Origin of the sequence: Mycolicibacterium insubricum, from assembly GCF_010731615.1 — a bacterium.
In the GTDB taxonomy this organism is placed as follows: Bacteria; Actinomycetota; Actinomycetes; order Mycobacteriales; family Mycobacteriaceae; genus Mycobacterium; species Mycobacterium insubricum.
Map to the genome: position 1 here is coordinate 57672 of NZ_AP022618.1, position 57363 is coordinate 115034.

A 57363-nucleotide genomic window follows, 5' to 3' on the forward strand; every position below is an offset into this window, starting at 1 on the left:
GGTCGCCCCCGAACGGATCACCACCGAACGGATCGCCGCCGTAGGGGCCCCCACCGTAAGTCACGCGGGCCAGTTTACGGGCGTGCCGAAAATTAGCGTCGGAAGGGACGCCGCGGCGGACTTAGGGTCGATCCATGACCCGCGATGAGCTCGCCGCTGACTGGACCGGCGGGATCCCGTTCGCCCTCGAGACGCTCGTCGACGACAAGGACCCCGACCCCATCACGTTCGACTTCAGCGCCGAGTCGTTGACCCGTCTGCTGGCCGAGGTCCGGCTGGTCATGCGCGATGCCGCCGATGTGCTGGACACCGACGACCCCGAGCACCGGCGCGGTGTGCTGGCCTACCTCGGGGAGACCTTCGCGCTGGTGTGCGGGGGCAGCTGGGACTGGGACGACGAGCCCGGATTCGCCGAACGCGGGCTGCCCGCGGTCACCGACCCGGTGACCCTGGCCTCGATTGCGTCCACCTACTTCGGTTTCGACGACAACCCGGCGGGCACCCCCGCCGGTATTCCGGTGGTGCTGTCCGACGCGGCGCTCGGGCTGGCGCCCGTCTCCCCGGTGCACCTGCTGCTGGCCGGCGTCACCGACCGGGACACCGACCTGTGGCGGGATACCTATCAGGAGCTGGCCGGTTTCGTCGCCGGGTACTCCGCGGCGCATCCGGAGTGGGCGCCCAAGCAGACCGATACGCCCAATATGGGTGAGGGCCCGTCGATCCCCGGACCTTCGCCGGTGCTCAATTCCTGGCTGATGAAGTGGCAGAACGAATTTCCATCCTGGGCTCAGCGACATCCGGGCGAATGGGATTTCTCCGCGGAATCCATGGACCGCCTCGACGAGCTCATTCTCGGCCGAGTCTCCGACGCGGCGAGCTTCGCCGCCGCGGAGAACAGGGACCTCGTGGAGGGGGCGTGCTGGTACCTGGGTGAGGGGTTGATCCGGCGCGGCGCGGACAACGGCCTGCCTTCGCGTTGGGTGTATCGGGGCTGGCTGAAGGAGCGCGGCTCGCCCGACCTGGCGTGTTTCGAAGTGCAGAGCGACGACAACACGAGAAATGTGACGCCATTCTGGTCGTTGAGCTATTCGGTGAAGAAAAGAGTTCACTCGGCGCGCGAGGATTTTGATTTCTGGCGCGGTAACTAACCCGTTCTGATATTCGCACTCGGACACTCGGAGGATTCCGTGCGTAGCTTGACGCTGCCCAAAATCGTCTCGGCCATCCTGGTACTGGCCCTGACGCTGATCGGATTGAGCCTGCCGCCAATTGCGGCGGCGGACTCACTGTCCACCTGCCCGCAGGGACTTGACCTGCCCGGATATGACTCCTACTCCGGCTACGATCCACAAAGCAGTACGTCGACGCCCACCGAGGGCCCCAACGAGGCGTACAACTACAAGCCCATCGACGACGATGCGCGGAACCTACCCGCGAATTCCGATGAATTGGACGACGATGCGCTGAACAAGCTGGCCCAGAGACTCGGCAACACCAAACCGGAATCGGGGTCCAAGGACCACATGCTGCTGCGGTGGCGCGACTACAAGAACGGCGCGGATCCCAAATACGACTTCGAACGCTGGCGCACCGCCTACATCACGATCCTGGAGAACAACCGGATCGGTGCCGCCTTCGAGAAATTCATCTGGGACAAGCTCGCCTTGGGCGAAGGCACCAACGAGGGCAACTGGAAGCGCAATGCGAAGTTGCCGGGTTCGGTGCTGAAAAACAGCCCGCGCTATGACATCACCAACACCTACGCGGCCACCCGGAAGCCAAAAGTCGACGCCCGGATACCACCCGTCGGCGATCGGCAGATCATCGAGGCGAAGTCGGGCAACACACTCAGTGATCACGCGAAGAAGCAGTTCCTGAAGAACCTCGACCTGATGAATCAGGCCGACGCGCGGATGATCATGCTGTTCGGATCTACTCCGACGGCAGAGACGTTGGCCTGGATGAAGAAGGCCATCGACGAATGGAAGACCAACCCGGACAATGCGAACAAGACCGCACCGGAAATCTGCGTGCGGCATGTGAACTCGCTTCCGGTGGGTCAATCCGCCAACTCCTCGGGCAATTCCCCGTCACCGGCGGGTGTGCCGACCACCGACCAATCTCCGGACAATCCCGCGGATGCGGCCGAGGACCAACGCATCGCCGACACCCTCAACGCCGAGCAGGACGCCAAGCTGGAGGAGACGGCGGCCGCCGAGGGCGAGGAGACCACACCGGCCGAAACACCCGCGCCGACAACGGAGCCGGACCTGACGCCGGTGACCACTCAGGCTCCCAAGCCGACCTCCCAGCCGCGGTCCACCCCGACCGGAGGCAGCCCGACCGGGGGCGTCCCGACAGGCTCACCGGCGGGGACACCCGCAGGCTCACCGGCGGGGACACCCGCAGGGACACCGGCTGGCGCGCCTGCCGCCGCTCCGTCCGGGGCTCCGGCAACGGCACCCGGTTACAACGCGCCCGTCGGTGCGCCCGCCACGATTCCGGTCGTCGGGACCGTGCCAGTGAACCTCGGCGGTATCGACTTCACCTCGCTGCAGCTGCGCTATGTCACCGCCAACGTGGACGGAAAGACGGGGACCCAGTACGCATTCCAGACCGGGACCCTGGCCAATGACGCGCCGTCGTACGGTGGCCGGCGCAACGCGACCATGGCGATGGACGCCCTGAACGTGTGGCTGGCGCTCACCCCGGACAAGTTCTGGGTGAACCTTAAGCCCACCGAACCCGACCGCATCATCGACGCGGACTTCGGCCGCACCCAGGCCGGCCGCATCCTGCTGGAGGCCGACCTGGCGATGAAGGAAGTGTCCGGCGCTCTGCAGAAGTCCGACACCGAGTTGGGCCGGAACTTCATGAACGCCCTGGGCGGGGAAAACAAGTGCTTCCTCGGACGACGGCAATGGATTGAGCCGCTGCCGGCGAGCATCCACGTCGACGGCGATCAGCTGTACATCCTGGACGCCCCGCTGACCGTCAAGCTCGGCCACGACGACTCCGACATCAGCCCGGGGCAGAGCTGCCCGGGCCAGGACCCGGCGGTCACCACCCACAACGGTGAGCTCTACGACCAGATGATCATGCCCGCCGTCGTCAAGGCGGTGAACAACGATCCGGAGTTCGCCGATCTGCGCCGGGTTTACGCCAGCCGAGTGGCCGCCGAGTGGTACCGCACCCGCAACAAGCCGAGTCAGTATTCGGCCCAGATCAATTCGGGCAAGATCGACAGCTGGGTGATGGATTGGAAGCCGCGTGAGGTTTTCGACCGATACGTCACGTCGTTCAACAACGGCACGACCACCTTCACCTGGACCACGCAGGAGGGCAACACCACCTGGACGCACACCCGGTCCTGGGGCGGGGTCGACTTCTCCAAGGTCGAGATGACCGACGTCGGTGCGGAGAAATTCACCCAGGACTACCCGCAGATGGCGCACAACGCCGCGGCGTCACTGAGCACCATCGTGGAGAACAACAACCAGGTGTGGCTGGGCAGCGCCACGATCACCGGTGACCCGCAACAGCTCTGGCCGATGGTCCGCACTCCATGGACAGCGTTCCTGGTGCCGACGCCGGCGCCGGCGCGGGTGATCTTCTATCTGGCGGTCATCACCCCGGTGGCCGTGTGGGGTGCGGTGGGGGTCGGGTTCGCCTGGCGCCGGCGCCGGGCCGGAAAGGCGGTCTGAGATGTCACGCCCGTGGGAGAACGTGAATCCGAGAGGGGAAGGACCGACACCGGGACCGCCCCCGACCAGCTGGGGCGGTTCGGGGAGGGTAGGCGCAGTTGGCGCGAGCGCAGCGAGTGCCGGCGGAGCCGGACCGACGCCGGGACCGCCCCCGACCAACTGGGGCGGTTCGGGGAGGGTAGGCCGTACTTCCCAGAGCTATAGCTCCGGCGCAACGAGTTTCGGCGGGAATCCATTCGGCGGTGACTCATCCGGCCGGGGGGCGTTCAGCGGTGGATCGTCTGGTGCCGATCCATTCGGTGGTGATCCGTTCGGTGGCGGTGGGGCTGGTAGCAACCCGTTCGGCGGCGGGTGGGACGCCCCGGCGCCGGCTCCGACGTCCGCACCGGCGCCAAGTCCTGCTGCGGCACCGGCGGCACCGCCCCCGCCTCGGCGAAGGCTGCGTCGGACATCCACCGACACCGCGGCACCTACGCCCGTCGCGCCTACATCAGTGGCCTCACCGACAACTCCGCAGTCGGGTGGCGGCACGTCGAAGTCACCCGTGCTTCCGGGAAAACTGTTCGCCGTCAGCCAACTGCTGGGGTTGGTCGCCGCGCTACTGGTGTCGACGGCGGCCGCCGCGCTGTTGGCGCTGCCCGAACTGCACTACTACTACCGGAGTTTCAGCGCTCTGACCACCTTGACGGTGGGTTTCGCCGCCGGAGCCGCGGTGTGGGCGGTGGTGCTGCTTGCGCTGACCTTCGGTATCGGCCGCCGGTTCCGGATCGCCTGGCTGCTGACGCTGGCAAACGGGGTCGGTCTGGCGGCCACAGCAAGTGCCGCGCTGGTGCTGCGGCCGGGGGCTGACGTCGACTGGTTCGCCGCGTTGAGCCGCGCGACCGCTGCGCTGATCGTGGTTGCCGCTGCGGCGATTCTGGTACTTGCGGTGTCGCCCCCGGCCCGAGCCTGGTTCGCCACTCCAGACGTTGTGAAGCCGGTCAGCAGCACCCCGCACGACGGAAAGCCGAAGACCGCGCGCCCGAAGCGGATCCGCCTCAAAGCGCTGGTACCGAACCGCCTGCGGTCCAAAGGCACCGTTGCCGCCCACACCGACGAGGTGACCGTCGTGGTGCGCACTATGGCTCCTCAGGCGGGGCAGTTGTCGACACCATTCCCGCCACATGCCCCAACCCCCGACCCGTTCGATTTCAACCCGTTCGGGTGACGGCAACTGGCGGTGGATTCGCGTCGCGAAAAGTTGTCGGTGGCCGGTTCTACCATGGAAACATGAGTTCGAATGGGGCCTCGACCAGCGTTTATACGCCTCCCGGCAACCGCCGGGACGAGCGGCTGCGGGTGCTCTTCGACGAACTGAGTGAGCTGTGCGGCCAGCGCAACGCGGTGAAACTGGAGCCACGCCCCGACACCGACCCGAAACCGGGCCCGCGCCCCGGGATCCACAAGACCGGTGGTGACGACTACGACAACTGGCGCATCACCCTGCCGCACATCGAATCCGCCAAATTCGCCGCCGCCCTGGCGTCGCATCGTGACGCCCTGTTCGCCCAATGGACCCGCGACCACGACGGCCGCCAACCCGACGACGACGAGCGCCGCGGCCAGGTCCCCGACAACGAGGCCCCGGTGCCGACGAATCTGGATGCGTTCCTGCGGCTGATCGAGCACGGCTGGGACACCGAAGCCACCGCCCGCCCGCACGGCCAGCACACCACCGTCGTCGTACATCTGGACCTCGCCACCAAGATCGCCAACCTGCACCTGGGCCCCCTGCTGCCCGACGCAGATCGCCAGTACCTGACCTGCGATGCCACCTGCGAGGTGTGGTTTCACCGCGACGGCACCCTCATCGGCGCCGGACACCGCACCCGCACCATCAACCGCCGGCTGCGCCGCGCCCTGGAACACCGCGACCACACCTGCGTGGTACCCGGCTGCGCAGCCACCTGCGGCCTGCACGCACACCATCTGATCCACTGGGACAACGGCGGCCCCACCGAGCTGTGGAACCTGGTACTCGTGTGCCCCTACCATCACCGGCTGCACCATCGTGGTGTCATCACCATCACCGGCCCCGCCGACCGACTGAAAGTCACCGACGCCGAGGGAGAAGAACTGTTCGGCGGATCGCTGGCCCACCCACCCCAGAACCCGCCGCCGGCCGTCGCCCGCTACCCCGGACCCACCGGCGAACGCGCAAACTGGTGGTGGTACAACCCCTTCCAACCCCAAGCACCACCGAACATCAACTAGCCGGTTGGTGCTGCGTCCAGCCGAATCGTGTTGGGACCAGAACGATGGTGTCGAGGCCAGGTGGCAGGTATCGCGCCACCCCAGCAAATTGCCCGGACTGCCCCGCTACGTCCGCCCGTCAAAAGAGCCTCCAATGACTCACGGGTGCTGGCTGGAGACCGAGATGACCTCTCCGGTCAGATAACTCGCGTAGTCGCTGGCCAGGAACGCAATGGTGGCCGCGACCTCCCACGGTTCGGCAGCCCGGCCGAATGCCTCACCGCCGGCCAGCCGGTCCAGCAGGTCGGCCGAACTCACCTTCTCCAGGAACTTGTGACGTGCGATGCTCGGAGAGACCGCGTTGATCCGCACTCCGTGCTCGACGGCCTCGATCGCGCTGCATCGGGTCAGCGCCATCACGCCGGCCTTGGCCGCCGCGTAGTGCGACTGGGAATGCTGGGCCCGCCAACCGAGCACGCTGGCGTTGTTGACGATCGCCCCGCCGTGGCCCGCATCGCGGAAGTACCGCAGCGCCGCGCGGGTGGCCCGCATGACCGAGGTGAGCGATACGTTGAGCACGCGGTCCCACTCGTCGTCGGTCATGTCGATCACCGGGGTCTCCCCGCCCAGTCCGGCATTGTTGACAAGTACGTCGATACGACCCATCGATTCGGCCGCCCCCGCGATCAGCGCGTCGACCGCCGCCGTCGAAGTGACATCGCAGACAATGGCTTCCACCCGGCCCAGGCCCAGCGCGGCCAGTTCGTCGCGGGTTTCGGCGAGGCGCCGCTCGTGATGGTCGGAGACCACGACGTCGGCCCCCTCGGCCAGAGCCCGCCGGGCTGTTGCCGAGCCGATGCCGGTGCCCGCGGCGGCGGTCACCACCACGACCTTGCCGGCCAACAGGCCGTGGCCGTCGATTTCCTTCGGTGCGACCGTCAGATCCATGCTCAGCCTTTCACTTCCCGGGGCAGGCCGAGCACGCGCTCGGCGAGAATGTTGCGCTGGATCTCGTTGGATCCGCCGTAGATGGTGTCCGAGCGGGAGAACAGGTACAACCGTTGCCATTCGTTGAAGTCCGGGGATGCACCACCCTCGAGCACCAGTCCCGGCTTGCCGAGCACATCCATCGCCAACTCACCGAGACCGCGATGCCAGTTGGCCCACAGCAGTTTTGACACGTTGTCCTGCCCGGGCCGCTCGTTGTCCATGGTGGCCATGGCGTAGGCGCGCATGCCGCGCAGCCCCACCCAGGCCCGGGTGAGCCGCTCCCGGGTCAGCGGGTCGTCGATCGTCCCGTTCTCGCGGGCCAGTTCGACGATCCCGGAAAGTTCACGCGCGTAACGGATCTGCTGACCGAGGGTGGAGACACCGCGTTCGAAGGTCAGGGTGCCCATCGCCACCCGCCATCCGTCGCCGGGTTCCCCGACGACCAGGCTAGCGTCGGTGCGCGCATTGTCGAAGAAGACCTCGTTGAACTCCGAGTCGCCGGTCAGCTGCACGATCGGCCGGACGTCGACACCCGGCTGATCCAGCGGTACCAGCAGGTAGGACAGACCGGCGTGCCGCTTGGAGCCCTTTTCGCTGCGGGCCACCACGAAGCACCACTGCGCCCAGTGCGCCAGCGAGGTCCACACCTTCTGCCCGTTGATCACCCAGGAGTCGCCGTCGAGCTCGGCGGTGGTCGCGACGTTGGCCAGATCGCTGCCCGCACCCGGTTCGGAGTAGCCCTGGCACCACAGTTCGGTGACGTCGAGGATGCGCGGCAGAAAACGCTCCTGGTGGGCGGGGGTGCCGAAGGCGATCAGCGTGGGACCGAGCAGTTCCTCACCGAAGTGGTTGACCTTGTCCGGGGCGTTGGCGTGGGCGTACTCCTCGTAGAACGCGACGCGGTGCGCGACGGTCAGCCCGCGGCCGCCGTGCTCGACCGGCCAGCCCAGGCAGGTCAGCCCCGCCGCCGCCAGATGCCGGTTCCAGGCCAGTCGTTCCTCGAATGCCTCGTGTTCACGCCCTGGGCCGCCGAGGCCCTTCAGCTGCGCGAATTCACCGACGAGGTTGTCGGCGAGCCACTCGCGGACCTCTGCCCGGAACTCCTGGACCCCAATCACCCTTGTAGGCTAACCTACCAAGCACTTGCTTTGTTAGCGGTATGACGGCAAGGACACCCGAGGAGCACCGATGACGACCGTCGCGCAGACGACGCCCGCGGCGCTCGACCTCGTCGCCCGGGACCGCCCCGACCAGCTCGCAATCATCAGCGACGACCGGACGCTCACCTTCGCCGACGTGCGCGACGAGGTACGCCGGGCCGCCGCCGCGATGATCGGCCTCGGCCTCGGAGCGGGCGACCGGGTCGGCATCTGGTCACCCAACAGCTGGCACTGGGTGATCGCCGCACTGGCCACGCATTGGGCCGGCGGGATCGTCGTACCGCTGAACACCCGCTACACCGCCGCCGAGGCCACCGACATCTTGGCCCGGGTCGACGCGCCACTGCTGATCACCGCCGGGACGTTCCTCGGCGCCGACCGCTCGGCCGCACTCGACCGGTCCGAACTGCCGGAGCTGCGCCACATCGTCCGCATCCCCGTCGAGGCGAACGACGGCGACTGGGATGCCTTCGTGGCGCGCGGCAGCGACCCGGCGTTGCTGGCCGCTGCCGACGCCCGCGCCGCCGCGATCCGTCCCGAGGACCCGTCGGACATCCTGTTCACCTCGGGCACCACCGGCCGTAGCAAGGGCGTGGTGTGCGCGCACCGCCAGTCGCTGTCCGGCGCGGCGGCCTGGGCGGCTTGCGGACAGATGACCGGCGCCGACCGCTACCTGTGTATCAACCCGTTCTTCCACAACTTCGGTTACAAGGCGGGCATCCTGGCCTGTCTGCAGACCGGGGCGGCACTGATTCCGCAGCTGACCTTTGAGCCGGAGGCCGCGATGGCCGCGGTGGCCCGGCACCGGGTGACGGTGCTGCCCGGCCCGCCGACCATCTACCAGATGCTGCTGGATCACCCCCGCCGCGGCGACCACGATCTGTCCTCGCTGCGCTTCGCGGTGACCGGGGCGGCCACGGTTCCGGTGGTGCTGATCGAACGCATGCAGACCGAGCTCGACATCGACATCGTGCTGACGGCCTACGGCCTGACCGAGGCCTCCGGGTTCGGCACCATGTGCCGGGCCGACGACGACGCCGTCACCGTCGCCACCACCTGCGGGCGGCCGATCGCCGGGTTCGAGCTGCGCATCGACGCGCCCGCCGGCGCCGGCGAGGTTCTGCTGCGGGGGCCGTGTGTGATGCTGGGGTATCTCGACGATCCCGACGCCACTGCGGCCGCCATCGACGCCGACGGCTGGCTACACACCGGTGACATCGGAACCGTGGACGCCGCAGGCAATCTCACCATCACCGACCGGCTCAAGGACATGTACATCAGCGGCGGGTTCAACGTGTACCCGGCCGAGGTGGAACAGGTGCTGGCCCGGCTGCCCGGTGTCGCCGAGGTGGCGGTGATCGGGGTGCCGGACGAACGGCTCGGCGAAATCGGCAAGGCGTTCGTCGTGACGCTGCCGGGCGCCGAGCTGGATGAGGCGGCCGTCGTCGCGCACGCCCGGGCGAACCTGGCCAACTTCAAGACTCCGCGGACGGTGGAGTTCCTCGACACCCTGCCCCGCAATCCGGGCGGCAAGGTCGTCAAACCACTGCTGAGGGAAAGGGCCTGATGGACCTCGCATTCGACGAAGAGACCGAGAACTTCCGCACCGAGGTGCGCGAGTTCCTGGCCGCGCACCGCGACGACTTCCCCACCGAGTCCTACGACACCGCAGCGGGATTCGAGCAGCATCGACGCTGGGACAAGATCCTCTACGAGGCCGGGCTGTCGGTGATCTCCTGGCCCGCCGAGTACGGCGGCCGCGACGCCACGCTGCTGCAGTGGGTGGTCTACGAGGAGGAATACTTCGCCGCCGGCGCGCCCGGCCGGGCATCGGCCAACGGCACCTCCATGCTGGCGCCGACCCTGTTCGCCCATGGCACCCCCGAGCAACTGCGCCGGGTGCTGCCGAAAATGGCCAGCGGCGAGGAGATCTGGGCCCAGGCGTGGTCGGAACCCGAGTCCGGCAGCGACCTGGCCTCGCTGCGGTCCACCGCTACCAAGGTCGACGGGGGCTGGAAACTCAACGGCCAGAAGATCTGGAGTTCGCGGGCCCCGTTCGGTGAGCGGGGGTTCGGGCTGTTCCGGTCCGACCCGACCGCGCAGCGTCACCACGGGCTGACCTATTTCATGTTCGACCTGCACGCACGGGGCATCACCGTGCGGCCGATCCATCAGCTCGGCGGCGAGACCGGGTTCGGGGAGATCTTCCTCGACGACGTGTTCGTGCCCGACGAAGACGTGATCGGCGAACCCCACCAGGGCTGGCGCGCGGCGATGAGCACGTCCAGCAACGAGCGCGGCATGTCGCTGCGCAGCCCGGCGCGGTTCACCTCTGCCGCCGATCGGCTGGTGGAATTGTGGAAGTCCCAGCCGGACGGCCACATCCGCGACATCTTCACCGACCGGGTGGCCGACGCCTGGATCAAGGCGCAGGCCTACCGGTTGCAGACCTTCGGGACCCTCACCCGGCTGGCCGGCGGCGGTGAGCTCGGCGCGGAGTCGTCGGTCACCAAGGTGTTCTGGTCGCAGCTCGACGTGGACATCCACCAGACCGCGCTGGACCTGCGCGGCCCGGACGCCGAGCTGGCCGGCCCGTGGACCGACGGTTACCTGTTCGCCCTGGGCGGACCGATCTATGCCGGTACCAACGAGATTCAGCGCAATATCATCGCCGAGCGGCTGCTCGGTCTACCGCGGGAGCCCAAATGATGCGCCATCCTGGTTGCGCGACAAAACAAGCCGAGCGACTGCTCGGCCTTCCGCGGGAGCCCAAAGCATGAACTTCGAGCTGGATGAGCAGCAACGGGATTTCGCGGCCAGCATCGACGCCGCACTGGGCGCCGCCGACGTCCCGTCGGCCGTGCGGGCCGCCGGCGACGGTGACATCGCACCGATGGCCGCGGTGTGGTCGACACTGACCGACCTTGGAGTTCCGGCCCTGATGGTGGCCGAGGAGTACGACGGGATCGGCGCGCACCCGGTCGACCTGGCGGTGGCCTGCGAGCGACTGGGCTATTGGTGTGTGCCCGGGCCGGTGGCCGAATCCATCGCTGTGGCACCGATTTTGCTGGCGAAAGACGAGCGCAGCACAGCGCTGGCCGCCGGTGAACTGATCGTCACCGCCGCGATCGCCCCCGATCAGCCGCGCGCGGTCAACGCGGACTTCGCGGGTCTGACCCTGGTCGGCGCCGACGGGCGGGTCGGCGAGGCCGCCGTCGGCGAGCGGCACGCCTCGGTGGATCCGTCCCGCGCGCTGTTCGACGTCACCCCCGCCGGGAAGGACTGGTCGGCCGACACCGAGCGGGCGGCCGCATTCGGCGCGCTGGCCACCTCGGCCTGCCTGATCGGTGCGGCCCAGGCCATGCTGGACACCTCGGTCGCCTACGCCAAGCAGCGCAGCCAGTTCGGCCGGGTGATCGGCTCCTACCAGGCGATCAAGCACAAGCTCGCCGATATCCACATCGCCGTCGAGTTGGCCCGCCCGCTGGTCTACGGAGCCGCGTTGGCCCTGGCCGACGATGCCACCACCACCCGTCGGGATGTTTCGGCGGCCAAGACCGCGGCCGCGGACGCCGGACTGCTGGCGGCCCGCAACTCGTTGCAGACCCACGGGGCGATCGGCTTCACCCAGGAGCACGACCTGTCCCTGCTGTTGCTGCGGACCCAGGCGCTGCGCGCCGCCTGGGGCGATCCGACCCTGCACCGGCGCCGCGTATTGGAGGAACTGGCCGACCATGAGTGAAGAACGCGCCCTGCTGATTCAGACCGTGCGTGACCTGGTCGGCAAACATGCCGGCCCGGAGGCGGTGCGGGCGGCGATGGCCTCACCGAAGGGCTACGACGAGCGACTGTGGCAGCTGCTGTGCGAGCAGGTCGGCGCGGCGGCCCTGGTGGTGCCGGAGGATCTCGGTGGCGCCGGCGGCGCCCTGGCCGACGCCGCGGCGGTGTTGACCGAACTCGGTCGCAATCTCGTCCCCACCCCGCTGCTGGGTTCCACGCTGGCCGAGTTGGCGTTGCTGGCCGGTCAACCGGTGGACGCCGATGCCCGGGAGAAACTGGAGGCCCTGGCCGCCGGGGAGTCGATCGGCGCGGTGGTCTTCGACCCGGAGTACGTGGTCAACGGGGACATCGCCGACGTGGTGATCGGCGCCGACTCCGGTGTGCTGACCCGGTGGGTGGACTTCGAGGCGACTGCGCAGCCGACGATGGACGCCACCCGCCCGTTGGCGAAGCTGCGGGCGATCCAGACGACGGCGTTGGGCGCCGATCCCGGGCTGGGCGATCTTGCGCGGCTGCTGGTGGCCGCCGAGGCGGTCGGTGCCGCCACCCGCTGTTTGGAGCTGACCGTCGAATACACCAAGGAGCGGGTGCAGTTCGGCCGGCCGATCGGTAGCTTCCAGGCACTCAAGCACCGGATGGCCGATCTGTACGTGCTGGTGCAGACCGCCGGGGCGGTGGTCGACAGCTGCCTGGATGACCCGAGTGCCGAGTCCGCGGCGCTGGCGTTCGTCACCGCGACGGAGGCGTTCTCGGCGGTGGCCGCCGAGGCCATTCAGCTGCACGGCGGGATCGCGATCACCGCCGAATGCGATATCCAGCTGTATTTCAAACGTGCGCACGCCAATTCGCAGCTGTTCGGTACCGTCGGTGCCGCGTTGGCGCAGCTGGAACCGGTCGCCCTGACGACCGCGTAGCCTGAGTCGGTGAAGACCGCACTGCGCGCGGGGATCCCGCCGTTTCACGTGATGGACGTCTGGTTGGCGGCCGCGGAGCGTCAGTGCACCCACGGCGACCTGGTCAACCTGTCGGCCGGCCAGCCCAGCGCCGGTGCGCCCGAACCGGTTCGCGCGGCAGCGGCGGCCGCGATCACCGCGAACGAACTCGGATACACCGTGGCCCTGGGCATTCCGGAGTTGCGCGCGGCGATCGCCGGGTCCTACCGGCGGTACGGGCTGAGTGTGGACGCCGAGGACGTGGTGGTCACCACCGGTTCCTCCGGTGGGTTTCTGCTGGCGTTCCTGGCCTGCTTCGATGCCGGTGACCGGGTGGCGTTCGCCAGCCCGGGCTACCCCTGCTACCGCAACATCCTGTCCGCGCTCGGTGTCGAGGTGGTGGAACTGCCCTGCGGCCCGCAGACCCGGTTCCAGCCGACGGTGGCGATGCTGGAGGCAGCGGGTCGGCTGGACGGCGTGATCGTCGCCAGCCCGGCCAATCCCACCGGCACCGTCATCGCGCCGGCCGAGCTGGCCGCGATCGCCGCCTGGTGCGACGCCAACGACGTCCGGTTGATCAGCGACGAGGTGTACCACGGCCTGGTGTACGACGGCGCCCCGGCGACCAGCTGCGCCTGGGAGACCTCGCGCAGTGCCGTGGTGGCCAACAGTTTCTCCAAGTACTTCGCGATGACCGGCTGGCGCCTCGGCTGGCTGCTGGTGCCCGAGGAGTTGCGCCGGGCGGTGGACTGCCTGACCGGCAACTTCACCATCTGCCCGCCGGTGCTGTCGCAGATCGCCGCGGTCGCCGCGTTCACCCCGGAGGCGATCGCCGAGGCCGACGGCCACCTGCGGCACTACGGCGCGAACCGGGAGCGGTTGTTGACCGGGCTGCGGGAGATCGGCATCGACAGGATCGCCCCGCCCGACGGCGCGTTCTACGTGTACGCCGACGTATCCGCCTTCACCGACGACAGCATGGCCTTCGGCGCCCGATTGCTGGCCGAGACCGGCCTGGCCGTGGCCCCGGGCATCGACTTCGACACCCGCAACGGCAATCGCTTCATCCGGCTGTCGTTCGCCGGGCCGGCCGCCGATATCGACGAGGCGCTGCGCCGCCTGGGCCCCTGGCTCCCCTGAACCCGTACCGATTCGGGGTCAGCGGGTCGCGGCGTCGGCGCGGTCCAGGTCGTGCAGGTCGATCCCGGCGGTCTCCCGGGCGAAGGCCAGTGCGATCAGGGTGACGACGCACGCGCCGGCGAGATAGATCGCGATCGGCACCGAAGAACCGAAGTCCGCCAGCAGCTTGACGGCGATGATCGGGGCCAGCGATCCGGCGACGATCGCGGTCACCTGGTAGCCCAGTGACACACCCGAATAGCGCATCCGGGTCGGGAACATCTCGGCCATCAGCGCCGGCTGCGGGGCGTACATCAGCGCGTGGAACAGCAGACCGATGACGACGGCGGCGGTGATCACCGCGTAGTTGCCGCTGTCCATCATCGGGAAGGCGAAGAAGCCCCATGTCGCGGTCAGCACCGCCCCGGCGAAGTACACCGGCCTACGGCCGATCCGATCGGATGCCCGTCCCACCAACGGGATTGCGATGAAATGCGCGGCGTGGGCGACCAACAGGTACCAGAGAATCGACCCGGTGGCGACCCCGGCGTGCAGCTTGAGATAGGTGATCGAGAAGGTGACCACCAGGTAGTACATGATGTTCTCCGCGAACCGCATGCCCATGGCGGTGAACACCCCGCGCGGGTAGCGGCGGATCACCTCGACGATGCCCAGTGAGGAGCGGGCCAACTGCTCGGCCTCCCGTTGGGCGGCCAGGTAGATGGGCGCGTCGGTGACCTTGGTGCGGATGTAGTAGCCGATCAGCACCACCACCGCCGACAGCCAGAACGCCACCCGCCAGCCCCACGACAGAAACGCCGACTCCGACAGCACACCGGTCAGCACCAGCAGTACGACGGTGGCCAGCATGTTGCCGACGGGCACCCCGGCCTGGGGCCAACTCGCCCAGAATCCGCGGGCCCGGTTCGGGCTGTGCTCGGCGACCAGCAGCACCGCGCCACCCCACTCGCCGCCGACCGCGAAGCCCTGCACGAATCGCAGCACCACCAGCAGCGCCGGAGCCCAATAGCCGATCTGGCCGAAGGTCGGCAGACAACCCATGCCGAACGTGGCGACGCCGACCAGCAGCAGCGAGAACTGCAGCAGGTTCTTGCGGCCGTACCGGTCGCCGAAGTGGCCGAAGACCACCCCGCCGAGCGGGCGGGCGAAGAACCCGACGGCGTAGGTGACGAACGCGGCGAGCACGGCGTCCAGGTCGCTGCCGGTCTGCGGAAAGAACACCTTGGCGAACACCAGCGTCGCGGCGGTGCCGTAGAGGAAGAACTCGTACCACTCCACGACGGTGCCGGCCATGGAGGCGACGACGACGCGACGCAGCCCGGTTGGTTCGTTCGGCGCGGTCATCTCCGAGGCTCCTTCGGGGTGCGGGCGCCGCGACGGCGCCCGTGTCTGTTCCTACCGTGCGAACAGGTTATCCACAGGGACTATCCACAATGTGGATGAGTTACACGGTTGTTATTCACAGACCGTCCGTGCGGGTCAGAGCCAGGTGTCCTCGGTGGTCGCGGTCAGGAAGGCGTCCAGGTCGTTGCGCCAGTCGGCCGGGGTGTTCTTGTCCGGCTCGATTCCGGTGTATTGGCCGCGGTAGAACAGCAGCGGCCGCGGGGGCACCTTCGGCGCCTCCGACAGCGACTCGACCGCACCGAACACTACGAAGTGGTCCCCGCCGTCGTGCACGCTGTGCACCCGGCACTCGATGTGCGCCGGGCCGCCGGTCAGCACCGGGGAGCCCAGCACGCCCGGCCTCCAGTCGACGCCGGCGAATTTGTCCGGCTCGCGCGAGCCGAACCGCGCCGAGACGTGCTGCTGGTCCTCGCCGAGGATGTTCACGCAGAAGTGCCCGCTGGCCTCGATCGCCGCCCAGGACCGGGACACCTTCGTCGGGCAGAACAGCACCAGCGGCGGGTCGAGTGACAACGCGGCGAACGACTGGCAGGCGAAACCGACCGGCTGCCCGTCGTGCACGGTGGTGATGATGGTGATCCCGGTGCAGAACTGGCCGAGCACGTCACGGAAGACGCGCGGGTCCAATGCGGGCCCGCCGGGTTCACCACTCACTTGAAGCCGACGGAGAAGTCGTGACCCCACAGGCTGACGCCGACGCTCTCCCGGGCGATCCAGTCCTCGTCGTCGACTTCCAGTCCCTCACAACCGAATTCCATATCGAACCCGCCCGGGGTCTTCATGTAGAAGGACAGCATCTTGTCGTTGATGTGCCGGCCGAGGGTGGCGGCCATCTTCACCTGGCGGCGCGCCGCGCGATCCATGCACAGTCCGACGTCGTCGGAGTTCTCCACCTCGACCATCAGGTGCACGATGCCGGTGGGGTTGGGCATCGGCATGAACGCCAGCGCGTGGTGGCGCGGGTTGCAGCCGTAGAACCGCAGCCAGATCGGATCACCGTCGGCGGGCCGGCCGGCGAGCTGCGGGGGCAGCCGCATCGAGTCACGCAGCCGGAAGCCGAGCACATCCTGGTAGAACGCCTGGGCGGCGATGTCGTCGTCACAGGTCAGCACCACGTGCCCGAGGCCCTGCTCACCGGTGACGAACTTGTGGCCGTACGGGCTGACGAACCTGCGGCCCAGATACTGCGCGCCGTAGAACGCCTCCAGCGTGTTGCCGGCCGGGTCGGAGAACCGGATCATCCCCTCGACGCGGCGTTCGGCCAGTTCGTCCCGGGTGCCGTCGACCCATTCGACGCCGGCTGCGGTCAGCCGGCCGCGCAGTTCGTCGAGGTCGGCGGCGCAGGCGACCTCCCACCCGGCGACCAGCAGCCGGTCGCGGTCGCCCGGCACGATGACCAGCCGCGCGGCGAAATCGTCCATCCGCAGGTACAGCGCGTCGGGGTTGGCACCGTCGCCCTCCACCATGCCGAGCACCTTGGTGCCGAACACCCGCCACTCGGCGACGTCGGTGGCCTCGATGCGCATGTAGCCCAGCGCCTTGATCGTCATCGCGCTACCCCTATCCGGCCAGGAAATCGATGGTCAGCTTGTTGAACTCGTCGAATTTCTCCACCTGCGCCCAGTGCCCGCACTGCCCGAACACGTGCAGTTGCACCCGCGGAATCTGTTTGACGGCGACCAGGGCACCGTCGAGCGGGTTGACCCGGTCCTCCCGGCCCCAGATCAGCAGCACCGGCTGGCGCAGTTTGTACACCTCGCGCCACATCATGCCGAGTTCGAAATCCGGTCCGGCGAACGAGCGGCCCATGGCCCGGGCCGCGGCCAGCGATTCGGGCTGGCTGGCGATGGCGAAGCGCTCGTCGATCAGTTCCTCGGTGACCAGCTTCTGGTCGAACACCATGATCCGCAGGAAGCGTTCCATGTTCTCGCGCGTCGGGTCGGCGGTGAAGCGGCCGAGCAGCTTGACCCCCTCGGTGGGGTCCGGCGCGAACAGGTTGACCGACAGCCCGCCGGGGCCCATCAGCACCAGCTTGCCGGCCCGGTCCGGGTGATCCAGCGCGAACCGCACCGCGGTACCGCCGCCGAGTGAGTTGCCCAGCAACGGGATTCGGCCTTGAAGGCCCAGCTCGTCGAACAGGCCCAGCAGCGCGGTGGCGCTGTAGCGGTTGTACTGCTCGTGCTCGGCGAGCTTGTCCGAATGGCCGTAACCGGGCTGGTCGACGGCGAGTACGTGGAAGTGCTCGGCGAGTACCGCGACGTTGCGGCCGAAGTTCGACCAGCTCGACGCGCCGGGCCCGCCGCCGTGCAGCAGCACGATGGTCTGGGCGTCGGGGTCACCGGCCTCGTGATAGTGCAGCCGCAGGTCCCGGTCGCCGGCCCGGACCTGGGCGTAGCGGGAGGTGGATTCGAAGGTGATCGCGTCGGCTGTGCTCACGTTTTAGACCATCGTGTCCTGGGCCGGCAGGCCGAAGGCCTCGTTGCCGAAGATCAGGTACGCCCGCTCCGGGTCGTTGGCGGCGTGCACCCGTCCGGCGTGCGCGTCGCGCCAGAACCGTTGCACCGGAGCGTCGACCGACAGCGCGGTGGCGCCGGACGCCTCGAACAGCCGGTCGATGGACGCGATGGCCCGGCCGGTGGCGCGGACCTGGTCGCGGCGCGCGGTGGCCCGCAGCTCGAACGGAATCTCCTGGCCGGCCGCCAGCAGCGCGTACTCGTCGGCGACGTTGCCGATCAGTTGCCGCCAGGCCGCGTCGATGTCGGAGGCCGCCTCGGCGATGCGGATCTTGGCGAACGGGTCGTCCTTGGCCTTCTCACCGGCGTAGGCCGCGCGGATCCGCTTGCCCTGGTGCTCGACATGGGCGTCGTAGGCACCGTAGGCCATGCCGACGATCGGCGTGGAGATGGTGGTGGGATGGATTGTGCCCCACGGCATCTTGTAGACCGGCGCGGTGTTGTTGACCAGTCCGCCGGCGGTGTGGTCGTTCATCGACTTGTAGGACAGGAAGCGGTGCCGCGGCACGAACACGTCCTTGACGACGACGGTGTTGGACCCGGTGCCCTTGAGGCCGACCACGTGCCACACGTCATCGATGCGGTACTCGGTGCGCGGGATGAGGAAGCTGCCGAAGTCGACGGGGCGGCCGTCCTTGATCACCGGCCCGCCCAGGAACGCCCAGCTGGCGTGATCGCAGCCCGAGGACCAGTTCCACGAGCCGTTGACGATGTAGCCGTCGCCGGTCTCGGTCACCACACCGGCGCCCATCGGGGCGTACGACGACGAGATCCGGGTGCTCGCGTCGTCGCCCCACACCTCGTCCTGAGCGGCCTGGTCGAACTGCGCGAGGTGCCAGTTGTGGATGCCGAGGATGCCGGCCACCCAACCGGTGGAGCCGCAGGCGCTGGCCAGCCGGCGCACGGCTTCGTAGAAGACGGTGGGGTCGCACTCCATGCCGCCCCACTGCGACGGCTGGATCAGCTTGAAGAATCCGACCTCGTCGAGAGCCTTGATGTTCTCGTCGGGCAGCCGGCGCAGATCCTCGGTGACCTGGGCGCGTTCGCGGAGCTGCGGCAGCAACTCATCGATGCCGGCCAGCACCGCCTGCACATCACGCTGTTCAATGGACGTCACTGCTACCTCCCGTGGCTGCGTTCCGCGCCCGTTACACCGACGCCGACCAGAAAAGACTAGAACACGTTACGATTTGTGTCGAGTGGCGCTGCCTGCAAAGCCTGGACCTGCGAAGCGGCATTTCTATAACATGTTCTAGTTCAGTAGACAGTTAGGGCCTGACGTGACAGATGAGCCGCTCGGCACACATGTGCTGCAGTTGGAGATCGCCGACGTCGTCACCGAGACCGACGACGCGCGCACTCTGGTGTTCCGGGTTCCCGACGGTGCCGATGATCCCGGCATCCCGGCCGAGCGACTGGCGTACTCCCCCGGCCAGTTCCTCACCCTGCGCATTCCCAGCGACCGGACCGGGTCGGTGGCCCGCTGCTATTCGCTGTGCAGCTCGCCGCACACCGACGACGCGCTGGCGGTCACCGTCAAACGGACCGCCGGCGGGTACGCGTCGAACTGGCTGTGCGACCACGCCCATCCCGGGATGCGCATGCACGTGCTGGCACCGTCGGGCACCTTCGTACCCAAGACGCTGGACACCGACCTGTTGCTGCTGGCCGCCGGCAGCGGCATCACCCCGATGCTGGCGATCTGCAAATCCGCACTGGCCACTGGCGCCGGGCAGGTCACCCTGATCTACGCCAACCGCGACGAGCGGTCGGTGATCTTCGCCGAGACGCTGCGCGAACTGACCGCGAAGTACCCGGACCGGCTCACCGTGCTGCACTGGCTGGAGTCGGTGCAGGGCCTGCCCACCGCCGCCGCGCTGGGCCGCCTCGCCGCGCCGTTCACCGCCCGCCCGGCCTACATCTGCGGTCCCGGACCGTTCATGGCGGCGGTCACCGAGGCGCTGGCCGGCCTCGGGATGCCCGACGAGCGGGTGCACCTCGAGGTGTTCAAATCGCTGGACTCCGACCCGTTCGCCCAGGTCACCATCGAGCAGTCGGACGACGACGAGCCGCCGGCCGTCGTTACCGTCACCCTGGACGGCGCCACCCGAGAGCTCAGCTGGCCGCGCAATGCGACCCTGCTCGACGTGCTGCTGAGCCAGGGCATGGACCCGCCGTTTTCCTGCCGCGAGGGCCACTGCGGGGCGTGCGCGGTGCTGTGCACCGCCGGCGAGGTCCACATGGACGTCAACGACGTGCTGGAACCCTCCGATCTCGACGAGGGCCTGATCCTGGGCTGTCAGGCCAAGCCGGTATCGAATTCGGTCGAAGTCACCTACGACGAGTAGCGAGCGCATAGCTTTGATCCCCATGAACCGGAGTTTGGCCGCGGTCGGCGCGGCGGGTTTGCTGGCCGCGGGGCTGGCCCAGGCTCCCAGCGCGCTCGCGGCCAGCAACACGGCCGTGCGCTCGGTGCCGGTCGACGACGCCACGTCGGTCGAGATCCACGTGACCGCCAACTGCGTTCAGGCCGACGGCCGCTGCTACTTCAACACCTCGGCGAACCTGCTCGGCCCCGACGGCGTCACCGGGTTCCCCGACGGCACCTGGGCCCGCCAGACCGTCACCCTGCGCAGCAACGACCGCAATGTCTGGCAGGCGTCCGAGTACAGCGCACCCGCCGGGATGCCCCGGGAGACCAAGGGATCCGATCACGACGGCGTGCTGTCCAAGCAGTACAAGGCGCTGACCAACGTGGAGATCTCGGCGACCTACTTCGGCGGCGGGGCCCCCGAGCGGTTCGCCATCGAGGGCACCTCGGTGCCGACGGACTGGACCAGCGGCCAGCCGGCGTTCGGCCCGGTGTTCATCGCCTGCTCGGTCATCCAAGTCACCATGGGCCCCGTCACCGTCAGCACCCCGACGGCCTGCGCGCAGACGAAGTTCAGTTAGCGCGGGAGACCAAGCAACCTCTCTCCGGCAACCGTCAGGAGGATCTGCTCGGTGCCGCCGGCGATGGTCAGGCAGCGGGTGTTCAGGAAGTACCGGGTCTCCGGGTTGTCGACCAGCCCGCCACCGGCGGTGGTCTCCATCACCTGCTCGGCCAGCTGCTGGCGATACCGCACGCCGATCAGCTTGCGCACACTGGACTGCGCACCGGGGTCGCGGCCACCCATGGCCAACTCGGCGATCCGCTGGTCCAGCAGCGACCCGGTCAGGCCCTCGACGATCAGCGCGCCGAGCCGTTCGGCGGCCGCCGAGTCCAATTCGGCACCGGCGGAGAAGGCCAGTAGTTCCTCCATGCCCTTGTCCACCCCGCCCATGGCGACCCGCTCGTTGGCCAGGGTGGTGCGGGCCAGCGGCCAGCCGCCGTCGACCGGGCCGATCACCAGGTCGTCGGGGACGAAGACACCGTCGAGGAACACCTCGTTGAACAGTGCCTCGCCGGTCATCTCGCGCAACGGCCGGATGTCGATGCCCGGACTGGCCATGTCGATGACGAAATACGTGATGCCCTTGTGCTTGGGCACATCCGGGTTGGTGCGGGCCAGGCACACACCCCAGTTCGACCGGTGCGCGTTGGACGTCCACACCTTCTGCCCGGTGAGCTTCCAGCCGCCGTCGACGCGCTCGGCCTTGGTGCGCAACGACGCCAAGTCGCTGCCCGCACCCGGCTCGGAGAACAGCTGACACCAGTACACGCTGCCGTCCAGGGTGCCGGGGATGAAGCGGGCGACCTGCTCGGGTGTGCCGTGTTCCAGGATGGTCGGCGCCGCCCACCAGCCGATCGAGATGTCCGGCCGCTCCACACCGGCGGCGGCCAGCTCCTGGTCGATCAGCAACTGCAGGGCCGGTGATGCTTCCCGGCCGTAGGGGGCGGGCCAGTGCGGTGCCTGCAGACCCGTCTCGGCCAACCGACGCTGGCGCGCCTCGGCGGGCAGCGCGGCGATGTCGGCGATCTCGGCGGCGATCCCGGCCCGCTGTTCCTCGACCGCACGCAGATCCACGCCGAGCCGGCGCCGGATACCCGACACCGCCAGATCAGCGTTGCGCCGCAACCACTTCGGCCGTCCACCCAGTAGTTGCCCGATGCCGTAGGCGCGGCGGAAGTACAGGTGCGCGTCGTGCTCCCAGGTGAAGCCGATGCCGCCGAGCACCTGAATGGCGTCCTTGGCGTTGCCGATCGCGGAGCCGATCCCGGCCGCAGCGGCAGCCGCGGCCGCTACCGAAAGCTGCTGCGCGTCATCGGCATCGGCGGCGCGGGCGGCGTCGGCGGCGGTGACCTCGGCCTGCTCGGCGCGGATCAGCATCTGGGCACAGATGTGCTTGACCGCTTGAAAACTGCCGATCGGCCGGCCGAACTGCTCGCGCACCTTGGCGTAGTCGACGGCGGTGTCGCACGCCCAGCGCGCGACACCGGCCGCCTCCGCGGCGAACAGGGTGGCGGCCAGGTCCTCGACGCGCCGCGTCGGGACGTCCAGGACACGGGCCGCCGCGGATTCCAACCGGATCCGGGCCAGCGGCCGGGAGAAGTCGTTGGCCGCCAACGGTTCCACCGCCACTCCGGGCGCGCAGGCGTCGATGAGCAGCCAGCCGGCCTCCGACGGCAACAGCAGCAGCCCGGATGCGTCGGCGCCGACGACGTGGTCGGCGGTGCCGGTGGCCCGCCCGTCGGCGACCTCGATGTCGGCGGACAGTGCGAGCCCCGCGGTGCGGCGCCCCTCGGCCAGTTCTGCCAGTAGGTCGTCGTCGTCGATGATCAGACCGGCCAGCGCGGTGGACAGCACCGGTCCGGGCAGCAGCGCCCGGGCGGCCTCGGAGATCATGGCGCACAGATCGGCGATGCTGCCGCCCGCACCGCCGCCGGTCTCCGGGATCGCCACGCCGAACAGGCCCAGCTCTGCGAGCCCAGCAAATACCGACCGCCAGGCGTCGGGGTCGCCCTGCTCGACGGCGCGGATCGCCTCGATGGCCCCACAGCCGGCCGACCAGTCACGCACGAGTTCGCGTGCGGCCAGGTGTTCGTCGATAATGGTTGCTGGCACCGCGGACACCACGGCCTCCTCGTTGGGCGGGACAAAGCACTCCGTAGCCTACTAGAACGTGTTCTAATATCCGTACGGAGCAGGCAGAAGGGAGGCACGCCAGACATGTCCACACCCACCCAGGACCCCACCGCGGCACCGGTCGCCACGCGTCCAGACGTGGCCCCCGTGCCGGTGCTCTCCGACTCCGAACTCGGCTCCGACGCGCAGCGCGAACGGCGCAAGCGCATCCTGGACGCCACCCTGGCCATCGCCTCCAAGGGCGGGTACGAGGCCGTGCAGATGCGCGCGGTGGCCGACCGGGCGGACGTGGCCGTCGGCACGCTGTACCGCTACTTCCCGTCGAAGGTGCACCTGCTGGTCTCGGCGCTGGGCCGCGAGTTCGCCCGCATCGACGCCAAGACGGACCGGGCCACGATGACCGGCGGCACCGCGTTCGCCCGGTTGAACTCGATGATCGGCCGGCTCAACCGGGCCATGCAGCGCAACCCGCTGCTGACCGAGGCGATGACCCGCGCGTACGTGTTCGCCGACGCGTCCGCCGCCGGTGAGGTTGATCACGTAGAGAAGATCATCGACTCGATGTTTGCCCGTTCGATGGCCGACGGCGAACCCACCGAGGACCACTATCACATCGCCCGGGTGATTTCCGATGTGTGGCTGTCGAATCTGCTGGCCTGGCTGACCCGACGGGCTTCGGCCACCGATGTGAGCAAACGACTCGACCTGGCCGTGCGGCTGCTCATCGGCGACGAGGAAAACCCGCGGATCCAGTGAGCCGGATCCCGTCCGCACTCACCGCGGCGCTGCGGGGGGCGGCGGTCGCACCGCGCATCCTGGTGGCCTCGGACTTCGACGGCACCCTGTCGCACCTCGTCGACCATCCGCCCGACGCCCGGCCCGTCGACGGCGCGGTCACCGCGCTGGGCGCACTGGCCGACGTACCCGGCGTGACGGTCGCCCTGATCTCCGGACGCGCGCTGGAAAGCCTGCGCGCGGTCGCCGGCGTCGGGCCACCGGTGCGACTGATCGGCAGTCACGGCGCCGAGGACGAGGACGGCTTCGGTTCGGCGGTCGACACCGCGCTGCGGGACCGGATCATCGCCGCCCTCAACGAGATTGCCACCGGCCAGTCGGGGGTGACCGTGGAGCCCAAGCCGGCCGGTGCGGCGCTGCACGTCCGCAACGCCGCGCCGGAGGTGGGCGCCGCGGCTCTCGAACGGGCCCGCACCGCCGGCGACGGCTGGAATGCGCGGGTCACCGAAGGCAAGGCGGTGCTGGAGTTTTCGGTGGTGCACACCGACAAGGGCAGTGCCATCGACAAGTTGCGCAGCTCCACCGGCGCCGATGCCGTGGTGTTCCTCGGCGACGACGTCACCGACGAGACCGTCTTCGCGGTCCTGGGTCCGGCCGACATCGGCGTCAAGATCGGCGACGGGCCCAGTCGCGCGGAGTTCCGGATCGAGTCACCCGAGGATGCCGTCGTGATGCTGGAATTCCTGCGTGCGGCCCGGGTTGACCAGCTCCTGTAACCAAAGTCGGTTGTTGCCGCACGAGTAGTCCTTTCCCCGGTGGCCTCATGGACGCACGGACGTGCGTTCGGCGATGTCTAGCCGTCGGCCATCGGGAGTGCACTGGGCGATGGTTTCCGCATCGGGAGTGCACTGGGCGCGGCGTTTTGGCCCGAATCAGAGGTTTCCAGCGAGCTCAATGCACTCCCGATCCGGAATCTACGGCTGAACGCACTGTCGACGCCCGAAACCACGCTCACCGCACTCCCGAACACGCAGACCTGCGCACGGGTCAGCCCGTGGTTTGCCATCTGCGGACGGTGGGATCCGTTCGCGTGGTCCCGTCCCAGTCGTCCTCGGCTAACCCGCCGGAGGTCCCAGGGTGCGGCCGCGGAACACCTCGGTGTCGAGCACCTCGGCGACTGGCAGCCCGTTGCGCGGCGGGTTCAGCAGCAGCCGGCCGGCCCGGCGGCCCTTGTCCACGGTGGGCTGCACGACGGTGGTCAGGCCGCGGCGCAACGCCTCGGGTACCCCGTCGAATCCGGTGATGCTCAGCTGGCCCGGCGCATAGATGCCGCGGCCCCGCAGCCGGTCCATCGCCGAGAAAGCCAGCACGTCCGCGGTGCACAGCAACGCGGTCACCCTCGGGTTGGAGTCCAGCGCCAGCTCCGCGGCCCGTCCGCCCGACTCCGGTTGATGCTCAAGGGTTTCCACGACGGTCAGGGTCTCCGGGTCCAGGCCGGCAGCCGCCATGGCGTCGCGCACCCCGGCGATCCGGTCGGACTGGGCGGTGAATCGGGTTGCCGCCAGCCGCCGTTCGTCGACGATCTGCACCGTCTCGCCGGTGCGCGGTCCCAGTCGCATGGTAATCAGGGCCATCTCCCGGTGCCCGTAGCCGATCACCTGCTCGGCGAGTTCGCGCATGGCCGCCCGGTCGTCGATGCCCACCCAGGAGGTGCCCGGAACGTCGCGTGGCTGGTCCACGATGACCGTCGGCAGGCCACGTTCCCGCACGGCGCCCAGGTAGGGATCGTCGTCGGCCGCGGCGTACACCACGAAACCGTCCACTCCGGCGGCGAGCACCGACCCGTCGGGAACCTCACGCCCGGGACCGGCTGCCACCAGCAGCAGACCCTGCCCGGCCTCCTCGCAGCTTTCCGCCAGCCCCGCCACGAACTCCAGGGCCGCTGGGTCGGAGAACGCATAGGTCAGCGGTTCCGGGATGACCAGGCCCACGGCCTCGGCGCGGCGGGTGCGCAGCGAGCGAGCGACGGGGTCCGGGCCGGGATACCCCAGCCGCTTGGCCGCTGCCAGCACCCGCTCGCGCAGATCGGCGGAGAGCTGGTCGGGCCGGTTGTACGCATTGGAGATCGTGGTGCGGGAAACGTTGAGCTCGGCCGCCAACGAGGCCAGCGTGGCCCGCCGAGGCGGGTGCGGGCTCCGAGGCATACAGCGAGGTTAGCCCGGATGCCCCGAGCTCCGTAGTCGTTGCCGGTCCCGGTTTCGCTCCGGCTGCGAACGCCGTTGCGCGGCTATCCACACCACCAGCCAGATAATGCTGACGATGGTCACAATCGGGAAGCTGGGCGGCAGGTTGAACATCGCCGAGCACGCCAGGCCGGCCCAGACCGCGACCACCGACAGTGCCGTCGACAGCGCCATCGCCGCCGCCGGCCGCGGGGTCAGCATGATCGCCGTCGCTGCGGGAGTGACCACCAGCGCGAACAGCAACAGGGTCCCTACGGCCTGCACGGCCATGGTGACCGCGACCCCTAACAGCGCCATGAACACCACCGACAGCCATCGCACCGGCACGCCTTTGGCCTCCGCCACGGCGGCATCGACCGAGGCGAACAGCAGCGGCCGGTAGACGAAACCGACGACGACGGCCAGCAGCGCAACGCCGATGGCAAAGCCGATCAGCTGGTCGTGGCTGACCGCCAGCAGGTTACCGAACAGCACATTGGTCATGGTGCTGGAGCTCTTGGTGGCCAGCGAGTTGAAGAACAGCCCCAGTCCGGTGGCCGCGGCCAGCACGGTGCCGGTGGCCACCTCGCGTTCGTCGGCACGTTTGCCCAGGGCACCGATGACCAGCGCGCCGCCGACGCAGAACACCGCCAGCCCGGCGCTGACCGGAAGTCCCAGCAGGACCGCACCGGTGGCGCCGGGGAATCCGATGTGGGCCAGGGCGTGTGCGGCGAATGCGCTGGAGCGCACCACGATGAAGTAGCCGATCAGGCCGGCGGCCAGCGCCACCAGGGTGCCGCCGAGCACCGCGTTGCGCATGAACGGGGAGCCGAGGATCTCGACCCAGTTCTGCTGGTAGCCCAGCGCCAGATACATCAGATGCCTCGCATGTACAGGTCGCCCTGCGGCGTGTGCACCACCTGGACCGAGGTGCCGTAGAGGTGGCTGAGGAGTTCCTCGTCGACCACCGAGTCCATGGTGTCGAAGTGGGCGTGGCAGTCGAGCAGGTAGATGGCACTGTCGAGGATGCCCAACAGCGGGTTGAGGTCGTGGGCCACCACCAGCACGGTGACGTCGAACTCGTCGCGCACCCGAGCCAGCAACGCGACGATCTCACGCTGGGTGCGCAGGTCGATGGCGGTCAGCGGTTCGTCGAGGATCAGCAAGCGGGGCCGCGACACCAGCGCCTCGGCGATCGCGACCCGCTGCCGCTGGCCACCGGAGAGCTCGGAGAGCCTCCGGCCGGCAAACTCCTCGGCGCCGACGCCGGCCAGCACGGCGTCCACCCGGGCGCGCTGGTCGGCACTGGCCCGGCCGAATCCCCAGCGGTGCCCGACCAGGCCGAGCAGCACCGCATCGCAGGCCCGGATGGCGTCGCCGACTCCCTCGGCGTAATGCTGTGGCACGTAGCCGATTTCCGCCGCGCTCTGGCCCGGGGCGCGGCCCAGTACGCGCACCTTTCCGGACGCCGCGGGCAGCAGTCCGAGCACCACCTGCAGCAGGGTGGTCTTGCCGGAACCGTTGGGTCCGATGACGGCGGTGATGCCGCCGGTCGGCACGGTGAAGCTGCCCTCCGACCAGATCAGCCGGCCGCCCCGGACCACCGAGACGTCGTCGAATTCCAGCGCGGGGCCGGCAGGGTCAGAGGGTGACACCCAGTGCCCCGGCGAGCGCCTTCAGCTGATTGAGCTGCCAATCCTGGAATGACTTCGAGCCCGGTGCAACGGTTTCGGTCACCTCGACAACCGGCACCGACGCGTTTTCGGCCGCCGTCCGGATCTGTTGCGGGACCGACCCTTCAGTCTGGGTGTTGTAGATCAACACGTCGACACCGTGATCGGACAGCAGCTTGAGGAAGGCCGCCTGGTCGGCCGGTGACGGGTCCGATTCGTGCGCGGCCGCGGCGGCGAACCCGGCCGGGGTCCGGTCGATCAGGCCGACGGCGGCGGCCATGTCGTCGAACACCGACTCGGTGGCCGCATAGGTGCGTCCCTTCGCGTGGTCGGCGATGGTGGCGATGGCCTGCTGGTAGGGCTTCAGCGCCTCGGTGAACTCCGAGCGGCGCGCGGCGAAGTAGTCGGTGGCCTCCGGGGCGAGCTCGGTGAGTTTCTTGGTCACCGCGTCGGCGACCTTGACCACCGTCGCCGGGTCGTACCAGACGTGCGGGTTGCCCTCGCCGATCTGGTTACCGCCGCGCAGGTCGACGGCACTGACGACGGGCGCCTGCGGGGCCGAGGACGCAGCGAGTTTGTTGGCCCACTCGTCGTAGTGCCCACCGTTGACGACAACCAGTTTCGCGCCGCTGACCTTCGCCGCATCGGCCGGGGACGGCTCGAAGTCGTGCGGGTCGACGCCGGACCCGGCCAGCAGTGTGGTGACCTTGGCGCACGATCCACCCAGCTGGCCGACGATGTCGCCCCACTGGTCGACGCTGACGACGACGGGCACCGGGTCGGTCGGACAGTCGCCGGCAGCCGTGACGGCCGGCCGGTCGCCGCTGGAGCAAGCCGCGAGTCCGTACGGCGCGACCAGCAGGACCAGCGCCATTACGGCGAAACGGAAGTTCTTCATCTGCACGGCGGTAACGATAACCGTTTTCATTTACTGCCGCATCTCACGCGACCCGGAACCCCGACGGCAGGTCCTGCCCGGTCCGCCAGCCTGCGCGCCTACCCTGGTCGCTATGGGCGACGCGACGTTCACCGTGGACCTGAACGCGGATCTCGGCGAGGGCTTCGGCATCTGGCGGATCGGCGACGACGAGGCCCTGCTCGGCATGGTCACCAGCGCCAACGTGGCGTGCGGGTTCCACGCCGGTGATCCCGCCGGCCTGCTGGCCGTGTGCCGGATGGCGTCCATCGCCGGGGCGCGGGTCGGCGCCCAGGTCGCCTACCGCGACCTGGCCGGTTTCGGGCGCCGCTACATCGACATGGACTACGACGACCTGTTCGCCGACGTCGCCTATCAGATCGGTTCGCTGCAGGCGCTGGCGCACGTCGCGGGCCTGCGGGTGGGCTACGTCAAACCGCACGGGGCGCTGTATCACGCCGTCATCGACAATCCGCACCAGGCGAGGGCCGTGGCCAGCGCCGTGCACGCCGTCGACCCGACTCTGACGGTGCTGGGGCTGCCGCATTCGCTGCTGTTCCGGGAGGCCGAAATGATCGGCCTGCGCACGGTCGCCGAGGTGTTCGCCGACCGCGCCTACCGGCCCGACGGCACGCTGGTGCCCCGCCGGGAGGCTGGCGCGGTGCTGCACGACCCCGCGGTGATCGCCGAGCGGGCCGTGCGGATGGTGACCGAGGGCCTGGTGACCGCCGAGGACGGCACCGACGTCGAAGTACGCGCCGAGTCGATCTGCGTGCACGGCGACTCCCCCGGCGCTCCACACATCCTTGCCGCGGTGTGGGAGGAACTGCGCGCGGCCGGTGTCGATCTGCAACCGTTCTGCTGATGCGACTCAAGCACGGCCGTCCGGACATCGCGGACTACGCCGACCTGTTCGCCGTCGCACCCGCTTCCGCCCCGGCGCCGCTGTCGGTGACCTGGCTGGGGGTGTCCACGCTGCTGCTCGACGACGGCGAGTCGGCGATCATGACCGACGGGTTCTTCTCCCGCCCGGGACTGATCGACGTCGGGGTGGGCCGGATCGCGCCGTCGGCGCCGCGGGTCGACGGCTGCCTGGCCCGGGCGGGGGTCGACCGGCTGGCCGCGGTGCTGCCGGTGCACACCCACTACGACCACGCCCTGGACAGCGCGCTGGTGGCCGAGCGGACCGGCGCGCAGCTCGTCGGCGGTGAATCGGCGGCCTGGATCGGCCGCGGCCACGGCCTGGCCGAGGACCGGATCGTGGTCGCCGAGCCTGGCGCGCCGCTGCGGTTCGGCAACTTCGAGGTCACCCTGATCGGTTCCGAGCACTGCCCGCCGGACCGATTCCCCGGGGTGATCACCGCCCCGGTGCGGCCACCGGTGCGCACGAGCGCCTACCGGTGCGGGGACGCCTGGTCGACGCTGGTGCACCACCTGCCCAGCGGCCGGCGGGCGCTGATCCAGGGCAGCGCCGGGCACCGGCCGGGGTCGCTGGCCGGCCACCGCGCCGAGGTGGCCTATCTCGGGCTCGGGCAACTCGGCCTGCAGAGCCCCGACTACCTCACCGCCTACTGGACCGAGACGGTTCGGGCGGTCGGTGCGCGCACCGTCGTCGGCATCCACTGGGACGACTTCTTCCGCCCGCTGGACCGTACGCTGCGGGCATTGCCCTATGTCGCAGACGATTTGGATGTGACGCTGCGGGTGCTCGGTGCGCTCGCCCGGGAGGACGGCGTGGCCCTGCGACTGCCGACCGTGTGGCGGCGGGAGGACCCCTGGGTGTGATGCTGCCGGTGCTGCTGCTCGCGGTGGTGCTGGCGTTCGCGATCGCCGCCCCCGAGGGCTGGTCCGAGGCGCTGGTCGCCGTCCCGGTCGCCGCGCTGGTGGTGGCCACCGGCACCGTGTCGCCGAAGGCGGCGATGGCGGAGATGACGCGGCTGTTCCCGGTGCTGGTGTTCCTGTCCGCGGTGCTGGTGCTGGCCCGGCTGTGTGCCGACGAGGGGTTGTTCGACACGTTCGGGGCGATGCTGGCCCGCGCCGCCGACGGCAGCCCGACGGCGCTGCTGCGCCGGGTGTTCGCGCTGGCCGCGGTCACCACCGCGGTGCTGTCGCTGGATGCGACGGCGGTTCTGCTGACGCCGGTGGTCCTGGCCACCGCGGTCGCCGCCGGTACCGCCGCCCGCCCGCAGGCCTATGCGACCGCGCACCTGTCCAACACCGCGTCGTTGCTGCTGCCGGTGTCCAATCTGACCAACCTGCTGGCCTTCGGTACGGCGGGGCTGACGTTCGCCGGTTTCACCGCGGTGATGGCCGGGCCGTGGCTGCTGGCGATCGGCTGCGAATACCTGTTGCTGCGCTTCCTGTTTCGCCGGGACCTGCGCCCGGTGCCCCGTCCCGGGCACCCGGATCCGCCGCCGTTGCCGCGGCCGGTGGTGATCGTGCTGGCGCTGACGCTGGCCGGCTTCGCGGTCACCTCGATGCTGGGGGTGGAACCGCTGTGGGCGGCGCTGGCCGGGGTGGCGGTGCTCGGTGGGCACGCGCTGGCCCGTCGGCGCAGCACCCTGCGGGAACTGGCCCGCGCCGCCCATCTGCCGTTCTGCGCGTTCGTGCTGGCTCTGGGGGTGATCGTGCAGGGGGTGCTGGCCGGCGGGCTGGGCGATCTGATGGCGCGGCTGCTGCCCGGCGGGGACGGCCTGGTCGCGCTGTTGGCGATCGCCGGGATCGCCGCAGTGCTGGCGAACCTGGTGAACAACCTGCCCGCGGTGCTGGTGTTGTTGCCGCTGCTGGCCGGCGCCGGGGCCGGCCCGGTGCTCGCGGCGCTGATCGGGGTCAACATCGGCCCCAACCTCAGCTACGTCGGGTCCCTGGCCAACCTGCTGTGGCGCCGGGTGCTGCGTTCGGCACGGGTGCCCACCAGCGCCGCCGAGTTCAGCCTTGTCGGCCTGGTCACCGTGCCGGTCACGCTGGCGGTCGCGGTGCTGGCGCTGTGGGCCGGATTGCGGCTGGCGGCCTAGCCGCGGCGCTGCCGCGCGATCTCGGCGAGCACCACCCCGGCGGCCACCGAAGCGTTGAGCGACTCGGTGTCCCCGGCCATCGGGATGCTGACGATGGCGTCGCAGTTCTCCCGGACCAGCCGGGACAGGCCCTTGCCCTCGGAGCCGACGACCACGACCGTCGGGCCGGTGGCGTCGAGTTCGTCGAGCAGGGTGTCGCCGCCGGCGTCCAGGCCGACGATCTGCAACCCGGCGTCGGCCCAGGAGCGCAGCGTGCGGTTGAGGTTGGTGGCCCGAGCCACCGGCAGCCGGGCGGCCGCACCCGCGCTGGTGCGCCAGGCGACGGCGGTGACCGACGCCGAGCGGCGCTGCGGGATCAGCACGCCCTGGCCGCCGAACGCTGCGGTCGAGCGGACGATCGCGCCGAGGTTGCGGGGGTCGGAGATGTTGTCCAACGCCACCAGCAGCGGCGGCCGCACATCCGCGCGGGCGTCGGCCAGCAGGTCGTCGGGGTGGGCGTAGGCGTACGGCGGCACCTGCAGGGCGATGCCCTGGTGCAGGCCGTTGGTGCTCATCCGGTCCAGGTCGACGCGGGCGACCTCCAGGATCGGGATGCCGGCGTCGGCGGCGCGGGCCACCGACTCGGTGACCCGCTCGTCGGTGTCGATCCCGATCGCCACGTACAGCGCGGTGGCCGGCACGTGCGCCCGCAGGCATTCCACCACCGGGTTGCGGCCCAGCACGGTTTCGGTGTCGTCGGTCTTGCGGTGCCGGCCCTGGGCGGAGCGGGCCGCCTTGTTGGCGCGTTTGGCGGCCGGGTGATGCGGCCGCTCGTGCGCCGGCGGCGTGGCGCCCTTGCCTTCCAGGCCGCGGCGGCGCACGCCGCCGGAGCCGACGACGGCGCCCTTCTTGCTACCGGGTTTGCGGACCGCGCCGCGGCGCTGGGAGTTTCCGGCCATTGCAGTTACGCCTCCACCGGGCTCGGGGCCGCCGGATGGTGCAGTTCCCACTGCGGCCCGTCGGCGGTGTCGGTGACCTCGATGCCGGCGGCACCCAGCCGGTCCCGGATCGCGTCGGCGGCGGCCCAGTCCCGTTCGGCGCGGGCGGCGGTGCGGCCCTCCAGCGCCCAGCGGACCAGGACGTCGAGAGCGCCGAGTGCGGCGACGGTCTCGTCGCGCAGCTCCCAACGCTCGTCGAGCGGATCACAGCCCAGGATCGCCATCATCGCCCGGATCTGGGAGGCCTTCTCCATCGCCGTCTCCCGGTCCCCGGCGTCCAGCGCCCGGTTTCCGTCGGCGCGGGCGGCGTGTATCTCGGCGATCGCCGCCGGCACCGCCAGGTCGTCGTCGAGCGCCGCGGCGAACGCGTCGGTCCAGGTACCGATCGGCACCGCGCCGACCCGGGTGCGCACCCGGTGCAGGAACTCCTCCAGCCCGGTGTAGGCGCGGGCGGCGTCGGCCAGGGCGACCTCGGTGAACTCCAGCATGGACCGGTAGTGCGCGCTGCCCAGGTAGTAGCGCAGTTCGGCGGGCCGGACCCGTTGCAGCACAGCGGGAATGGACAGCACGTTGCCCAGCGATTTGCTCATCTTCTCTCCGCCCATGGTGACCCAGCCGTTGTGCAGCCAGAACCGGGCGAACCCGTCGCCGGCGGCGCGGGCCTGGGCGATCTCGTTCTCGTGGTGCGGGAACACCAGATCCATTCCGCCGCAATGGATGTCGAAGGTGGAGCCGAGGTACTCGTGGGCCATGGCCACGCATTCGGAGTGCCAGCCCGGCCGGCCGCGGCCCCACGGCGTCGGCCAGGACGGCTCGCCGGGTTTGGCGCCCTTCCACAGGGTGAAATCGCGCTGGTCGCGCTTGCCGGTGGCCACGCCCTCACCCTGGTGCACGTCGTCTATGCGGTGACCGCTCAGCGCGCCGTACTCGGGCAGGGACTGCACGTTGAAATAGACGTCACCGCCGCCGGTGTAGGCGTGCCCGGTGTCGATGAGCCGCTCGATGAGCTCGACGATCTGGGTGATGTGTCCGGTAGCCCGCGGTTCGGCCGACGGCGGCAGCACGCCGAGCGCGTCGTAGGCCGCGGCGAACGCCCGCTCGTGGGTGGCCGCCCACTCCCACCACGGCCGGCCCGCATCCGCGGCCTTGTGCAGGATCTTGTCGTCGATGTCGGTGACGTTGCGGATGAAGGCGACGTCGTAGCCCTTGGCCAAGAGCCAGCGCCGCAGCACGTCGAACGCCACCCCGGAGCGCACGTGCCCGATGTGCGGCAGGCCCTGCACAGTGGCCCCGCACAGGTAGATGGAGACGTGCCCGGGGGTCACCGGGACGAAGGCGCGCACGGCACCGGTCATGGTGTCGTGTAGGCGCAGGCCCTCGCCTCGGCCACTGCTTTCGGTCACGACGTGCGAGCTTACCGGGTGGTTCGGGCTACGACGTCTCGACCACCAGGGCGGTAGCGACGGCGGCCAGGCCCTCGCCGCGGCCGGTGAGGCCCAGTCCGTCGGTGGTGGTGGCCGACACCGACACCGGGGCGCCCAGCAGCTCCGACAGCAGCAGCTGCGCCTGCTCGCGGACCGGCCCGACCCTGGGCCGGTTGCCGATCACCTGGACCGCGGCGTTGCCGATGCGGAACCCGGCGTCGTCCAGCAGCTCCCGGACGTGGGTGAGCATGGCCGCGCCGGTCACCCCGGCCCACCGCGGGTCGCCGACGCCGAACACCCCGCCGATGTCGCCGAGGCCGGCCGCCGACAGCAGGGCGTCGCAGATGGCGTGCGCGGCGACGTCCCCGTCGGAGTGCCCGGAGCAGCCGTCGTCGTCGGGAAAGTGCAGGCCCAGCAGCCAGCACGGCCGGCCGGGCTCGATCGGGTGCACGTCGGTGCCCAGCCCGACCCGCGGCAGCGGATTCACCGGCCGGTGCTTTCGGGATGAGCTCGTTCCTCGGCCAGCACCGCGCGGGCGGTCAGCAGATCCAGCGGCGTGGTGATCTTGAAGGCCAGCGGATCGCCGGGGACGGTCTGCACCGGGGTGCCGATGTGTTCGACGGCGGCGGCGTCGTCGGTGAACACGTGGCCGGCGGTGTGCTCGTTGGCCCGGCGCAGCACGTCGGTGCGGAAGCCCTGCGGGGTCTGCACGGCGCGCAGCCCGGACCGTTCGGGGGTGCCCAGCACCGCACCGTTGGCGTCGACGGCCTTGACGGTGTCGGTGAGCGGGAGCGCGGGGATGACGGCCGGGTGTCCGTCGCGCAGCGCCGTCACCACCCGCGTCACGACCTCGGGCGGGGTGAGCGGCCGGGCGGCGTCGTGCACCAGGACGTAATCGGCGTCGCCGACGGCGGTCAGGGCGTTGCGCACCGAGTCGCTGCGCTCGGCACCGCCCGCGACGACGGTTACCGGAAGACTCGTGCCGGAGAGCACCAGGGTGAATTCGTCGGTGCGCCCGGCCGGGACGGCGACGACGGCACCGTCCACGACACCGGAGGCAGCCAGCCCGTCGAGCGCACGCTCAACCAGCGAACGCCCCTCCAGCAGGGCAAACGCCTTGGGAACTCCGGCACCCAGCCGGGTGCCGGATCCCGCGGCTACGACAATGGCAATCGTGCGGGCCACGGCGTGCTCGCTCAGGACGCGGCGGCCAGCACCTCGTCGAGAATGATCTCGGCCTTGGCGTCGTCGGTGTTCTCGGCCAGCGCAAGCTCGCCGACCAGGATCTGCCGGGCTTTGGCCAGCATCCGCTTCTCGCCGGCGGACAGTCCGCGCTCCTGGTCCCGGCGCCACAGGTCACGGACGACCTCGGCAACCTTGTTCACATCGCCGGAGGCCAGCTTCTCCAGATTGGCCTTGTAGCGACGCGACCAGTTGGTGGGCTCCTCGGTGTGCGGCGCGCGCAGCACCTGGAACACCTTGTCCAGTCCCTCTTGCCCGACGACGTCCCGGACACCGACGTACTCGGCGTTATCCGCGGGGACTCGAACGGTCAGGTCACCCTGCGCCACCTTGAGAACGAGATACTCTTTCGGCTCACCCTTGATGGTCCGAGTTTCGATCGCTTCGATCAATGCGGCACCGTGGTGTGGATAGACAACGGTGTCTCCGACCTTAAAAATCATCAGTTTCGAGCCCCTTTCTCCCCTCTAAGATACCACGGGCTCAAATCCGCCGCGGACCAACGGTGCAGGTCAGGGGCTCGATGACGAAACCGTGGGGGTTGACAGCGCCGAAGATCCGTGCATGGCCGGATGTCCGGACGGCACCGCCGAGGGCTTCCGGAGGCGCTCCGGCGGGTGCATGGGCCAGGTCACAAAACACCGCGGAAGCGGCGAAAAACCGGCCGGAAACCCCCTATCTACCGCGGGGCGGACGCACCTACTACGCTTTGTCCTACTGTCCATGAGCAGGAGGCTTTCCGTGATCCGTATTGGTACCCGTCGGGCAACCGCCGTCGGCGCTGCAGTCGCCGCACTGGCCACCGTGACCGTCCTCTCGGGCTGCGGCGCCGGTCAGGTCTCCCAGGTCGCCACCCAGGTCCCGGCGATCGACGGCAACAGCACCACCGTCGGCACCAACCCGCGCATCGCGGTGCGCAACGTGTACCTGCACATGGTGACCCCGGAGTCCGGCTCGATCGCCGCGGGTACCCCCGTTCCGCTGATCTTCACCGCGGTCAACGAATCCCCGGTGCGCAAGGCCACCGACCCGGCCGACCATTACCCTCAGCCGCTCAAGGACGAGCTGGTGTCGATCACCTCGGATTTCGGCGCCGTGGCACTCACCTCCGCCGCATCCCCGATGACCATCAAGCCCGGCCAGAGCCTGGTCGTCGGTGACGCCAAGGGCGCCGAGGAACTCGCCAAGGTGCCCGGCTCCTCGGTCACCCAGGCCACGGCGGTCTTCACCCCCAACCAGGACATCCACAACGGGGTGACCTACCCGATGGTCTTTACCTTCAAGGACGCCGGTGCGGCGCCGATCAACGTGCCGATCTCGGCCGGCGAGGGATCCGGGCACTCCGAGCACCACTGATCGGAGTCTGTCGGACCCGAGCGCTACCGTCAGCCGGTGGCCAAGGCGCGATCGCAGTACCGCTGTTCCGAGTGTGACCATGTCACCGCGAAGTGGGTCGGTCGCTGCCCGGAATGCGGCACCTGGGGCACCGTCGACGAGGTAGCCACGCTCAGCGCCCTGGGCGGGCGGGCCCGGCGCACGGTCGCCCCGTCGTCGGCCGCCCAGCCCATCTCCGCCATCGACCCGGAACGCACCCGGCACGCCGGCACCGGCATCGCCGAGCTGGACCGGGTACTCGGCGGCGGCATCGTGCCCGGATCGGTGACGTTGCTGGCCGGGGATCCCGGCGTCGGGAAATCCACCCTGCTGCTGGAAGTGGTGCACCGCTGGGCGGTGGCCGGGCACCGGGCGCTGTACGTCTCCGGGGAGGAGTCGGCCGGGCAGATCCGGATGCGCGCCGAGCGCACCGGCTGTACCCACGACGAGGTGTACCTGGCCGCCGAGTCGGACCTGGACACCGTGCTGGCGCACATCGAGACGGTCAAACCCAGCCTGGTGGTCGTCGACTCGGTGCAGACGCTGTCCTCGACGGACACCGACGGCGTCACCGGCGGGGTGACCCAGGTGCGGGCGGTGATCACCGCGCTGACCGGGTATGCGAAGTCCGCCGCGGCGCCCGTCGCGCTGATCGTCGTCGGGCACGTCACCAAGGACGGCGCGATCGCCGGGCCCCGTTCCTTGGAGCATCTGGTCGACGTCGTGCTGCATTTCGAGGGCGACCGCAACTCCGCGCTGCGCATGGTGCGCGGGGTGAAGAACCGGTTCGGTGCGTCCGATGAGGTCGGCTGTTTCCTGTTGCACGACAACGGAATCGAGGAGGTCGCCGACCCGTCGGGACTGTTCCTGGACCAACGCCCGCATCCGGTGCCGGGCACCGCGGTGACCGTGACGCTGGACGGGAAGCGGCCGATGATCGGCGAGGTGCAGGCACTGATCGGCACCGACGACGTCGGCTCGCCGCGGCGCGCGGTCAGCGGCATCGACGGCGCCCGGGCCGCGATGATCGCGGCGGTGCTGCAAGCCTGCGGCCGGCTCCAGCTGTCCCGCCACGACGTCTATCTGTCCACCGTCGGCGGCATGCGGCTGGCCGACCCGTCCTCGGATCTGGCCATCGCGCTGGCCATGGCCGGCGCCTACGCCGGGCTGTGCCTGCCGACGACGACGGTGGCCATCGGCGAGGTCGGCCTGGCCGGGGACCTGCGTCGGGTCACCGGCATGGACCGGCGGCTGGCCGAGGCGGCGCGGCTGGGTTTCCGGACGGCCATCGTGCCCGCCTCTACCGGTTCGACGGGCGGCGCGCCGGACGGTCTGCGGTTGCTGGAGGCCGCCAATATCGGCGACGCGCTGCGGCTGATCGTGGAGATCGCCGCGCCGTCGCGGCCCAATCTGTCGGTGGTGCGCCGCCCGGAGCCCGATCGGCGGTCCACCGGCGACGGCGGTGGGGGAGAATGACGTCCCGTGACATCGAGTAAGAAGCCCGAGGTGCGCCAGACGCTGGCGCGCCTGGCACCCGGCACCGGGCTGCGCGACGGCCTGGAGCGGATCCTGCGCGGCCGTACCGGTGCGCTGATCGTGCTCGGCTTTGACGATCGGGTGGAGGCCATCTGCGACGGCGGCTTTGCGCTGGACGTCCGGTTCGCCCCGACCCGGCTGCGCGAGCTGGCCAAGATGGACGGCGCGGTGGTGCTCTCCGGCGACGGGGACCACATCGTGCGGGCCAACGTGCAGCTGGTGCCCGATCCGTCGATCCCCACCGACGAGTCCGGGACCCGGCACCGCTCGGCCGAGCGGACCGCCGTGCAGACCGGTTATCCGGTGATCTCGGTGAGCCACTCGATGAACATCGTGACGGTGTACGTGGCCGGGGAACGCCATGTGCTGGCCGACTCCGGCACCATCCTGAGCCGGGCCAACCAGGCCATCGCCACCCTGGAGCGCTACAAGACCCGTCTCGACGAGGTCAGCCGGGCGCTCTCGGCCGCCGAGATCGAGGATTTCGTCACGCTGCGCGAGGTGATGACGGTGGTGCAGCGCCTGGAACTGGTCCGGCGCATCGGCGCCGAGATCGACAACGACGCCGTCGAGCTCGGCACCGACGGCCGTCAGCTGCGGTTGCAGCTGGAGGAGCTGCTGGGCGGTAACGACACCGACCGCGAGCTGATCGTCCGGGACTACCACGCCAACCCCGATCCCCCGCAGCAGGCCGACGTGGCGGCCACGCTGGAGGCGCTCGACGCGCTGTCGGACGCCGAGCTGCTGGACTTCACCACGCTGGCCCGGGTGTTCGGCTATCCGCCGACCGTCGAGGCGCAGGACTCCGCGGTCAGCGCCCGCGGCTACCGGGCGATGGCGGGCATCCCGCGGCTGCAGTTCGCCCACGTGGACCTGCTGGTTCGCAACTTCGGCTCACTGCAGGGACTGCTCGCCGCCACCGCGACCGACCTGCAGTCGGTCGACGGCATCGGTGCGATGTGGGCGCGGCACGTCCGCGAGGGGCTGTCGCAGCTGGCCGAATCGATCATCGCCGACCAGATCAGCGGCTAACTTCCGCGTGGCTCCTGGCTAGTTGCCGGGGGCTGGGCCGGGTGCGTGGGTCTCGGCCGGCGCAGGCTCGGCGGGCGCCGGTTCCGCGGGCGGTTCCCCGGCCCCGGCTTCGTTCAGCACGAATGGCACCGGCGCGGATTTCAGATTGCCCAGCTGGATCACCAGGTTGTAGGTGCCGGCGCCGATCGGCTGGCGCGGCATCGGGCACTGGGGTTCCGAACCCATCCCGGTCCAGGTCACCTCGGTGGTCACCTGGGCGCCCGGTTCGATGGTCTTGACCAGGGTCTCGTTGGACGGGGCGCAGTCCAGGTTGGACCACAGCCGCTTGTTGTCCAGGCTGTAGACGTAGGCGGCCAGCACCGAGGCGCCGACGTCCCGCTTGCAGCCGACGACCCCGATGTTGGTGACGACCATGGTGAACTTCGGCTGGTCACCGACGTTGTAGCGCGGCTGGTTGGTGATGCCCTTGACGGCCAGGGTGCTGTCCGGGCAGTCGTCGCCGGCCTTGAGCACCGGCGGCGGTTCCACCGCCTTGGTCTGGGTGGGGGTGGGTGCCGGACTGTTCACCGCCGGTGGCACCACCGGGCTCTTGACCTCCGGTGCGGTGGCCTCGGCCGTGGTGTCGGTCGCCGCGTTGGTGTTCCCGTCGTTCGACGAACCGCTGCGGGCGACGACGACGGCGATCACCACGATGACCACCAGGACCAGTGCCCCGACGCCCAACGCCAGCGCCCGGCGCCGCCGGTAGATCTCCGGCGGAAGCGGTCCACGGGTTCCGGTATCCATCACATACCCACGGTAATGGCCGGTCAGCGCTACAACATCGACCGATCTCGGCGTGTCGGCAAACCCACATGCGGCCACCAGAACCACCGGCCGAGCAGCATCGCGGCGGCGGGCATGACGAAGGTGCGGATCAGCAGGGTGTCCACCAGCAGGCCGACGGCGATCGTCGACCCGATCTGCGCGATGCTCAGCACGCTGCTGCCGACCAGCGCCGCCATGGTCAGCCCGAACACCAGCCCGGCGGTGGTCACCACCGACCCGGTGCCGGCGAACGCCCTGATGGTGCCGGTGGCCATTCCGGCGTGGCGTTCCTCGCGCATCCGCATCGCCAGCAGCAGGTTGTAGTCCGCGCCGACGGCGATCAGCGCGATCAGCGAGACGGCGGGCACCGACCAGTGCAGGTCGTGGCCGGCCAGGTCCTGCCAGATCAACACCGCCATGCCCAGCGCGGCGGCGTAGGACACCGCGACGGTGCCGACGACCACCAGCGCGGCCACCGGACTTCGCAGCATCCCTGCGACCACGCCGAAGATCAACAGCAGGGTGACGCCGACCAGTAGCCGCAGGTCCGCGGCATACAGCGACTGCAGGTCCCGGGTGGCGGGGCCGACGCCGGCGATGTCCACCTGCGCGCCGCGCAGCGTGCCCTCCTTGGTGGCCTGGCGCACCGCGGCGTCGATGGCGCGGGCCCGGTCTGCTCCGGTGGCGCTCCACTCCGGTCCGTCGCCGTAGACCAGCAGCGTCGTGGCCGTCCCGTCGGGCGACATCAGGGCGTTCAGCGCGGCGGTGAACCGCGGGTCTGACAGCGCGCGCTGGGGCAGGTAGAAACCGCCGGCGCCGCTGCCGGCGAACTCTTGGGACAGTTCGGTCAGGTAGCCGGTGACCTCGCGCAGCTGCGGGACGAGGCGGTCGGCGAGTTGCGCTAGGTCGCCGGTGGCGGTGCGGGCCCGGCCCAGGGCGTCGTTCATCTCGCCGAGCGAGGCCGGCGTCTGGGCGAGCGCAGCGCCGGCCGTTCGTGAGCCGCCGTTGAGTTTGGCGGTGGCTCCGGCCAGGGTGTCGGTGTCGGCGACGAGTTGGTCGACGGGCCGCACCACCTTCTCGGCGGCCGCGCACAGCGGGTTGGCGGCGCAGTCGGCGTTGCCGGCGACGAAGGCCCGCAACGGGTCCAGCGCGCCCGAGACGGTGACGGCGTTGTCCCGCAGCCCGGTCATCGAGGTCTGCATATCGGTTGCCGCCGAGCCGATCTCGTTCATCCCTCCGGCGCCCTGGGCCAGTGCGGTGCGCAACCGGCCGAGTACCCCGGTCATGCCGGCCAGGGTGGCGTCCAGGTCTCCGGCGCCGTGGCGCCGGCCGGTCAAGTCGGTGACCGCGGCGTCCAGCTCGGTGCCGATCCGGCCGGCCTGCGAGGCCAGCGTCGCCTCCTCGGGGACCGTGCCGGTGGGCCGGCTGGCGGCCTGGACCAGGGTGGCGTCGGGAATCTCCATGAGAGAACGGGCTATTCGCTCGATGGCGATCAGACCGGCCGGGGAGCGCAGGCTGTGGTCGGCGGCGACGGTGACGACGGCCGGCAGCAACCGGTTGGCCGGGAAGTGCCGGTCCATGGCGGCGTAGCCGCGGCCGGATTCCACGTCGGACGGGGTGGCGGCCGGCTCGTCCCAGCCCATCCGGAGGCCGGTCAGCGGCAGCGCCAGCAGCGCGACGAGCACGGTCGCGGCGACCAGCACCGGCGCCGGCCAGCGGACCACCGTGGTACCGATGCGCCGCCACCGACGGGCGAGGCCGCCCTGCCCGCGCGGTTCGGCCGCGCCGAACCGCGCCCCGATCGCCAGCAGCGCCGGGGTGAGCGTCAGAGATGCGGCCATGGCGATGAGAATTCCTATGGCGCACGGTATTCCGGCGCTGCGCAGCATTCCGATATGGGCCAGGTCGAGCGCGGCGAGCGCCACCGCGACGGTCAGCGCCGACCCGGCGATCACCGGCGCGACCCGGCGGTAAGCCTCTGCCAGCGCCGGGGCCGGCGCCAATCCGGCTCGGCGGCCCTCGTGGTAGCGGCCGATCAGGAATATTCCGTAGTCGGTCCCGGCGCCGAGCATCATGGCGGCCAGCATGGCCACCGAGAAGATGGACACCTCCACCACGTCGGCGGCACCCAGTGCCGCGACGATCGGGCGGGCCACTCCGAGTGCGATGCCGACGGCGACCAGCGGGATGGCAGCGGTCAGCACCGAGCGGTAGACGATCAGCAGCAGCACCATGATCAACGCGACGGTGGCGCCGGTGATGGCCAGCATCTGCCGGTCGATCGCGGTGAACTCGTCGGCGATGGTGGCTCCCGGACCGGTGACGTACACCTGCAGCCCGGGCGGCGGGGACAGCCCGTCGACGGTGCCGCGCAGCGCCTCGACGGCCGAACCGGCCTGGGCGGTACCAAGATTGCCGGCCAGCCGAACCATGACATAGGCGGCGGCGCCGTCGTCGCTGACCGCGGCGGCCGCGGTCAGCGGGTCGCTCCACAGATCGGTGACCGCCTGGACGTGGGTGCGGTCGGCCCGCAGCGCGTCGATCAGCCTCCCGTAGTACTCGCGGTCGGCCGTTACGATGCCGTTGCCACGTTCCAGCACAACGTAATTCAGGTTATCACCGGTGCCGCCGCCACCCATCTGTTGCGCGGATCGGGCGGCGGCGACACTGCTCGGCGCATCGGCGGGCAGGAACGCCCGCGAGTGCGTCGCAACGACATGCTCGAGCTGCGGTACCGCCAGGTTGCCCAGCCCCGCCGCGATCAACCAGCACATCAGTACCAGTGGTGCGGCGACCCGCCACCGTTTCTCAGGCGACGGTGCGCTGCGCAACATCGGGAGCCCCGTGACTGGCGATCATCATGGGCTCTCCGCGCTGCAGGGCACGCAGCCGCACGAACCGGCGTTCGCCGATGTCGAGCAGGGCGCGCAGGCCCGGCCGAGACCTGGCCAGTTCGCCGGGCACCGGCGCCAACGGCCGGTCCTCGAAGATCGCCTGGTCCAGGCTGGCCGAAAGGTTCGTCATCCATTTCTGCCGCAGAGCGAGCAGCAACTGCTCCTCGTTGCCGAAAAGCCGCTCGACGGAGGCCCGTTGGGCCGGGGTGAAGTCCAATGCCGCTTCGGCATCGACCGTGGCGCGTTCGATCAGTTCCGCCGTGAAGGCGTTGCGTTCGTGAAACAGTTCCCAACTCATGGGCCCAACGCTAGGAATCGCGACACCCGTCGCGCGTCGTGCCGGCGTCGGGTTTTGCGCGTCCTACCGGTGTCTGGGCCCGGCGGTGATCTCCTACCCAGGTATGACCCGAGATGCCGACCTCGGGAGGATGCCGTCGGTGCCACAGCGGAACTAGCATTACCGGGTGTTGCGCACCGCCACAGAGTCCGCGTGGGCCCGTTTTCGCGGGCGGGACGACCTGATCCCGCCGGGTTTCTCCTGGGAATTCGTGGTGGCCGTCGACGGCTGCATGGCCGGGATCATGATCGTATCCACCCTGCAGCGGTCAGTCACCGATCTGCCCTGGTCGCTGCTGGCGTGTGCGTTCGCGTTGGCACCGCTCGGAGTGTTCCTGACGTTCGGGTTCAAGCATCACGCCCCGTTGGCCTGGTCGTCGGCGACTTCGGCGACAGCGGTGTTCCTGTTCGCCACCTCGACCCCGGTACCGTCGGACTACGTGCCGTTCGCCCTGGTCACCATGGCCGGCGCGGTCGGGGCGCTGACCTCACCGCCACTGAGCCTGCTGGCCCTGACCAGTTCGGCGGCGCTGTTGATCGGCGCGGCGGCCACCCATCGGCTGGACAACATCGCGCTGTATCTGCCGGTGCTGGGCATGGGCTGGCTGGTCGGCTACCTGATGCACATCCAGCAGCAGCTGATCATTCGCCAACGCGACGCCCAGCAACAGCTGGCCGAGCACGCCGCCGGCGACGAGCGTCGACGCATCGCCCGCGAGGTGCACGACGTCATCGCACATTCGTTGTCCATCACCCTGCTGCACCTGACCGGGGCGCGCCGCGGGCTGCAGGAGGACGGTGACGTCGAGGAGGCCGTCGAAGCGCTGCAGCAGGCCGAGGAACTGGGCCGCCAGGCCATGGGAGACATCCGCCGGACCGTCGGGCTGCTCGATGCCGCGCCGATGCGCGCGGCCCCCGAACCCGGCGTCGCCGATATCGGCGCCCTGGCGGCCGAGTTCCGCAACGCCGGGCTCGACGTCACGGTGGCCACCAGCGGCCCGCTGCACCGGGTGTCCGCGGCGGTGGGCCTGGCGCTGTATCGCATCGCCCAGGAGTCGCTGGCCAACATCGCCAAGCACGCGCCGGATTCCGCATCGACGCTGCGCCTGGAGGTGCGCCGCCGCAGCGTCGAGATGACGGTGACCAACGAGCTGGGCGTGCCCGCCGGCGCCTGCTTCCCGGCCGGCGGCCGGGGGCTGGTCGGTATGCGCCAACGGGTGGAGCTGCTCGGCGGCCGGGTGGAGATCGGTCCGGTCGACCAGCACTGGGAGGTCCGGGTGTCGATTCCGCTGGAGGACACCCGGGCGTTGGGCTGCGGGGCCTGAGGTGGAGACCACCGAGGTGCGGGTGCTGCTGGTCGACGACCAGGATCTGGTGCGGTCCGGGTTACGCCGGATCCTGCGTCGCAAGGATGGTTTCGTCGTCGTCGACGAATGCGCCGACGGTGACGAGGTGCCGGCGGCGGTCGCCGCGCACGCCCCCGACGTCGTGGTGATGGACCTGCGGATGAAACGGGTCGGCGGCATCGAGGCGACCCGGCGGGTGGTGGCCGGCGGCGGGCCGCCCGTGCTGGCTCTGACCACTTTCAACGAGGACGAGCTGCTGTCGGAGGCGTTGCGGGCCGGTGCGGCGGGGTTCGTGCTCAAGGACTCCTCCGCCGAGGAGTTGATCCGCGCCGTGCATGCCGTCGCCCGCGGTGATGCCTACCTGGATCCGGCGGTGACCGGCCGGGTGCTGGACACCTACCGCAGCGCGCCGAGTTCCCCGGCGCCGATCGCCGCCGTCGCCGAGCTGACCTCGCGGGAACTCGACGTGCTGATCCAGGTCGCGCGGGGCCTATCGAACTCGGAGATCGCCGGCGAGCTGTTCATCACCGAGGTGACGGTGAAGAGTCACATCGGGCGGATCTTCGTGAAGCTCGGGCTGCGGGATCGCGCCGCGGCGATCGTTTACGCCTACGAGAACGGGATCGTCGCGCCGGGCTAGGGCGATTCGGCGAGGGGAAGCCGGGACCGCCCCATCATCCGGGGCGATTCGGCGAGGCTCGGCGGAGTGGACGCGAGCGCAGCGAGTGGCCGCGGAGCCGAGGGGAAGCCGGGACCGCCCCATCGAACCGGAGCCTTAGACCTCGCCGATGTCGCCGATGTGACCGCGCAGCGAGGCCCGGCCGTCGGCCAGGTGGTAGGTGACGCCGACGACGGCCAGGCTGCCGTTCTCCACGCCCTCCTTGATCGCGGCGGATCGGGCGAGCAGCTGGGTGCTGGTCTCCAGCACGTGGCGTGCCTCGAACTCGTCCACGGTCTTCAGCCCGTCGCGACGGCCGAGCAGAACCGAGGAGGTGACCCGCTCGACGACGTCGCGGATGTAGCCGGGCGGGATCTCGCCGCCGTCCACCACGTCGAGGGCGGCCCGCACTGCGCCGCAGCTGTCGTGGCCGAGCACCACGATCAGCGGAACGTTGAGGATGGTGACGGCGTATTCGATGGAGCCCAGCACCGCCGAATCGAGCACATGCCCGGCGGTGCGCACCACGAACATGTCGCCCAGGCCCTGGTCGAAGATGATTTCGGCGGCCACCCGGGAGTCGCCGCAACCGAACACCACCGCGGTCGGCTTCTGGTTGGCGGCCAGGCTGGCGCGATGGTCGATGCTCTGACTGGGGTGTTCGGGCCGGCCGGCGACGAAGCGCTCGTTACCCTCCCTGAGTGCCTTCCACGCGGAGATCGGATTCGAATTGGGCATACCTGACATAGTGCCCTGCGGCTCGGCCCAGCGCGAGCTCGACGCAGGCGAACTGCTGTCCTGGTTCGACGTGCACGGCCGCGACCTGCCCTGGCGCGACGCCGGGGTGAGCGCCTGGCAGATCCTGGTCAGCGAGTTCATGCTGCAGCAGACGCCGGTGTCCCGGGTGCTGCCGATCTGGCTGGAGTGGGTGGCGCGCTGGCCGACCCCGTCGGCGACGGCGGCCGCGGGTTCGGCCGATGTACTGCGCGCCTGGGGCAAGCTGGGCTATCCGCGGCGGGCCAAATGGCTGCACGAGTGCGCGGTGGTGATCGCCGCCGAGCACGACGACGTGGTGCCCGACGACGTCGCGACGCTGCTGGCGCTGCCGGGCATCGGCAGCTACACCGCGCGGGCGGTGGCCTGTTTCGCCTACCGCCGGCCGGTTCCCGTCGTCGACACCAATGTGCGACGGGTGGTGGCCCGGGCGATCGACGGCGTCGCCGGGCCGGGCTCCCCCGCCCCCGTGCGCGACGAGGCGGCGGTGGCCGCGCTGCTGCCCGACGACGACGTCGCGCCCCGGTTCTCGGCGGCGCTGATGGAGCTGGGTGCGCTGGTGTGCACGGCCCGCAACCCCAAGTGCGGGGTGTGCCCGTTGTCGTCGTGCGCCTGGCGCGAGGCCGGATACCCGGCGTCTAAGGCCCCGGCGCGGCGGGTGCAGCGATACGCGGGCACCGACCGGCAGGTCCGCGGGCGGCTGCTGGACGTGCTGCGCGAATCCGATGGCCCGGTCACCCGCGCGCAGCTGGATCTGGCCTGGACCTCCGACACCGCCCAGCGGGACCGGGCGCTGGATTCGCTGCTGGTCGACGGGCTGGTGGAGCAGACCTCCCAGGGTCTGTTCGCGCTGGCCGGCGAGGGTTAGAGAGCGCGCAGGAAGTCGCTGACTTCGCGGCGGTAGATCTGCGGGGCGTCGTCGTGGATGAGGTGCCCGGCATCGGGAACCCGCAGGTAGCGGACTCGACGGCCCTGGCCCTCGGCGATCTCGGCCATCTTCGCCATCTGCCCGGGCGGGGCCACCGAGTTGCCGGCCTCCAACAGCAGAGCCGGTGCCCGCACCGCCGACCACTGGCCCCAGTAGTCGCGGGTGCCCCACTCGGCGGCAATGTCCAGCCAGTTCTGCGGATAGTCGTGCAGCCGCCAGCCGGTATCGGTGCGGTCGAAGGCCTCCAGGAAGTAGCGGCCGGCCACCGGGCCGAATTCGGCGACGACGGCGGCCTCGCTCTCGAATTCGACGGGCAGGGCGTGCACCCACGGTTCCCACGGGCCGGTGGTGCGGCCGACGAAATCGGGCGCCATGTCCTCCACGAGGATGCCCGCGACCAGGTCCGGGTCTTCGGCGGCCAGGCACCAGGAATGCAGCGACCCCATGGAATGCCCGATAAGCACCACTGGGCTGCCCAACGACCGGGCGGCGGCGCCGAGCTCGTCGACGAACACCTCGGTGCTGATGCGCGCCGGCCGGGCGGCGTCACGTCCGCGGTGCCACGGGGCGTCATAGCCGTACACCGCGCCGAACTCGGTGAGCCAGTCCAGCTGGCGTGTCCACGTCGTGCCGCGGCCCATCAGTCCGTGCACGAGCAGCAGCGGGCGGCCGTAGCCGCCGAGGTGCGTGGGTTCTTTCGACATGCTGGCCGCCAGCCTAGAACGCGCGCCCGGGTAACCTGGCGGGCATGGCTGTTGTGAAGATCAATGCAATCGAGGTGCCCGAAGGTGCCGGGCCGGAGCTGGAGAAGCGATTCGCCAACCGCGCGCACTCCGTGGACGGCCAGCCCGGTTTCCTGGGGTTCCAGCTGCTGCGCCCGGTCGCCGGTGACGACCGTTACTTCGTGGTGACCCAGTGGGAGTCCGACGAGGCGTTCCGCGCCTGGGCCGACGGCCCGGCCCGTGCCGCCCACCAGGGCGAGCACAAGCCGCAGCCGGTGGCCACCGGGGCGTCCCTGCTCGAATTCGAGGTTGTGCTCGACGTTGCAGGCTCGGGCAAGTAAGCGTCTCACCGGGCGGTTCGGCGAGCGCAGGCGGAGCCGAAGCGAAACCGGGATCGCCCGCGACAGTAGCCGCCGGTTCGGCGCGGCGCTGACCTGTGCCGTGCTGGCGGTCAGCACCCTGGACGGCTGCACGTCGGGTTCCACGCCGTCGGCGCAGGCCCGCAACTCCGTGCACATCAGCATCGGTACGCCCCAGGGGGTGCGGGCCCAGCAGGTGGTCGACATGCTCAACTCCGACTGGCCGATCGGCACCGACTCCGTCAAGACCCTGGCCGGTCCCGACCAGGTTGACTTCGTCGCCGGAGCGATGGACCTGCTGTGGTGGGAGCGCCCGTACACCGTCGCCGACATCGAGTACGGGGCCAGCAGCGCCGAGCTGACCCTGAATACCAGCTACGGCGGGCAGCAGTTGATCAGCCTGCGCGTCAACGACGACTCCAGCTTCGTGGACCGGTTCTCGGTGTCCACTCCGGCGCCGCCGATCCACTCCTGGGCCGACGTGAACAGCGTGCTGGACCGTTCCGGCGCCCGCTATTCCTGGCGAGTGTCGAAGATCGTCGACGGCAACTGCGAGCAGCTCGCCGGGGCGCACACCGATCTGTCGCTGCCGCTGTCCTCGATCTTCAAGACCTACGTGCTCTACGCGGTGGCCGAGGAGGTCGTCGCCGGCCGGTTGGCCTGGGACGACGAGGTCACCGTCACCGTCGACGCGAAGGCCAACGGATCCTCGGCATTCGACCACCTCAAGCCCGGCGATCGGATCCCGGTGCGCCTGGCCGCGGAGAAAATGATCGCCAACAGCGACAATATGGCCACCGACCTGCTGATCGAGAAGGTCGGCCGGCACGCCGTGGAGCGCGCGCTGGCCGACGCGGGTCACCACGACCCGGCGTCGATGACCCCGTTCCCGACCATGCACGAGCTGTTCTCCATTGGCTGGGGCAAGCCCGACCTGCGCGAGCAGTGGCGCGACGGGGACAAGGCGACGCGCAACCGGATGCTGCGCGAGGCGGACGCGCGCCGCTACGTCGACGACCCGATGCGCGCCCACACCCCCGCCTCCCCCTACGGGGTGCAGTGGTACGGCAGCGCCGAGGACATCTGCCGGATCCAGACCGCGTTGCAGCGGATCGCCGTCGGGCCGGCCACGCCGGTGCGCGACATCATGTCGACGATTCCCGGCATCGACCTGGACCGTACCCAGTGGCCCTACATCGGCGCCAAGGCCGGGAACCTGCCGGGGGACTTGACCTACAGCTGGTACGCGGTGGATCGCGCCGGGACACCGTGGGTGGTCAGCCTGCAGACCAGCTGGGACACCTTCCACGGCGCGCGGACCGCGGCCTGGCTGATGGGTGTGGTGAAAGGCATGTTCGCGCTCATCCCCCAGCGCTGAGCCCGGACGCGGCCTCGCCGGTACGGAATGGTGACCGGTGGCGGCCTTCATCTGGATAATCCGCACGAATGCGCTGTGCGGTCACCATTTGGTATTGCTATCGCCTTTCAGACCCGCAGGGTCCACACCGCGGCTCGCCGATGCAGCACAGTTTTGCCGGCGGGCGGCACATCGATACGCCAGAACGACTCCGGTGGGGCGGCCAGCGCGATCAGGATCGCGGCCCGGACCACCGCCGGGTGGGTGACGGCGACGGTCCGCCCGGGCTGAAGCGCATCCATCCAGGCGCGCACCCGGTCGATGACGCCGAGGATCGATTCACCGCCGTGCGGGGCGGCGCCCGGTTCGCTCAGCCAGGCCATCAGGTCCGCCGGTGCCGGCTCGTCGAGGCTCCGGCCCCGCCAGTCGCCGGTATCCAGATCGGCAAGTTCGGGAAGGACCGAGGCGGACAGGCCGGCCAGCTCGGCGGTATGCCGGACCCGCAGTTCCGGCCCGCAGCAGGAGCGGTCGGCCCGCAGCTCGCCGAGGTCGTCGACTTGGCGGCGGCCCAGCTCGCTGAGCGGCTCGTCGGCGGGGAACCGCCCGGCCGCCATGGCGTCGGTCATGCCGTGTGACACCAGGGTCAGCCGGACGATGCCGGGCGCCTCCGCTATGCGGCCACCGTTTCGCTGCGGTCACCCAGCAGGCGACGGGCGAACGGCGCAAAGCCCAGCGCGATTGTCGCCCACAGGATGATCTGTGCCCCGATCGAATACAGCCGGAAGTAGTACAGATCATCGGCCGGGAATCCCGGGAACACGATGTTGCCCGCTGCGTCCTTCAACGGCTGCGGAGTCTCCGTCGCGTAGTCGCCGTATTCGGCGACATTGGTGCTCAGCTGGCCCAGCGACGGCAGCGCCAGCATCACGATTCCGACGATGACGATGAACGCCGCACCGGCCAGCAGAGCCGCGTTCCAGTTGCCGAAGCGCTCGGTCAGCCGTCGCGCGAGCCACACGGCGAACACCAGTGCCGCGATGGACACCACCACCATCAGCAGATACAGGCCGGTCCGGGCCCGGATAGTGTCCTCGTGGCCGACCGCCGGCGGGTTGGCCGGGTACTTGAGGAACGGCACCAGGTAGAGCACGAAGAACATCGCCCCGGCCAGCACCAGCGTCAGGTTCGTCGGGTTCAGCGAGCTGTACCGCCCGTACAGGACGGTGTAGAGCACCGCGAACAGCAGGCCCATGGCGAAGCCGAACGCGATGATGCCGACGGCGATGCCGAAGTTGCTCTGTACCGCGCGGGTGAACAGTTCCGCGCCGTCCCCGTGGCTGTGTCCGCCGGCAGCCGCCTCGAGTTTGTGCTGGGCCTCGTCACGGCCCTCTTCGTACTCGATGGCGCGCTGGATGATGGGCTCGGCGAAGATCCGGGCGAAAACGAATGCGAGCAGACCGCCGAGTGCGCCCAGCAGGCCACCGCGCAGAATGATTCTGCGTTCCATGGTTGTCGTCGGCTCTCAGTGGCAGGGGAAGCCGAGGAAATGACGGGCGTCGTGCACGAACTCGTGCACGTGCATGTCGTCACCGAAGATCGACACCGCGCCCTGGTCGATACCGACGAAGTAGTAGATGAGCAGCGCCAGCACTGTCGCGCCGCTGAGCCACGCCGCCGCCGCGGCGGCACTCAGATCGATGGCCCGGCCGGCGGGCACGTTCGCGGTTGTCATGAGCGTCTCCTAGGCGGGATATCGCGTCCCGATTGCAGGTGACGGGTTTCGGGTCTGACTGTCACAGTGGCGCGCCCGCCCGGAATCACACCGGTTTTCCTCGACCCGTCTGGGTACCGGAACAGCATAGGCGGTACCCAGACGGGACGGGAAACTATTCAGCCGCGGTGGCCGCCAGGTCCGGCTCGTCGGTGGCGATCGCCTTCGGCGCACCCGCGAAGGTGAACTTGGCGTCCTCGCCGGAGCCCTCGCCGTCCCAGCCCTCGACGTCGACGGTGACGACCTGTCCGGGCCCGACCTCGTCGAACAGGATCTTCTCGCTCAGCGCGTCCTCGATCTCGCGCTGGATGGTGCGGCGCAGCGGCCGTGCACCCAGCACCGGGTCGAATCCGCGCTTGGCCAGCAGCGACTTGGCGGAGTCGGTGAGCTGCAGGTCCATGTCCTTGTTCTTCAGCTGCTTGGTCACCCGGCCGACCATGAGATCGACCATCTCGATGATCTCGTCCTGGGTCAGCTGGTGGAAGACGATGATGTCGTCGATCCGGTTGAGGAATTCGGGGCGGAAGTGCTTCTTGAGCTCGTCGTTGACCTTGAGCTTCATCCGCTCGTAGTTGTTCTCACCGCCACCGGAGGTGAAGCCCAACCCGACCGCCTTGGAGATGTCGGAGGTGCCCAGGTTGGAGGTGAAGATCAGCACGGTGTTCTTGAAGTCGACCGTGCGGCCCTGGCCGTCGGTCAGGCGCCCGTCTTCGAGCACCTGCAGCAGGGTGTTGTAGATCTCCGGGTGTGCCTTCTCGATCTCATCGAACAGCACCACCGAGAACGGCTTGCGGCGCACCTTCTCGGTGAGCTGGCCGCCCTCCTCGTAGCCGACGTACCCCGGAGGGGCACCGAAGAGCCGGGAGGCGGTGAACCGGTCGTGGAACTCGCCCATGTCGATCTGGATGAGCGCGTCGTCGTCGCCGAACAGGAATTCCGCCAGCGCCTTGGAGAGCTCGGTCTTCCCGACGCCGGACGGGCCGGCGAAGATGAACGAGCCCGACGGGCGCTTGGGGTCCTTGAGGCCGGCGCGGGTGCGGCGGATGGCCTTGGAGACGGCCTTGACGGCGTCCTCCTGGCCGATGATCCGCTTGTGCAGTTCGTCTTCCATCCGCAGCAGGCGGCTGGTCTCGGCCTCGGTCAGCTTGAACACCGGGATGCCGGTCCAGTTGCCGAGCACCTCGGCGATCTGCTCGTCGTCGACTTCGGCGACCACGTCGAGATCACCGGAGCGCCACTGCTTTTCCCGCTCGGCGCGCTGGGTGACCAGCTGCTTCTCCTTGTCGCGCAGGCTCGCGGCCTTCTCGAAGTCCTGGGCGTCGATCGCCGATTCCTTCTCCCGGCGGGCGTCGGCGATCTTCTCGTCGAACTCGCGCAGGTCCGGCGGCGCGGTCATCCGGCGGATGCGCATCCGGGCGCCGGCCTCGTCGATCAGGTCTATCGCCTTGTCCGGCAAAAACCGGTCGTTGATGTAGCGGTCGGCCAGGGTCGCGGCGGCGACCAGCGCACCGTCGGTGATGGAGACCCGGTGGTGCGCCTCGTACCGGTCGCGCAGGCCCTTGAGGATCTCGATGGTGTGCTCGACGGTCGGCTCGCCCACCTGCACCGGCTGGAACCGGCGCTCCAGGGCGGCGTCCTTCTCGATGTACTTGCGGTACTCGTCGAGGGTGGTGGCGCCGATGGTCTGCAGTTCGCCGCGGGCCAGCTTCGGCTTCAGGATCGAAGCGGCGTCGATGGCGCCCTCGGCCGCGCCGGCACCGACCAGGGTGTGCAGCTCGTCGATGAACAGGATGATGTCGCCGCGGGTGTTGATCTCCTTGAGAACCTTCTTCAGGCGCTCCTCGAAGTCACCGCGGTAGCGGCTGCCGGCCACCAGGGACCCCAGGTCCAGGGTGTAGAGCTGCTTGTCCTTGAGCGTCTCGGGCACCTCGCCGTTGACGATGGCCTGCGCCAGGCCCTCGACGACGGCGGTCTTGCCGACGCCCGGCTCGCCGATGAGCACCGGGTTGTTCTTGGTGCGACGGCTCAGCACCTGCATGACCCGCTCGATTTCCTTCTCCCGGCCGATCACCGGGTCGAGCTTGCCCTCCATGGCGGCGGCGGTCAGGTTGCGGCCGAACTGGTCGAGGACCAGCGAGGTCGACGGGGTGCCTGCCTCGCCGCCGCGGCCACCGGTACCGGCCTCGGCGGTCTCCTTACCCTGGTAGCCACTCAGCAGCTGGATTACCTGCTGGCGCACCCGGGTCAGTTCGGCGCCGAGCTTGACCAGCACCTGGGCGGCGACGCCCTCGCCCTCACGGATCAGGCCGAGCAGAATGTGCTCGGTGCCGATGTAGTTGTGGCCGAGCTGCAGCGCCTCACGCAGGCTGAGCTCCAGCACCTTTTTGGCGCGCGGGGTGAACGGGATGTGCCCGGACGGTGCCTGCTGGCCCTGGCCGATGATCTCCTCGACCTGGCTGCGCACGCCCTCCAGCGAGATGCCGAGCGATTCCAGCGACTTGGCGGCGACACCCTCGCCCTCGTGGATCAGGCCCAGCAGGATGTGCTCGGTGCCGATGTAGTTGTGGTTGAGCATCCGGGCCTCTTCCTGGGCCAGGACGACAACACGACGGGCGCGGTCGGTGAATCTTTCGAACATCAGCGGTTACCTGCTCTCCTCGACTCGGGCGACCTCTTGATCCCACTCTAGTGGGCCGCCTCCCGAGCTGCCTTACCTTGGGCTACCCGCACAGGGGTACCCCGCTTGCATTTGGCAACGTCGGGACCCCGTCAGATGCTTCCGGCGGCCGGGTTGCTTCGCCACAGGCGAAACTCCCCAACCGCCGGAGAGGTGGGTGCGGCTACACCGAGGCGTGGTAGGCCTCGACGATCTCGGCGGAGATGCGCCCGCGGCTGGAGACGTTGTGGCCGTTCTTGCGGGCCCATTCGCGGATCGCGGCGCTCTGCTCACGGTCGATGCTGGCGCGGCCCCGTCCGCCCGAGGTCGGAGCTCCGCCCGGGCCGCCGCGGCCGCGCCGGCGTCCACCGGTGCGACGCCCGGCGTCCACCCACTTCTTCAGGTCGCTGCGCAATTTCGCGGCATTCTTGGCCGACAGGTCGATCTCGTAGTTGACGCCATCCAACGCGAATTCGACGGTTTCGTCGGCATCCGCGCCGCCATCGAAATCGTCGACCAGCGTGACGGTGACCTTTTTCGCCATAATAGGGGACAACCTTTCAACGGGGGTGAATTTCCCGTCAATGTACACCGCTATTGCTACTCGGCGGTAATTGCGACATTCCTCACACGTGGCGTCGGACAATCGGAAACAAAACGGTTTCCCGAATTGACAGCCCGGTCAGTGCCATCAACAGACGATCGAGTCCCATTCCGGTGCCGGTGGTCGGCGGCATCGCGTATTCGAGGGCGGCCAGGAAATCCTCGTCGAGCACCATTGCCTCGTCGTCACCGGCCGCAGCCGCCCGGGCCTGGGCGACGAACCGCTCACGCTGCACGATCGGATCGATCAACTCCGAATAGCCGGTGGCCAATTCGAATCCGCGGACGTAGAGGTCCCACTTCTCGGTCACCCCGGGGATACTGCGGTGCTGGCGGACCAGCGGGGTGGTCTCCACCGGGAAGTCGCGGACGAACGTCGGCGCACTCAACGTGTCGCCAACGGCGTGCTCCCACAGTTCTTCCACCAATTTCCCGTGCCCGTAGCCGCGGTCGCGCGGGATTTCCACACCGAGCCGATCCGCGATGGACCACAGATGCTCCGCGGAAGTATCCGGGGTGATTTCCTCACCGAGCGCCGCCGACAGCGACGGGTACATTTCCAGGACCTTCCATTCCCCATCAAGATCGTAGTGACTGCCGTCGGGCAACAGCACCGACCGGGTGCCCAGTGCCTCGTCGGCGACCTCCTGAATTACCTCGCGGGTGGTGATCGCGGAGTCGTTGTAATCGCCGTAGGCCTGATAAGTCTCCAGCATGGCGAATTCCGGAGAATGGGTGGAATCGGCACCCTCGTTGCGGAAGTTGCGATTCAGTTCGAATACCCGGTCCAGGCCGCCGACGACGCAGCGCTTGAGGAACAGCTCCGGGGCGATCCGCAGGTAGAGATCGGTGTCCAGCGCGTTGGAATGGGTGACGAACGGTCGGGCCGCCGCGCCGCCGGGCTGGATCTGCAGCATCGGCGTCTCCACCTCGAGGAAGTCCCGGCGCTCCAGCGCGTTGCGCAGGGCACGGACCACCTTGATTCGGGTGCGGGCGGTGTCGCGGGCGGCGGGGCGCACGATGAGGTCGACGTAGCGCTGCCGGACCCGGGATTCCTCGTTCATCTCCTTGTGCGCGACGGGCAGGGGGCGCAGCGCCTTGGCCGCCATCTGCCACGAGTCGGCCAGCACCGACAGTTCCCCGCGCCGCGAGCTGATCACCTCGCCGTGCACGAACACGATGTCGCCGAGGTCGACGTCGGCCTTCCAGGCGGCCAGCGCGTCCTCGCCCACCCCGGCCAGGCTGATCATCGCCTGCAGCTGGGTGCCGTCACCGTCCTGCAGGGTGGCGAAGCACAGTTTCCCGGAGTTGCGGGCGAACACCACCCGGCCGGCGACGCCGACCTGCTCGCCGGTGGCGGTGTCGGCCGCCAGGACGGGATGGGCGGCGCGGACCTGGGCCAAGGTGTGGGTGCGCGGCACCGTGACCGGGTACGGGTCGACGCCCTCTGCCAGCAGCCGCTCCCGCTTGGCCTGCCGGATGCGGTACTGCTCGGGCAGGTCGTCGTCGATATCAGCGGCGCTCACGTCCTGGGAGCCTATCGGGGTGCGGTCAGGAGAACACGAAGGGGCGCTCGCCGGTGTTCGCGCGCCCGGCGCCGTCGGCGACCGGATCGACCACCTGGCCGAAGTCGAGCTTGACGATCCGGTCGGCGCAGCGGAAGTACCGGTCGTCGTGGGTGATGACGACGACGGTCTTCCCGCGCCGGGCCAGGTCCGGGACGATCTCGGTGTAGAAGACGTCGCGGAATCTCGGTTCCTGGTCGGCGGCCCACTCGTCGAACACGTACACCGCCCGATCCTCCAGCAGCGCGGTCAGCAGCGCCAGCCGTTTGCGCTGTCCCTGGGACAGGTCCACGGTGGACAGCCGGCCGTCGGCGACGGTGACCTTGTGCGCGATCTGCAGCCGCTCCAGCAGGTCCCGGACCTCCTGGTCCAGCCCGGGCCGGTCCATGCCCAGGTAGTCCTCGAACAGGAAGAAGTCGGTGAACACCGCCGCGCAGTTCTGCCGCAGCAGCTCGACGTTGCCGCCGGTGACCGGGACGCCGTTGACGGCGATCTGGCCGGCGGCCGGGGTGTAGAGGCCGGTGATCAGCTTGGCGAGGGTGGATTTGCCGCTGCCGTTGCCGCCGACGACGAAGGTGATCTGGCCGGGTTCGAACACCAGGTCCAGCGGGCCGAGGTGGAATCCGGCCGGCGGCGGGCCCGGCGGCGGCATTCCCGGCATCCCCGGGGCGCCGGGTGCTCCCGCCGGGCCGGGCGGTCCGGCGGGAGCGCCGGGGGGCGGGCCGAAGCCGGCGGGCGGGGGGCCGTGGTGGGCTCCCGGCGGTGGCGGTGGCATGCCCGGCAGCGGTGCCTCGCCGTGATAGGTGTAGCCCACCCCGGTCAGTTCCAGCCGGGCCAGCTCCAACTGCGGCACGCCGTCGACGTCGACCTCGCGGCCCTCGGGCGGGTTGGCGATGGACAAGTTCAGCGCGTTGATCTTGGCCAGCGCCACGTCGCCGCGCAGCAGGTCGGGGATGCGCTGCATGAAGTTCTGCATCGGCATCGCCAGGTACATGGTGATCAGCACGTAGCCGACCATCACCGGCCGCGGCAGGCTCAGCGCGGTGGCCAGCACGAACAGCACCGTCGCCATGGTCACCAGCTGCAGAACCCGCCCGTAGCCGTGGGCGATGGCGAAACCGCTCTCCGCCGAGACGTTTGCCTCACGCAGGTCGGCGGCCGCGCCCAGCAGGTGGCGGTCCAGGAAGTCGGCGCGGCGGCCGCGGTGCAGCTTGAGTTCCTTGATGCCGACGGTCATCGACTGGAACGCCCGCAGCAGCGAGTCCTCGTGTTCGCGGGCCCGCTGGTAGGTGCGCCGGATCCGGCGCAGCGCCAGTTCGACGCCGAAGATGCCGGCCAGCGTGCCGCCGACCATCACCGCGAAGATGGGTCCGGACAGGATCGCCAGGAACACCAGGCAGCCGGCGATGGTCACCAGATCGACGCAGACGCTCGGGATGGCGCTGACCGCCCCGGACAGGGTGCGGATGTCCTCGGTCAGCGTCGCGATCAGCCGGTGCGAGCCGAGCCGTTCCAGGTGTT

Annotated in this window: 54 protein-coding genes (2 of these 54 running past the window's edge); 24 read left to right on the plus strand and 30 right to left on the minus strand. The window is 69.7% G+C overall.

Annotated elements, in window-relative coordinates; all coding sequences use genetic code 11:
* A protein-coding gene (locus tag G6N16_RS00255) for a DUF4190 domain-containing protein (protein WP_083030868.1) crosses the window boundary here: on the minus strand, nt 1-64 show its 5' end (the start). The gene continues 701 nt to the left of window position 1, outside the view; the window shows 64 of its 765 coding nt (coding positions 1-64); the start codon lies at nt 62-64; the stop codon falls past the left edge of the window.
* Nucleotides 65-134: 70 nt separating this feature from the next.
* Here G6N16_RS00255 and G6N16_RS00260 point away from each other — a divergent pair, with 70 nt between their 5' ends.
* The 4 genes from G6N16_RS00260 to G6N16_RS00275 all read left to right on the plus strand — a co-directional run bounded on the left by G6N16_RS00260 (nt 135) and on the right by G6N16_RS00275 (nt 5957).
* A complete protein-coding gene (locus tag G6N16_RS00260) occupies nt 135-1148 on the plus strand; it encodes a hypothetical protein (RefSeq protein WP_083030866.1) in 1014 nt (337 codons plus the stop codon).
* A gap of 48 nt (nt 1149-1196) precedes the next feature.
* Complete coding sequence (locus tag G6N16_RS00265; protein WP_083030865.1) at nt 1197-3704, plus strand: hypothetical protein; 2508 nt, start codon at nt 1197-1199, stop codon at nt 3702-3704.
* 544 nt (nt 3705-4248) lie between these two features.
* The gene (locus tag G6N16_RS00270) at nt 4249-4911 is read left to right on the plus strand and encodes a hypothetical protein (RefSeq protein ID WP_083030863.1); all 663 of its coding nucleotides are present in this window, start codon (nt 4249-4251) and stop codon (nt 4909-4911) included.
* 62 nt (nt 4912-4973) lie between these two features.
* Nucleotides 4974-5957 carry an HNH endonuclease signature motif containing protein gene (locus tag G6N16_RS00275; RefSeq protein WP_163787709.1) on the plus strand — a complete coding sequence of 328 codons (984 nt, stop codon included), beginning with the start codon at nt 4974-4976 and terminating at the stop codon, nt 5955-5957.
* 138 nt (nt 5958-6095) lie between these two features.
* Here G6N16_RS00275 and ipdF read toward each other — a convergent pair whose 3' ends face one another.
* Together ipdF and ipdE1 are read right to left on the minus strand one after the other, a co-directional pair.
* Nucleotides 6096-6884, minus strand: a complete 789-nt coding sequence (ipdF, locus tag G6N16_RS00280; RefSeq protein WP_083032222.1) for a (5R,7aS)-5-hydroxy-7a-methyl-1-oxo-2,3,5,6,7,7a-hexahydro-1H-indene-carboxyl-CoA reductase — start codon at nt 6882-6884, stop codon at nt 6096-6098.
* Between the two features lie 2 nt (nt 6885-6886).
* Nucleotides 6887-8044, minus strand: coding sequence for an acyl-CoA dehydrogenase IpdE1 (gene ipdE1 / locus G6N16_RS00285; RefSeq protein WP_083032220.1), 1158 nt, complete (start codon nt 8042-8044; stop codon nt 6887-6889).
* Between the two features lie 70 nt (nt 8045-8114).
* Between ipdE1 and fadD3 the strand changes: the two genes are divergently transcribed.
* From fadD3 to G6N16_RS00310, 5 genes are all read left to right on the plus strand, one after another.
* Nucleotides 8115-9653 (plus strand): 3-((3aS,4S,7aS)-7a-methyl-1,5-dioxo-octahydro-1H-inden-4-yl)propanoate--CoA ligase FadD3, encoded by a 1539-nt coding sequence (gene fadD3 / locus G6N16_RS00290; RefSeq protein WP_083032219.1) that lies wholly within the window; start codon nt 8115-8117, stop codon nt 9651-9653.
* Nucleotides 9653-10795 (plus strand): acyl-CoA dehydrogenase family protein, encoded by a 1143-nt coding sequence (locus G6N16_RS00295; protein ID WP_083032217.1) that lies wholly within the window; start codon nt 9653-9655, stop codon nt 10793-10795. The genes fadD3 and G6N16_RS00295 overlap by 1 nt, the downstream gene beginning before the upstream one ends.
* Before the next feature lie 67 nt (nt 10796-10862).
* Nucleotides 10863-11828 (plus strand): acyl-CoA dehydrogenase family protein, encoded by a 966-nt coding sequence (locus G6N16_RS00300; RefSeq protein ID WP_083032216.1) that lies wholly within the window; start codon nt 10863-10865, stop codon nt 11826-11828.
* The gene (gene ipdE2, locus G6N16_RS00305; protein WP_083032214.1) at nt 11821-12780 is read left to right on the plus strand and encodes an acyl-CoA dehydrogenase IpdE2; all 960 of its coding nucleotides are present in this window, start codon (nt 11821-11823) and stop codon (nt 12778-12780) included. The genes G6N16_RS00300 and ipdE2 overlap by 8 nt, the downstream gene beginning before the upstream one ends.
* Nucleotides 12781-12831: 51 nt before the next feature.
* Nucleotides 12832-13938 (plus strand): pyridoxal phosphate-dependent aminotransferase, encoded by a 1107-nt coding sequence (locus G6N16_RS00310; RefSeq protein WP_083032228.1) that lies wholly within the window; start codon nt 12832-12834, stop codon nt 13936-13938.
* Between the two features lie 18 nt (nt 13939-13956).
* Here G6N16_RS00310 and G6N16_RS00315 read toward each other — a convergent pair whose 3' ends face one another.
* From G6N16_RS00315 to hsaA, 5 genes are all read right to left on the minus strand, one after another.
* On the minus strand, nt 13957-15282 hold the full coding sequence (locus tag G6N16_RS00315) for an MFS transporter (RefSeq protein ID WP_083032212.1): 1326 nt from the start codon (nt 15280-15282) through the stop codon (nt 13957-13959).
* A gap of 135 nt (nt 15283-15417) precedes the next feature.
* Nucleotides 15418-15996 (minus strand): 3-hydroxy-9,10-secoandrosta-1,3,5(10)-triene-9,17-dione monooxygenase reductase subunit, encoded by a 579-nt coding sequence (gene hsaB / locus G6N16_RS00320; protein ID WP_083032211.1) that lies wholly within the window; start codon nt 15994-15996, stop codon nt 15418-15420.
* Nucleotides 15993-16892 carry an iron-dependent extradiol dioxygenase HsaC gene (gene hsaC / locus G6N16_RS00325; RefSeq protein WP_083032209.1) on the minus strand — a complete coding sequence of 300 codons (900 nt, stop codon included), beginning with the start codon at nt 16890-16892 and terminating at the stop codon, nt 15993-15995. Before hsaC ends, hsaB begins: the two co-directional genes overlap by 4 nt.
* A 10-nt stretch (nt 16893-16902) precedes the next feature.
* Nucleotides 16903-17778, minus strand: coding sequence for a 4,5:9,10-diseco-3-hydroxy-5,9,17-trioxoandrosta-1(10),2-diene-4-oate hydrolase (gene hsaD, locus G6N16_RS00330; RefSeq protein WP_083032207.1), 876 nt, complete (start codon nt 17776-17778; stop codon nt 16903-16905).
* 3 nt (nt 17779-17781) lie between these two features.
* A complete protein-coding gene (gene hsaA / locus G6N16_RS00335) occupies nt 17782-18972 on the minus strand; it encodes a 3-hydroxy-9,10-secoandrosta-1,3,5(10)-triene-9,17-dione monooxygenase oxygenase subunit (protein WP_083032205.1) in 1191 nt (396 codons plus the stop codon).
* Nucleotides 18973-19135: 163 nt separating this feature from the next.
* Between hsaA and G6N16_RS00340 the strand changes: the two genes are divergently transcribed.
* Both G6N16_RS00340 and G6N16_RS00345 read left to right on the plus strand, forming a co-directional pair.
* Complete coding sequence (locus G6N16_RS00340) at nt 19136-20203, plus strand: ferredoxin--NADP reductase (RefSeq protein WP_083032203.1); 1068 nt, start codon at nt 19136-19138, stop codon at nt 20201-20203.
* A gap of 22 nt (nt 20204-20225) precedes the next feature.
* Nucleotides 20226-20807 (plus strand): hypothetical protein, encoded by a 582-nt coding sequence (locus G6N16_RS00345; protein WP_083032202.1) that lies wholly within the window; start codon nt 20226-20228, stop codon nt 20805-20807.
* Here G6N16_RS00345 and G6N16_RS00350 read toward each other — a convergent pair.
* Nucleotides 20804-22900: an acyl-CoA dehydrogenase family protein gene (locus G6N16_RS00350; RefSeq protein ID WP_083032227.1), complete on the minus strand. Its 2097-nt coding sequence runs from the start codon at nt 22898-22900 to the stop codon at nt 20804-20806. The two genes, G6N16_RS00345 and G6N16_RS00350, sit on opposite strands and share 4 nt — an antisense overlap.
* 105 nt (nt 22901-23005) lie before the next feature.
* On the opposite strand from G6N16_RS00350, the gene kstR reads away from it, so the two are divergent.
* Complete coding sequence (gene kstR / locus G6N16_RS00355) at nt 23006-23677, plus strand: cholesterol catabolism transcriptional regulator KstR (protein WP_083032200.1); 672 nt, start codon at nt 23006-23008, stop codon at nt 23675-23677.
* Nucleotides 23674-24432 carry a trehalose-phosphatase gene (otsB, locus tag G6N16_RS00360; protein ID WP_234805934.1) on the plus strand — a complete coding sequence of 253 codons (759 nt, stop codon included), beginning with the start codon at nt 23674-23676 and terminating at the stop codon, nt 24430-24432. Before kstR ends, otsB begins: the two co-directional genes overlap by 4 nt.
* A 339-nt stretch (nt 24433-24771) precedes the next feature.
* On the opposite strand, the gene G6N16_RS00365 is transcribed toward otsB, so the two are convergent.
* Genes G6N16_RS00365 through G6N16_RS00380 form a run of 4 tightly spaced genes read right to left on the minus strand, consistent with a single transcriptional unit; the run spans nt 24772 to nt 28449 of the window.
* Nucleotides 24772-25860, minus strand: coding sequence for a LacI family DNA-binding transcriptional regulator (locus G6N16_RS00365; RefSeq protein WP_083032199.1), 1089 nt, complete (start codon nt 25858-25860; stop codon nt 24772-24774).
* A 9-nt stretch (nt 25861-25869) separates the two neighbouring features.
* A complete protein-coding gene (locus G6N16_RS00370) occupies nt 25870-26754 on the minus strand; it encodes a metal ABC transporter permease (protein WP_083032197.1) in 885 nt (294 codons plus the stop codon).
* Nucleotides 26754-27533, minus strand: coding sequence for a metal ABC transporter ATP-binding protein (locus tag G6N16_RS00375; protein WP_083032196.1), 780 nt, complete (start codon nt 27531-27533; stop codon nt 26754-26756). The genes G6N16_RS00370 and G6N16_RS00375 overlap by 1 nt, the downstream gene beginning before the upstream one ends.
* Nucleotides 27520-28449, minus strand: coding sequence for a metal ABC transporter solute-binding protein, Zn/Mn family (locus G6N16_RS00380; RefSeq protein ID WP_234805936.1), 930 nt, complete (start codon nt 28447-28449; stop codon nt 27520-27522). Before G6N16_RS00380 ends, G6N16_RS00375 begins: the two co-directional genes overlap by 14 nt.
* A 112-nt stretch (nt 28450-28561) precedes the next feature.
* Between G6N16_RS00380 and G6N16_RS00385 the strand changes: the two genes are divergently transcribed.
* From G6N16_RS00385 to G6N16_RS00395, 3 genes are read left to right on the plus strand one after another with little or no spacing between them, the layout of a single operon-like run.
* On the plus strand, nt 28562-29332 hold the full coding sequence (locus G6N16_RS00385) for a LamB/YcsF family protein (RefSeq protein WP_083032193.1): 771 nt from the start codon (nt 28562-28564) through the stop codon (nt 29330-29332).
* A complete protein-coding gene (locus tag G6N16_RS00390; RefSeq protein WP_083032191.1) occupies nt 29332-30252 on the plus strand; it encodes an MBL fold metallo-hydrolase in 921 nt (306 codons plus the stop codon). The genes G6N16_RS00385 and G6N16_RS00390 overlap by 1 nt, the downstream gene beginning before the upstream one ends.
* On the plus strand, nt 30249-31481 hold the full coding sequence (locus G6N16_RS00395) for an SLC13 family permease (protein ID WP_083032190.1): 1233 nt from the start codon (nt 30249-30251) through the stop codon (nt 31479-31481). Before G6N16_RS00390 ends, G6N16_RS00395 begins: the two co-directional genes overlap by 4 nt.
* Here G6N16_RS00395 and rlmB read toward each other — a convergent pair.
* The 5 genes from rlmB to carD are packed head-to-tail and all read right to left on the minus strand — an operon-like array spanning nt 31478 to nt 35567.
* Complete coding sequence (gene rlmB, locus G6N16_RS00400; protein WP_083032188.1) at nt 31478-32419, minus strand: 23S rRNA (guanosine(2251)-2'-O)-methyltransferase RlmB; 942 nt, start codon at nt 32417-32419, stop codon at nt 31478-31480. The two genes, G6N16_RS00395 and rlmB, sit on opposite strands and share 4 nt — an antisense overlap.
* A 5-nt stretch (nt 32420-32424) precedes the next feature.
* Complete coding sequence (cysS, locus tag G6N16_RS00405; RefSeq protein ID WP_268948132.1) at nt 32425-33861, minus strand: cysteine--tRNA ligase; 1437 nt, start codon at nt 33859-33861, stop codon at nt 32425-32427.
* Between the two features lie 28 nt (nt 33862-33889).
* A complete protein-coding gene (ispF, locus tag G6N16_RS00410; RefSeq protein WP_083032187.1) occupies nt 33890-34369 on the minus strand; it encodes a 2-C-methyl-D-erythritol 2,4-cyclodiphosphate synthase in 480 nt (159 codons plus the stop codon).
* Nucleotides 34366-35067, minus strand: coding sequence for a 2-C-methyl-D-erythritol 4-phosphate cytidylyltransferase (gene ispD, locus G6N16_RS00415; protein WP_083032185.1), 702 nt, complete (start codon nt 35065-35067; stop codon nt 34366-34368). The genes ispF and ispD overlap by 4 nt, the downstream gene beginning before the upstream one ends.
* An 11-nt stretch (nt 35068-35078) precedes the next feature.
* Nucleotides 35079-35567: an RNA polymerase-binding transcription factor CarD gene (gene carD / locus G6N16_RS00420; protein ID WP_083032183.1), complete on the minus strand. Its 489-nt coding sequence runs from the start codon at nt 35565-35567 to the stop codon at nt 35079-35081.
* Nucleotides 35568-35865: 298 nt separating this feature from the next.
* Between carD and G6N16_RS00425 the strand changes: the two genes are divergently transcribed.
* Genes G6N16_RS00425 through disA form a run of 3 tightly spaced genes read left to right on the plus strand, consistent with a single transcriptional unit; the run spans nt 35866 to nt 39066 of the window.
* Nucleotides 35866-36480 carry a copper chaperone PCu(A)C domain-containing protein gene (locus G6N16_RS00425; protein ID WP_083032181.1) on the plus strand — a complete coding sequence of 205 codons (615 nt, stop codon included), beginning with the start codon at nt 35866-35868 and terminating at the stop codon, nt 36478-36480.
* 36 nt (nt 36481-36516) lie between these two features.
* Nucleotides 36517-37974: a DNA repair protein RadA gene (gene radA / locus G6N16_RS00430; RefSeq protein ID WP_083032180.1), complete on the plus strand. Its 1458-nt coding sequence runs from the start codon at nt 36517-36519 to the stop codon at nt 37972-37974.
* Between the two features lie 6 nt (nt 37975-37980).
* On the plus strand, nt 37981-39066 hold the full coding sequence (gene disA / locus G6N16_RS00435) for a DNA integrity scanning diadenylate cyclase DisA (protein WP_083032178.1): 1086 nt from the start codon (nt 37981-37983) through the stop codon (nt 39064-39066).
* Between the two features lie 18 nt (nt 39067-39084).
* Here disA and G6N16_RS00440 read toward each other — a convergent pair whose 3' ends face one another.
* Genes G6N16_RS00440 through G6N16_RS00450 form a run of 3 tightly spaced genes read right to left on the minus strand, consistent with a single transcriptional unit; the run spans nt 39085 to nt 43065 of the window.
* Nucleotides 39085-39855: a hypothetical protein gene (locus G6N16_RS00440; protein WP_179961166.1), complete on the minus strand. Its 771-nt coding sequence runs from the start codon at nt 39853-39855 to the stop codon at nt 39085-39087.
* A gap of 26 nt (nt 39856-39881) precedes the next feature.
* A complete protein-coding gene (locus tag G6N16_RS00445) occupies nt 39882-42707 on the minus strand; it encodes an MMPL/RND family transporter (RefSeq protein ID WP_163787710.1) in 2826 nt (941 codons plus the stop codon).
* Nucleotides 42682-43065, minus strand: a complete 384-nt coding sequence (locus tag G6N16_RS00450) for a hypothetical protein (protein WP_083032175.1) — start codon at nt 43063-43065, stop codon at nt 42682-42684. Before G6N16_RS00450 ends, G6N16_RS00445 begins: the two co-directional genes overlap by 26 nt.
* 166 nt (nt 43066-43231) lie before the next feature.
* Here G6N16_RS00450 and G6N16_RS00455 point away from each other — a divergent pair, with 166 nt between their 5' ends.
* On the plus strand, nt 43232-44428 hold the full coding sequence (locus G6N16_RS00455; RefSeq protein WP_235674056.1) for a sensor histidine kinase: 1197 nt from the start codon (nt 43232-43234) through the stop codon (nt 44426-44428).
* Nucleotide 44429: 1 nt separating this feature from the next.
* Nucleotides 44430-45089 (plus strand): response regulator, encoded by a 660-nt coding sequence (locus G6N16_RS00460; protein WP_083033633.1) that lies wholly within the window; start codon nt 44430-44432, stop codon nt 45087-45089.
* A gap of 135 nt (nt 45090-45224) precedes the next feature.
* Here the strand turns inward: G6N16_RS00460 and G6N16_RS00465 are convergent, their stop codons facing one another.
* A complete protein-coding gene (locus G6N16_RS00465) occupies nt 45225-45845 on the minus strand; it encodes a carbonic anhydrase (RefSeq protein WP_083033635.1) in 621 nt (206 codons plus the stop codon).
* 52 nt (nt 45846-45897) lie between these two features.
* On the opposite strand from G6N16_RS00465, the gene G6N16_RS00470 reads away from it, so the two are divergent.
* Nucleotides 45898-46749, plus strand: coding sequence for an iron-sulfur binding domain-containing protein (locus G6N16_RS00470; RefSeq protein WP_283165918.1), 852 nt, complete (start codon nt 45898-45900; stop codon nt 46747-46749).
* Here the strand turns inward: G6N16_RS00470 and G6N16_RS00475 are convergent.
* Complete coding sequence (locus G6N16_RS00475; RefSeq protein ID WP_083033636.1) at nt 46746-47513, minus strand: alpha/beta fold hydrolase; 768 nt, start codon at nt 47511-47513, stop codon at nt 46746-46748. The two genes, G6N16_RS00470 and G6N16_RS00475, sit on opposite strands and share 4 nt — an antisense overlap.
* A gap of 44 nt (nt 47514-47557) precedes the next feature.
* Between G6N16_RS00475 and G6N16_RS00480 the strand changes: the two genes are divergently transcribed.
* Together G6N16_RS00480 and G6N16_RS00485 are read left to right on the plus strand one after the other, a co-directional pair.
* On the plus strand, nt 47558-47872 hold the full coding sequence (locus G6N16_RS00480) for an antibiotic biosynthesis monooxygenase family protein (protein ID WP_083033638.1): 315 nt from the start codon (nt 47558-47560) through the stop codon (nt 47870-47872).
* A gap of 52 nt (nt 47873-47924) precedes the next feature.
* Nucleotides 47925-49268, plus strand: a complete 1344-nt coding sequence (locus G6N16_RS00485; RefSeq protein WP_407663673.1) for a serine hydrolase — start codon at nt 47925-47927, stop codon at nt 49266-49268.
* A 107-nt stretch (nt 49269-49375) separates the two neighbouring features.
* On the opposite strand, the gene G6N16_RS00490 is transcribed toward G6N16_RS00485, so the two are convergent.
* The 7 genes from G6N16_RS00490 to G6N16_RS00520 form a co-directional block, all read right to left on the minus strand.
* Nucleotides 49376-49921, minus strand: a complete 546-nt coding sequence (locus tag G6N16_RS00490; protein ID WP_407663674.1) for a histidine phosphatase family protein — start codon at nt 49919-49921, stop codon at nt 49376-49378.
* Nucleotides 49918-50754: a CbtA family protein gene (locus tag G6N16_RS00495; RefSeq protein ID WP_083033644.1), complete on the minus strand. Its 837-nt coding sequence runs from the start codon at nt 50752-50754 to the stop codon at nt 49918-49920. Before G6N16_RS00495 ends, G6N16_RS00490 begins: the two co-directional genes overlap by 4 nt.
* Before the next feature lie 15 nt (nt 50755-50769).
* Nucleotides 50770-50979 (minus strand): CbtB domain-containing protein, encoded by a 210-nt coding sequence (locus tag G6N16_RS00500; RefSeq protein ID WP_083033647.1) that lies wholly within the window; start codon nt 50977-50979, stop codon nt 50770-50772.
* A 154-nt stretch (nt 50980-51133) separates the two neighbouring features.
* On the minus strand, nt 51134-53656 hold the full coding sequence (gene clpC1 / locus G6N16_RS00505; RefSeq protein ID WP_083033650.1) for an ATP-dependent protease ATP-binding subunit ClpC: 2523 nt from the start codon (nt 53654-53656) through the stop codon (nt 51134-51136).
* 202 nt (nt 53657-53858) lie between these two features.
* A complete protein-coding gene (locus G6N16_RS00510; RefSeq protein ID WP_083033652.1) occupies nt 53859-54218 on the minus strand; it encodes a histone-like nucleoid-structuring protein Lsr2 in 360 nt (119 codons plus the stop codon).
* A gap of 82 nt (nt 54219-54300) precedes the next feature.
* Complete coding sequence (lysS, locus tag G6N16_RS00515; protein ID WP_083033654.1) at nt 54301-55803, minus strand: lysine--tRNA ligase; 1503 nt, start codon at nt 55801-55803, stop codon at nt 54301-54303.
* Between the two features lie 25 nt (nt 55804-55828).
* On the minus strand, nt 55829-57363 hold the 3' portion of the coding sequence (locus tag G6N16_RS00520; protein ID WP_163787711.1) for an ATP-binding cassette domain-containing protein. The gene runs 283 nt beyond the window's last position; the window shows 1535 of its 1818 coding nt (coding positions 284-1818); its start codon lies off the right edge, out of view; its stop codon occupies nt 55829-55831.

Excerpts from the sequence above, each read along its gene's own strand:
- G6N16_RS00260 (WP_083030866.1), top strand. The coding sequence starts at position 135 with ATGACCCGCGATGAGCTCGCCGCTGACTGGACCGGCGGGATCCCGTTC.
- G6N16_RS00275 (WP_163787709.1), top strand. The coding sequence starts at position 4,974 with ATGAGTTCGAATGGGGCCTCGACCAGCGTTTATACGCCTCCCGGCAAC.
- ipdF (WP_083032222.1), bottom strand. The coding sequence starts at position 6,884 with ATGGATCTGACGGTCGCACCGAAGGAAATCGACGGCCACGGCCTGTTG.
- fadD3 (WP_083032219.1), top strand. The coding sequence starts at position 8,115 with ATGACGACCGTCGCGCAGACGACGCCCGCGGCGCTCGACCTCGTCGCC.
- G6N16_RS00295 (WP_083032217.1), top strand. The coding sequence starts at position 9,653 with ATGGACCTCGCATTCGACGAAGAGACCGAGAACTTCCGCACCGAGGTG.
- G6N16_RS00300 (WP_083032216.1), top strand. The coding sequence starts at position 10,863 with ATGAACTTCGAGCTGGATGAGCAGCAACGGGATTTCGCGGCCAGCATC.
- ipdE2 (WP_083032214.1), top strand. The coding sequence starts at position 11,821 with ATGAGTGAAGAACGCGCCCTGCTGATTCAGACCGTGCGTGACCTGGTC.
- G6N16_RS00310 (WP_083032228.1), top strand. The coding sequence starts at position 12,832 with ATGGACGTCTGGTTGGCGGCCGCGGAGCGTCAGTGCACCCACGGCGAC.
- G6N16_RS00315 (WP_083032212.1), bottom strand. The coding sequence starts at position 15,282 with ATGACCGCGCCGAACGAACCAACCGGGCTGCGTCGCGTCGTCGTCGCC.
- hsaC (WP_083032209.1), bottom strand. The coding sequence starts at position 16,892 with ATGACGATCAAGGCGCTGGGCTACATGCGCATCGAGGCCACCGACGTC.
- G6N16_RS00345 (WP_083032202.1), top strand. The coding sequence starts at position 20,226 with ATGAACCGGAGTTTGGCCGCGGTCGGCGCGGCGGGTTTGCTGGCCGCG.
- kstR (WP_083032200.1), top strand. The coding sequence starts at position 23,006 with ATGTCCACACCCACCCAGGACCCCACCGCGGCACCGGTCGCCACGCGT.
- G6N16_RS00365 (WP_083032199.1), bottom strand. The coding sequence starts at position 25,860 with ATGCCTCGGAGCCCGCACCCGCCTCGGCGGGCCACGCTGGCCTCGTTG.
- G6N16_RS00370 (WP_083032197.1), bottom strand. The coding sequence starts at position 26,754 with ATGTATCTGGCGCTGGGCTACCAGCAGAACTGGGTCGAGATCCTCGGC.
- G6N16_RS00380 (WP_234805936.1), bottom strand. The coding sequence starts at position 28,449 with ATGAAGAACTTCCGTTTCGCCGTAATGGCGCTGGTCCTGCTGGTCGCG.
- G6N16_RS00385 (WP_083032193.1), top strand. The coding sequence starts at position 28,562 with ATGGGCGACGCGACGTTCACCGTGGACCTGAACGCGGATCTCGGCGAG.
- G6N16_RS00390 (WP_083032191.1), top strand. The coding sequence starts at position 29,332 with ATGCGACTCAAGCACGGCCGTCCGGACATCGCGGACTACGCCGACCTG.
- rlmB (WP_083032188.1), bottom strand. The coding sequence starts at position 32,419 with ATGGCCGGAAACTCCCAGCGCCGCGGCGCGGTCCGCAAACCCGGTAGC.
- carD (WP_083032183.1), bottom strand. The coding sequence starts at position 35,567 with ATGATTTTTAAGGTCGGAGACACCGTTGTCTATCCACACCACGGTGCC.
- G6N16_RS00445 (WP_163787710.1), bottom strand. The coding sequence starts at position 42,707 with ATGTTGCGCAGCGCACCGTCGCCTGAGAAACGGTGGCGGGTCGCCGCA.
- G6N16_RS00450 (WP_083032175.1), bottom strand. The coding sequence starts at position 43,065 with ATGAGTTGGGAACTGTTTCACGAACGCAACGCCTTCACGGCGGAACTG.
- G6N16_RS00465 (WP_083033635.1), bottom strand. The coding sequence starts at position 45,845 with ATGCCCAATTCGAATCCGATCTCCGCGTGGAAGGCACTCAGGGAGGGT.
- G6N16_RS00475 (WP_083033636.1), bottom strand. The coding sequence starts at position 47,513 with ATGTCGAAAGAACCCACGCACCTCGGCGGCTACGGCCGCCCGCTGCTG.
- G6N16_RS00480 (WP_083033638.1), top strand. The coding sequence starts at position 47,558 with ATGGCTGTTGTGAAGATCAATGCAATCGAGGTGCCCGAAGGTGCCGGG.
- G6N16_RS00495 (WP_083033644.1), bottom strand. The coding sequence starts at position 50,754 with ATGGAACGCAGAATCATTCTGCGCGGTGGCCTGCTGGGCGCACTCGGC.
- G6N16_RS00500 (WP_083033647.1), bottom strand. The coding sequence starts at position 50,979 with ATGACAACCGCGAACGTGCCCGCCGGCCGGGCCATCGATCTGAGTGCC.
- clpC1 (WP_083033650.1), bottom strand. The coding sequence starts at position 53,656 with ATGTTCGAAAGATTCACCGACCGCGCCCGTCGTGTTGTCGTCCTGGCC.
- G6N16_RS00510 (WP_083033652.1), bottom strand. The coding sequence starts at position 54,218 with ATGGCGAAAAAGGTCACCGTCACGCTGGTCGACGATTTCGATGGCGGC.